We start from the raw sequence: 57,671 nt of genomic DNA, 5'->3' as shown, positions 1-57,671 counted from the left end.
TTCGTATTGGGACGTACCGTTTACATACAGCCGAATGTCATACAGGTCGGTATAACTGCCTCCGATCTCTACCATCCCTCCGTCCGACACATATCCACCTCCGGGTACGTCCAGCGAGATGGAACCGGCTGCTCCCGCCTTACCAGGGAAGGGTATTCCAACGAACACCATACCGATCAACAAAACCATGGCTAGCCTGAATCCGGAGTACACACGCAGGTGCTGCTTTTTCATAAGCGAAGCCTCCTTTTGCCATTCTGTACTAATGGTCTAGGATTCCTGGGCCGTATATTCGCTCATTTCGCGCTCAACTGAATATTCAGAACGCGGTCATACGCTTCCTTATAGGTGCTCAGCAGCTGATCTACACCAAGATTGTTAATCTCCTCTACATACTTCTCCCAATCCGCCAGACTGCGGGAGCCAGTCACGAATTTGGCAAAGCTCTCATCGCGGTGCTTTTTGATCGCCTGCCCGGTAATGGAGATGATTTCATTTTCACCCTCGGTAAACGCAGGTCTTGGCTGCATGGCAGAAGGATCATACTTCACTGCTTCTTCATAAGCGTGCTTCAGGGCATCCGAGAACAGGGACAGATGAGCATTAAAATCAATCCAGGTATAGGTTCCGCTGGTCTGCAGCCCTGTCTGCTTACGCATTTCAATGACATCGTTATACTCCGGCTTGAACTTGATCGCATCTCCTTCCTTTACATATGTCTCTCCCTCTACTCCCCAGCTGCTGAACGTACGCCCTTCCTCGGAATAGAAGAAGTCCATGTACTTCATGATATCGTCTATGTTTTTGGAGGTGGACGCTACCGTTAACCCGCCCTCCATATAATGAAAATACGGATTCAGCTGTTTGCCACCGGCAGCACCGGCAGGTGGTGCCATGAACTGCATGTTGAACTCGGGATTCTCCGGCTGCATGGCATTGTTAAAGAAATCAATCCGGCTGATATAATCGATGGTCACGAACGATTTGCCTGTAGAGACCATATCCTGCCACTGCTTGGTTTGCAGCGATAAGAAATCAGGGGGAACCAGTCCTTCGTCGTAGAAACTTTTCCACATGCCTACCATGGATTTATAATTGTCTTCGGTCGGCCCATAACGCCATTCTTTCTGGTCAAAATCGTAGTAGGCGCCTTCTCCGGTCCCATAATTCACCGTCATATTGGCATTCATCTCATCCGGAATCTGTCCGTAGCGGATGGAAAGAGGATAACTGTCCGGATATTTCTCCTTCAGCTTCTTCAGGGCCGCATGCAGCTCTTCGTAGGTCGTCGGAACCTGAATGCCTTCCTTGTCGAAAACGTCCTTGCGATACATCCAGATCATGCGGTTCGTCTCACCGAAGCCCTGATTGGGGAACATATACATCTTGCCGTCGGCAGAGAGAGCCGCCTTCGCTTCCTCGGGGTATTGTTTCATCCATGCCTGCAGATTCGGCATGTTGTCCATATGCTCCATCAGATCCACCAGCGCGCCCTGCTGTCCAAACTTGTTCGATTCTTTGCGATTGGGCATATACATCAGATCAGGTAGCGATTTGGAGGCAATCGCCAGATTCAGGCTTTCATCCAGCTTGCCGGAGGGTGTCTGCACTTCAAGCGTGACACCAGTCTTCTCCTTCAGCCAGCTCCAAACGGGCCAGCTCTTGGAATACGGAAATGTGGGATTGTTATCCAGCAGTGCGGTAAACGTCTTCCCGGTTCCTGAGGAGTTATTTTTTACGCCATTCTCCCCTTGAGCATCCGTCTGCGAGCCGGAACCGTTGCCGCCTCCACTGCACCCGGCTACCATCGTTACAGCAATCAACAGCGGAAGAATTACCGATTTCCATTTGCCCATACGCTTCTCTCCCTTAATCTGAATTTGCGGTGGTTTTCATGCCGATTAGCCTTTGACTGCCCCAACCATGGCTCCCTTCACAAAATACTTCTGTACAAACGGATAAATAATCAGAATTGGCAAAGTGGACACCATGATGGTCGCATACTTGAGTGATTCCTCAACGACCATATTATCTCCCCCAATGGACGTAACGTCGCCTGAGCTTGCACTGCCGGCCAGCACCAGATTACGCAGGAGCACTTGAAGCGGAAACAAATCGGGAGATCTTAGATAGAGCAGTGGGAAGATAAAGTTATTCCACATGCCCACGGCATAGAACAGGGCAATGGTGGCGAAGGACGCCTTGGACAGCGGCACGACAATACGAATGAAGATGCCGATATCGTTCAGGCCGTCCATACGGCCCGATTCCTCCAGCTCTTTGGGAATGCCTGAGAAGAACGTTCGCATCAGGATCAGATTCCATGTGCTGACTGCCCCTGGAAGAACCATGCCCCAGACGGTGTCCACCAGATTCAGGGAACGGACCACCAGAAAGGTCGGAATCATTCCGCCGCTGAAGAACATCGTGATGACAATCAGCACGGTGAAGCTATTGCGCAGCGCCATGTCTTTCCTGGACAATGCATACGCTCCGGTTGAAGTGACCACCAGCGAGATCAGCGTACCGAGCACAGTATAGATAATCGTATTTCGGTAAGCCGTCCAGATTTGCGGATCTCCCAGCACCAGCTTATACATGCTCAGGTTGAAGCCCTTGGGCCAGAAGGAAATATTGTTCTGGATGACGTTGGCGTTGCTGCTGAGGGAAACGGCCAGCATATGAAGGAACGGATAGAGTGTGATCACCACAACAAGCAGCAGGACTAATGATGCCACGAGATTAAACCAGGAGAACCGGAGGGATTTCACATTCACACCTCTTTTCTACCATAGACTGGTTTCACTTAATCGGCGGCTGAGCAAGTTGGCCGTATAGATGAAGATCAGGCTGATGACTCCCATGAACAGGTCAATGGAGGCGCCATAACTGAAGTTCCCCTGGACCATCCCTACCCTGTAGACATAGGTGCTGATAATATCTGCTGTATCGTAGATCGCCGGATTCTGCATCAGGAAGACTTTCTCGAAACCAATCTCAAGCACCTTGCCGATATTCAAAATCAGCGTGATGACGATCGCAGGAGATATTCCGGGCAGCGTGACATGCCAGATTTTGCGCAATCGGCTTGCTCCGTCCATATCAGCAGCCTCATACAGCTGCGGGTCAATGGCTGTCAGTGCGGCCAGATAAATAATGGTCTCCCAGCCGATATGCTGCCAGATCTCCGACAGGACATAGATCCCCCGAAATAGCCCGGGTTCATTCATGAAATTGATCGGTCCCACGCCAATCCATCCGAGCAGATTATTAATCAGCCCTCCGGTTGGGGAGAGGAACATAATGACCATACTTGCCACAATCACATTCGAGATAAAATGCGGCAGATAACTGACCGTCTGCACAAAACGCTTGAACGCCGCCTTACGCACCTCATTGAGCAAAATGGCCAGCATGATCGGGGCCGGAAAGCCAAGCACCAACTTATACATTCCCAGCAGGAACGTATTTTTCATGAGCGGCCAAAAATCGGGATTCTCCAGAAACATCCGGTAATATTTGAGCCCTACCCAATCACTGGCCCATATTCCCTTAAACAGATTGTAGTCTTTGAAGGTAATGACCAGTCCGAACATCGGCGCATAGCGGAAGATTAAATAATACAGGAGGCATGGCAGGAAGAGCAGCCATAGCGCCTTGTTTTTGTTCCAGATCCGGGTCATCCGGGTCATCCGCACCTTCCGCCGTGACGAATGGTTTATTTTTCTTCGCAGTTTGTCTTGCATTAAGCCAGCATCAGCCATCGGCATGCCCCCTCTTGCTACATGATCGCAGCTCATTTATATGTGAGCTAACTTCCCCTAAGCGACCGGGGTTTGTAACCGAATTATAGCCAGTTTTCAACTGTAAGCGCTATCTACATGTTATATAACATTTCGCCTATACTGCTATTTTCCAGATATCCGCGTATAAATCAGTAAAAGTGCATATTGTTTGTGTCAGCTTTATGCCGCTATGATTAGATTAGACCATTGATCTGCGGCTGTATCCGAAGGGGGAATGTCATAATGAAGGAACTGCTTACAAACCGATTTGCGCTGAACGGCCTGTTTGTTAAGCTAATGCTGAGCTTCCTCAGTGTCATCCTGATTTTGGCTTCATTTAATCTGTTCTCCCATCTGTACCTGAGCAACAAAGTTTATCAGGAGATGGTAAGACAAAATGAACTGGGCCTCGCACAGACCGTCGAAGGATATGAGAATCACTTCCGGCTGACCCAGAACATGATTCTGGCCCTCACTCAATCGGATACCTGGACAGCCAACCTGGGCATTTTGAGCCACCTTAAGGACAATCGTCGTTACGATATTCCCGCTGAAGTGAAGGCGGACCTCTCCACCCTGTATACCAATCCTTTTTTGCATATCGACAATTTCATTCTTTATTTCAAACAGGAGGACTATGTGCTCGAGAAGGAAGGTCTTAGCAACGCAGCCGACATGTTCGGTAAATATTATTACAGTGAAGCGTACTCGCCGGACTACTGGAGAACCCAAACGATGAACAACCAGTTCCTGAAAGTGATGCCCGCAGCAGCTTTTACGGAAAAAACCGTCCATTCTTCCCGCTCCCTGGGAGAGCTGATGCCTGTCATGATGAAGGCCATTCCTTATGAGGATGTGTACGGCATTGTGATGCTGAATCCGCAGCGTATGCAGGATACATATGGAGATGGCAGCCGTAATCCGTTCTACATCTTGGATAGTGAGGGGCGTTTATTGTTCACTACCACAGAAGAGGAACTCCATAATCCTCCGCTTCCTATAGACGAAAGCAGACATGAACGCATTGGGGATCAGTATTACTTCTATGAGAAAGGCAAGCAGACCGGGTTCACCTATGTAAGGGTCACTCAGGCTTCTGTGATTGCGGCGGAGATGCGGGGCATGCAGCTGCTGCTTATGGTACTGCTCGGCGCCGCCATTTTGATCAGCATACTCTCCTCCCTGCTGTTTAGCCTGAGGTTAAATCAGCCGCTGCAGCACCTTATTGCCGCTCTTGACCGAAATTCGGGAAGCGGGACAGACAAGTTGAGCAGAGTGAAGGAATTCGCCATGATCGGTGACCGTCTGAGTTCCATTTTGGAGAACAATCGTTTCATTCAAAGCGATCTTGCGCAGAAAAACTCTCTGGTGCGGCAGTTCGCTTATACGCATAAAGTCAAAAACATCCCGCTCAGCTCCCATCTGGCTGATCTTGAGGATGTTCGGCAGCCCGAACATCCCTATGTCGCCATTTTATTCAAGGTTGGCTTCAAAGACCGGCCCGATGAATTGGAACAGCATACCCTACTATTATGGAAATTAATTCAGAGCCTGTTCACCAGCAATCCAAATAACAGTGTTGCACTTCAGCCTGAACAGGATCAATTACTCCTGCTTCTATTCGATCCCGGCCCGCAGAGCGGTATCCTGCATGCGCTCGATACGCTGAAGGAGCTGCTTGCTGCTGAAGAATGCCTGTATCTTACCATCGCGGTAAGCCCGGTATACTCCGGGGATATTCCGTTTACCGACGCGTACGGGAATCTGTCCACTCTGCTCAAGGAGCGAAGACTAAACGGAGAAACCCAGGTAATTGTGGAGCCACGAGCCTCTTCATCCAGCTCGTTTCATGTCAAGGTGACTTACGGGGAGGATCTGCATGATCTGCTGCAATCAGGCAAGGAGGAGGCTGTGTTTGCCTGGCTGGATCGCCAGCTGGACCAGCTGAGACATAAGGACGCAGCCGCAGAGGATTTTCGGACATTTGCTCTTGGTGCAGTGGAGCAGGCGAGTAAGACGGTGATGAAGCTGAACTTGACACGTATTGAAGGCGGGCTTCCCTCCTCTCCATCTGGGGATCCGTTTGCTGGATTTTATTCCATAGAGCAGTACAGGACATGGCTTCAGTCACAGATTCAACCGATCCTCTCCGCGATCAGCAGCCAATTGGAAACGAAAGATCCCGTTATCAGCTTTGTGCTCGATTATCTGAACCATCATTATGGGGAGGATATTAATCTGAATCTTGTTGCCGACAAGCTGAATCTCACGCCGGGGTATCTCTCCAGTATCTTCAAGGAAAAGACCAACATCAATTTCAGCGAGTATCTCAATAATCTTCGGGTTGAGCGGGCCAAGGAACTGCTGGTCAATGTGGATCTGCGAATTCAGGATATCGCCATGCAGGTCGGTTATCAGAACGTAAACTCGTTCATCCGCATGTTCAAGCGTCGATACGGACTGACCCCGGGAGAGTATCGTAAGCGTCATGCGGGCGATGACCCGTTTATCTCCTCGAATCATGGATAGCCAGGTGTGACGGCGGAGAAATCTAAGATCCTATATAAAGCAAACACCCGCTCAGAAAGCGGGCGTTTGCTTAGATATCACATGAGAATTTTGGACAGGTGCACAAGAGCCGTGGAGGGAATACGTTGTTCTTCAGAAATGTTCTCATAGAGAAGATGTTCTTTCCCCGCATCAATCATGTGTTTGCGCATGGCTGCAATCCGGCCTTTGCCCTGATCAATGAAGCGAAAATCCACCTGCTGCAGACTTGGCATGTCGGTCAAACGCTCGAAAGCTTCTGCCTTTATTCCCTTATGTATTTCTTTCAGCATCAGCACCTCCAAGTGCTCCGTGGTCCATAGGTTGTCTATATGCTGTAGTGATTTCATAAAATCCAACTCCAGCTGCCGCAGGTTCTTCATGCCTGAAAATTCACACAGCCGCTCAACTTTGGGCAGTGACAGATGCAAAAACTCCAGATGATGCAATGCGCTCAGTTCATCAATATGGGTCAGATTCCGTACAGATGACAGTCTCAGCATACGAATGTTGGAGTCAGCAAGTACATCCAGAGGACCATTTAAGGCACCATTATCAATGGCCAGATATTCGATGAACGGCAGGTCCACGACACAGTCCAGTGTCTCGATGGTACAGTTTAACACCAATGTGCTCAACCGAATACAGTCCTCAATCGGAGCCAAATCATCAAATTTTCCGCTGAGAGAAAGATACTGCAGCTGCTTGTACTGTCGGATGAACTCCAGATTTTGCGTTTTGGCTGCCCGTATATTCAGAAACTCCAATCGCTGCAGCGCACCAAGTACATTCAAATCCTGTTTCTGTTTCAGGTCCAATTCCAAAGCCTTCACATATTTTAATTCCGCAATGATCTTCCAAAACTCTTCCGTGTACCGTCCCTTCTCCTCCACATTCGTAATCTTCAGGATCAGATCAGGCCGTTTGGAAAATACCCGTTTGTCCAATTCCGCAACATCTTCCATCACGTCTGCTCCGACCACAAAAGAAATGGTAGCGCGATTCCGCAGCTGCTTAACCGCAATGTCCATTTTCGCTGTGTTCCAGGGAACGCCGCTCATCGACGCAGTCCAAGGTTCACTCATTTTCAGATCCCCTCCATCTAATATTCCTGTAATTGTAAATGAAGAAGACCCCCTTGAGAAGTGCAATTTAGCCTGATAGATAGAGTTCGTCCCTATCTCTTCTCATTTGCCCCTTGCCCATCTATTATAGAAATAAGTGTTTGAACAGACTGGAGGAGCCACAGCATGCAATTTGCCAAACGAATGAACCACTTTAATGAAGGAATATTTACACGATTATCTGAAATTAAGCGACAACGTCTGGAACAGGGGCTCGGCGTCATTGATCTGAGTGTAGGCGCACCCAACACCCCGCCAGCGCAACATATTATCCAGGCTCTATGTGAGGCGGCAGCTGATGTGCAGAATTACACCTATGCCATCAATGACCAGAGTGAGCTGCTGAAGGCTGTCAGTGAGTGGTACAAGTGCAGGTATCAGGTCGATCTGGACCCCAAAACGGAAGTTTGCTCTCTGCTTGGCTCACAAGAGGGCCTGGCACATATCTCATTATCCATCGTGGATGAAGGTGATCTTGTGCTTGTTCCGGATCCCTGCTATCCGGTATTTGCGGACGGGCCGCTTCTGGCGGGAGCAGAGCTGTACTACATGCCGCAAAAGGAAGAACATCAATATGTCATTCAGCTGGAAGATATTCCGGAAGATATCGCGCAGAGAGCCAAATTCATGCTGGTATCTTATCCCAACAATCCAACAACAGCCATGGCACCGGAGCAGTTCTATCTGGACCTGATCGCATTTGCCAAAAAACATGATATCATTGTCCTCCATGACAATGCGTATAGTGAACTTGTATTTGACGGGAAATCATGTGGAAGTTTTCTTGCCTTCCCTGGAGCCATGGATGTCGGCGTTGAATTCAATTCCCTGTCCAAAACCTACGGGCTTGCTGGGGCTCGAATCGGATTTTGCTTAGGTAATGCAGCTGTCGTCTCCATGTTGAAAAAGCTGAAATCCAATATGGATTACGGCATGTTCCTTCCCATTCAGAAGGCAGCAATTGCCGCAATTACAGGTGATCAGAGTGACGTAGGCCGGGTACGGGCCATCTATGAGGAACGTCGGGACATTCTCTGCGAAGGCTTCAGCAGACTCGGATGGGAAATAGCGAAGCCCGATGCCACCATGTTTATCTGGACGCGGATTCCAGCTCATTATGACAACTCCGAGCAATTCGCCATGGATCTGGTCAGCCGGGCGGGCGTCATCGTGACACCTGGTAGTGCTTTTGGTCCTTCAGGGGAAGGATATGTCCGTCTTGCGCTTGTCCAGGATCGGGAACAACTGGAGCAGGCACTGCAAGCTGTGGAAAACAGCGGCCTGTTGATCTCCAACTAATCTGCAGCAAAGAGCACCAATTCCTTATTAGGGAACTGGTGCTTTTTTATGCTGTCATGCGGAGATGCACTACACCCTTTCCCCATCCTCTATCGAAACGGAATCGAAATACCGAAATAAAAAATAAGAGCGGTTCAGCTCAATATCAATCTTGGGGAGTTGGCAGCATGGCACAGTTATTTAGAAAAAGAGGGACCCGGACATCAAGCATCGCCAATACACTGTCTATCATGTTGTTGGCCATAATTGTTGTCGTCTTTTCCATCCTGGGAACATTTATATTTACCAGCACTCGAAGCATCCTTGTTAAACAGCAGGAACTGATGCTGCAAACGAAAACGCAGGCCATTGTGGCCCAGTTCGATGCTTTATTTAAGGAAAAAGGATCTCTGGTTAAGCAGATGTCCACCAATAACTTATTCAGGCAGTATATTCAAACCACTGAATCGGCATCTACCGCTACAACATCGCCCTATGCTGCCGAAACCCAGGCTACACTTGCAGCCATCGTGAAGGAAGAGCCTTCTTTTGTAGATGCATGGATCGCTGGCATTGATGGAAAAGGTTTCTGGCTCCAGCACGATGGTGCAGCGTCCGACTCTGAATTTGTGATTCAGGATCGTCCGTATTATAAACCGGCTGTTGAAGCCGATGGCTTATATTTCTCCGAACCCTATGCCGATATTGCTACAGGTAATATCCTAATGGGCATATTCTATCCGATTAAGGATAACAACAACGAGTTGATCGGTTTCGCGGCGGCAGATATTGCATTCAAGGATATTCCATCCCTTATGGAGAGCTACTCACTTGGAAGTACAGGCTATTCCATTCTGGCCTCCAAGACCGGTGACATTTTATATCACCCTGACGAGGCCAAGGTGCTCAAGGAAAAGATTAACGAAAGTCCGGGAGATTTGGGTGAGATCGGCAAGAAAATGATGGCCGGTGAATCCGGAATCCAACTTATAGATGACAACGGAGAAGGCCGTTATGTCGGTTATGCCACCAGCGCAGATACCGGATGGTCTGTAGGTTTGACCATTTCGGAGCATGAAGTGCTCGAAGAATTAAAAGCCTTTACGTCGATCACCATTATAGGTTTTGCTGTAGCCGCCATCGTGCTTGTGTTCATCAGTTATATCACCCTGCGGTATCTGCTGAGATCCATCCCGAAACTGCTGCAAAAAATCAAGCTTGTGGAACAGGGAGATCTGACCGTCCAGTTTGATACAGCATCCCGCAACGAGATTGGTCAAATCTCACAAGGTATGCTCAACATGGTGCAGAAAATTCAGAGCATGATTCAGATGGTAGGGGCAACTGCCCAAGTTTTAGGCCAATCCTCCAAGGATCTGCAATCCATTTCCGCTCGGACAGCCGTAACGATGAATGATACGGCAACAGCAATTAACGAAATTGCCAATGCAACCAATTATCAGTCCATTGAATCCGAGAACATTTTGCAAAAAACCGGATCATTATCAGGTCAAATCGACGACATATCAAGTGATGTCAAAACGATGGAGACCAAAGTTCAAGCTTCCGCAGAACAAAGCGAACGAGGATTGGAAGTGTTGAATCAGTTATCCAAATGGGCAGAGGAGAACCACCATTCAACCCAGGCCATGTCAACCATTATCCATGATATTGATCTAAGCCGTCATGAAATCTCCGGTATCGTGGACACCGTCCATCAGATCGCAACCCAGACCAACCTGCTAGCACTCAACGCTTCCATCGAAGCTGCACGAGCAGGAGAACAGGGACGAGGTTTTGCCGTGGTCGCAGGGGAAGTTCGCAAACTGGCTGAGCAGACGGCGATGGCAACCGAGGAGATTAGCAAAAAGGTTCGCCAAATCGAAGATAAAACGAAGACATCCGTAGAACACACGGCCCACGGCCTCCTGATTGCAGAGGAAAATGCCAAGTCCGTCGAGGGCACCAAGCAGGTGTTCTACAGCATCAATAAAGATCTGGAGGAATTGAGATTGCGCATGCTGCAGATCAGCAATAACACCTCCAGTGTCCATAAACACAAGGATGAGATTGTCCAGGCACTCGAAATCATCTCTTCCACCACCGAAGAAAATTCTGCCTCTACCGAAGAGGTCAGTGCAAGCACACAGGAACAACTGGACAGTATCGAACAGGTTGCGGAATTATCCGAGCAATTGAGTCAGTTGTCGAACAAGCTTGAGGAAGAATTAAACCAGTTCCAGGTTGATCAGAAATCATAGTGTGCACATGATCGCAATGAACAATAAATAAACAACAAAAGCCCGCTGCGTGAGCGGGCTTTCTAGCGTTCCAAATCCTATTTCGCGTTTGAATATGTGCTTTATTTCATGGGTCTGTGCCAGTTGGAACGGTACATCAGGTAAAGGAAGTACGGTGTTCCAATCAGGGCAATAAGGATTCCGGACGGAATCTCTGTCGGCGCCATGACTGTTCTGCCGATCGTATCAGCGAGCACCAGCATCACTGCACCCGCAAGTGCGGATAAAAACATGGACCGTCTTAACTTATGTCCTGTCAGCAGCCGCACCATATGCGGGGCAATCAGACCGATGAACCCGACGGTTCCTACACAAGCGACAGCACCTGCTGCCAGCAGCACCCCCGTCGTCATGGCGAGCAATCTTGTTCGGCGCACGCCCAGTCCAAGTCCTGATGCACTGTTGTCGTCGAATACCAACAGTTCGAATCGACGGGCGAGCCACCAGGCCAGTGGAACCAGAATAACCAAGAATAAACCGATAACCTTCACCTGCTCCCATGTACGGGCATAGGTACTACCTGTCAGCCAGATATATCCGCTGCTGCCGTATACGGCGCCGCGAACAATCAGGATCTGAATCCCTGCTCCAGCAATGGCCGACATGGCGATCCCCAGCAGTACAACCGCAGACGGATTCAGTCCTTTCTTCCAGGAGAGAGAGAATACAACCACTGCCGCAATAGCTGCACCGATGATGGCTGCGATGGGCAGCAAATATATTGGAAGACCCGGCCATAAAATAATGACCATCATGGCTCCGAGCCCTGCCCCGGAGGACACACCGACGATGGAAGCATCCGCCAGCGGATTACGCACGGCCATCTGAATGAGCACACCACTGATCGCCAGTGCAGCTCCAGCACCTGCAGCAACAAGCGTACGCGGAATTCGAAGCTGAATCACCGCCGAGAACAGTCCATCCGATTGGAATAAACTCGGCAGCAAATCGGCCAGCGGAATTCTCAGACCGCCAAACATGGTACTAAGCAATATAAGCGCTATAGTTACGACCGAGAACAATACTGCCATCGGTCCGAACGCAAAGCGACGCGAAGGTGCACCTGTGCTCATGGAAGAGGACATGCCCGAACCATTCGCTGCTTTCATGCGTGTAAGTACCAGCCAGATCAGCCACGGCGCACCAATAATCGCCATGACAGCCCCTGTCGGCAGCTCCATGCTGGAGTTATGTACCATCTTGGCGAGCACGTCTGCGCCAACCAGGAGAGCCGCTCCCCATATAAACACACCGGGCAGCAGTAATCGGTTAGAGCGCACTCCACTCAATCGGACCAGGTGAGGTGCAACCAGACCCACGAAACCAATTGGTCCGATGACACTGACAATCACCGCAGCCAGCAAAACCGCGATAATCAACCCACCGGCACGAGCCAGTCCAACCCTTTGACCCAAAGAGGATGCTGTGGATTCATCCAGCTCCAGCATATCCCACTGTCTGGACAATATTAGCGCCAGAATGGTTATGCCCGCAACCCAGGGCCAAGCATAAGCGACACCGCTCCAGTCATTCTGGACGAGTGTTCCTGAACCCCATAGGAATAGTCCCTGCGTTTCCATGGAGAAGAAAATATGCAGCGCACTAGTAAATGAACCAAGCACCATCGACACGATCATACCGGACAGCGCAAGTCGAACCGGACTTGATCTTCGTCCCCCGCCCATGAAATAGGCAGCAAATGCCGCAAGCAGACCGCCAAGAGCTGCGAACAGAAAAGGTGACTGATTCAGCACCCCCGGAAAGAGAATAGCTCCCAAGACGACGATAAAGTAGGCCCCTGCATTAATGCCCAGTGTGTCTGAAGCTGCCAGCGGATTACGAGTGATCGTCTGCAGCAGAGCTCCGGCCACAGCTAACGCACCCCCTGCGATAATACCGATAACCGTACGCGGCATACGCAAATCCCAGATCATGTTGTGCTCCAATGTGTTCTGTCTGCCTGTAAGAGCATCCCAGACCGTACTCAATGGAATGGAAGCCTCTCCATAACAAAGACTTACAAAAAAAAGCACGATGAGAGCGGTTAAACCGCCCCCATATATGCTTATTGTGCGCCAGTTCACTGGCCTAGTTCCCTGAACTGAACTCATTTGGTAATCGCCTCAACAACCCCGTCAACCAGCACTTTGGAGGAAATGGGTCCACCAAATGTCCATGTTGTGCTATCCAGTTGATACAGGCGGTTTTCCTTCACAAAATTCAATCCGTTCCAAACCGAGTTATCTTTCATGGCTGTGCCAAAAACGTCATCATCCGGCTGTGTAATATAAATGAAGTTACTGTCCTGTACATCAGACAAGGCTTCAATTCCCACTGTGGAGAAACCATAGCCTTCAAGCTTTTCAGGCTGCCAGTCGTTTACCAAACCGATTTTGTCCAAAGTGCCAATAACGACAGAGTTATCCGTGAACATACGCAGACTAGCTGCATTTTGATACGTGAAAGCCTGTGTTAGAGCAAAGTGGAAATCTTTTTTGCCTGCAGCAGCCAGTTTTTCTTTGGCTTCTACATAATGTTGATCAAGTTCATCCAGTACTTGTTTCGCTTTGTCCTCTTTGCCAAGAGCAATGGCAATGTTATTGAAGATATCTGTCATTTTGTCATAGTTATAGCCATCGCCATCATAAGGGTCAAATTCCATCGTTGGTGCGATTGCATTAAGCTGATCGTAGACCGCATTATTGTTATCTGCATTGGCAATGATGAGGTCTGGTTTCAATGCAGCAATAGCTTCCAGATTCGGCTCACTCCGTGTACCAATATCTGTTACGCTGTCATCCAGAGCTGCTTCGGAAGTGACATAGACTTTGTAGTTGGCGTTGTCGGCATTACCTACTGGCTGAACGCCCAGCGCAACCACATCTTCCGTATATGTCCATTCCAGTGTAACCACGCGCTCAGCCGGCTTGTCCAGCGTAAGTTCTCCGCGTTTATGTTTAACGGTAACAGGGCCGGAAGCCGCTTCCGTCTGCGTGTTGTCAGAAGCATTACCTTCACCTGCATCCGCAGCTGATCCGTTCGAGCTAGTGCTTGCAGAACCGCATCCTGCTAATGTAAGAGCAAAAACCAACAATAATAGTAGTCCGTTCAAGCTTTTTTTCATGTACTGTAATCTCCCCTGTTTATATGTATTATCTCTGATAATAATTATCATTATCACATATTGGATTATGCGACAGAAATCACATTTTGTCAATAAAAAAGCGATAACGGGCTGGCTACAGATTCTGCTATTGTGCCTATTTATGAGAATAAAAAGAAAAAGAGCCCCTGGTTACCCATGGACTCTTCTCAACCAGCATCATGACATGCCAGATTTGCAGTATAATTCATCTACCATGCACGCCTGTATAAGCGTGACCCAATTCTAACGGAAAGCGAATGTTAGTTCAGTTCCATTGTAGTAATGCAGGTATTGTCCTGCTCATATGTGGAAAGCTGGGATTCCGCGACCTTCCCGTCATGTACAATACGGATCAAATATGTTCTGTTCCTTGGTACCCACAGATCCATAAAGCCATTTTTTCCGGTTTTCATCGGTTCTTCTTTCATAAACGTATTACCTTCTGAGTCATGAATCGTGACCAGGAACTCTTTGTTCTTCATTTCCCCCTGACAACCCGTCAGGCTATGAATGGCACATGGGTGAGTCTGCTCGATGTACGGCGCAATCGAAAGGAAAAACTCCTCTTCAGGCAGATTATAGGTTTTCGTTTGATCATCCTTGCCGGTAACGACCAACTGGGTAGCATTAATGGAGGCCGATTTTGTTTCGACTTTGCCCGTACTGATATCGTATACCAATTCCTTAACATTGGTTGATTCAGGAGGGCCTGCTTCTTTTTTCAGCATATTATCAGCGATCAGATATATTCCTAAGCCAACGACCGTAATGAATAAGGCTGCAATAAGTATTCCTTTTCTCAACTGGAGCTCATCTCCCCGTTCGTTTTTGGTTCATTATAATGGAGAATTCCATGCCAGTGCTGAATACGACACCGAAGTCACCAGATATTCACATATTTGTCTTGTAAGTCATGGAATTCATTCTCTTGTAACCAATATCATAGATAACTGGATACGGGCATGTCATGTCTACTTCCGCATCCAAATATGACCGGGATCGAAGAATTGATAACCCTCTATCCCAAACTACGAATACTGCCAAAAACCTGCAATGGGATCGATCCATTTCCCGTCATCGAATTTGGCGAACAAGTACAATGCCCCATAACCAAAGACATACTCTTCCACCATCCCATCGGCATACCCCTCTTCGTCAATCTGGATGAAAAAGTCGTACCCGTCCTGATGCAAAGCCGTTAGGTAACTGTCCTCCTGCTGAATGAATTTCGGCTCTCCCCCAATCTTAATGAGGAATGGCTCCTCGGCTATGATTTCATCCTCCATCCATTTCCCCGCTGTTAATCCATGCTTAGCCAAAGCCGGATTGGTGTAGGTCTCCAGTGCACTTTCAGGGGAGACGGGATGCTGAAACACCTGGATATCACAGGTTGGATATATATTGTTCTCCAGGTATCTCTCATATTCTGCTGGAACAAATACAGAGATCATCTTCTGGCCCGGGACAGGTTCCATAGAGTCTGTTTCAGGAAGAGTCACACTGAGATAAAACAGATAATTCTGATCACGCAGAAAAGCGAATGCGGCGTTATCATCAAAAAAGGCAGGTGCATTCCCCCCAATCCAACTCGGCAATGAATAGTCTGTATGAAGTGGATACATAACGAGCGAGTGTGTTCTATTCTCAAAAAGATCAGTCCATGCGGACATACGGGCACGTTCCTTTCTTACGATTTTCGTTTGAACTTCCAATCCATTCCTATATAATAATTATAAATTCTGGAAACCGTGGTGGACAACAGATTTATTACTCATTAGCCCAGACAGAATTGTTCTCCAAGCAGACCATGTAGGAGGAATATACATTGAAATGGCTCCGTGTACATAAGGCAGATCATGATATCAGGAACAAGATAGACTGGAACGGTAACCTCCCTAAACATATTGCAATGATGATGGATGGAAATGGACGCTGGGCCACGAGAAGAGGGCTTCCGAGAAGTGCCGGCCATTATGCCGGCATGCAGACGATGCGTGAAACGATAGGCATGTGCCGTCGAAACGGGATCGACTCTCTCACCCTTTATGCATTTTCCACGGAAAATTGGAAAAGACCAAAAGAGGAAGTAGATTATATCATCAGCCTGGTCGTCGAATTTGTACAAGATACTACCGTTCAGGAACTGAATCAACATGACATTAAAATCAATTTCATTGGTGATATATCCAGGTTCCCCCTTGAAACACAGGAGGCCATGCGCAAGGTAGTTGAGCTGACCAAGGCCAATACCGGGATGAATGTATACTTCGCCATGAACTATGGTGGGAAAAGCGATATTGTTCAAGCTGTTAAATTATGTATTGAAGAAAACAAAAACGTACCAGACATCACTGAACAGGACCTCGAGAAGTTTCTGTATACCGGACAAAATCCGGCACCGGATCTATTGATTCGGACGAGCGGTGAGAAACGGCTGAGCAACTTTTTATTATGGCAGGTTGCCTATGCTGAGCTGTGGTTTACGGATGTCATGTGGCCGGATTTTAACGAGCAATTGTTATACGAAGCCATGCTTGATTATCAACAGCGCAAGTTACGGGCGTTAGAGGTTTAATATCCCAATTGTTCGACCATTACGGGCCATTATACACTCAATTACGCAACCGCTCTCCAGCCATATCTACCGTAACATTCCAAACTCTGCACCATATACTATGATATCTTACAACAAGATTTTGCTCGAGCCTGATCACTGTTATCCGAAGGGTGACCAATGGATGTCTTTTGTATCAGCTGCTCCAACCCATTGAGCTTGAGCTTGTCTCTCATACACCAATTACAGGATCTGAGGTTTATTAAGAATTCCCTTCGATAACAATTCTCCCAATGTAGAGTCCATTCCCTCACTTAGGTCTTGGCTACGAAAAGGAAAAGAGCAGCGGTCATGTCTATTTAACAACAACATCCCGCCGCTCCTGATCCTTAGTCATACCAGCTTCTCAATAAATAGACTTATGGACTGGATAAAAGGCATATACTTTAATTTTTATGCTGACATAGACTATATCGTGAATCGACATTAAGGAGTCAGTTTCAGAATAGTTACCGTGGTATTCAGATTGTTATGCAACTGTACAGGAGTTGCACTCGCATTTACCAGTTGAATCGTTGTTGGAACTGTTGTGACCGTAATGATAACTTCAGCAGATATGGGGCCTCCACCATTACCCGTGAAAGGCACGGGGGTTATAGGCGTTCCGTTCACTGTGAGGTTGAAATTGGCATCGCCCTGATTATGAATGGAGAAAGAGATAAAGTAACTTCCTGTTTCATTGATGGTTATCGTTGAAGATGGCGGCACAAAGGTAAAGGCACCGCCCGCGTTAGCCAAAACACCAGTCAACGTAATTGGCGAGTTTCCTGGAACGGTGTCCGTTCCTGTACCGGGATCAGCCCGGAAAACACTCAGGAAATCGGAAATCCCAGCCCCTGTTGGACCGGCAGGACCTGTTGCTCCAGTTGCACCTGCAGGGCCAACAGGACCAGCTGGACCCACGAGGCCAGAAGGACCTGCTGGGCCAACCGGGCCTGCCGGGCCCACTGCTCCGACCGCACCCGCCGGACCCACTGGTCCTTGTATACCAGGAATTCCTTGCAATCCGACTGGCCCCGGTATCCCTTGAGCACCAGTCGCCCCTTTTGGACCTATCGGTCCTATTGGACCAGGAATCCCTGGTACGCCTTGTGGTGCATTAACAATAACCTTAGGTTTAACCTTCAAAACCTTAACCTTCACACCGCAATGTACATGTTTTTTGAATTTACGTCTACAGATCCGTTTCCCATGACGATTGATCAACTAACTCACCTCCGTGATATTTCTCCACATACTATGTGCAGTAATAACAAGGGGCGTAGACAACTAACTATAATTTCGAAAATTACAGGGCCCATTATGAGGAAAGTTGTCTATCTCATGGAGCAATATTTAGACGTTAAGCTTTTATTACATATTGAAAAGCCTCTTACCACACAGCCAAGATTACAATGCAAAGCATATTAAATTTCTATACGTTACACATGTTTGGTATGTGATGTTCTACCCGCAAGCCAGTATGTGAGTGCACCTGAGACGGCGAAGGCTAGGAGAAGGCCAATGCAAGTATGCAGCAAGTTCAGCGTATCAGCTTCAATATAGAATGGGATGTCCAACAAACTTCCGGCACCACCTATAACCAGTGCCTTCACGGACGAAATGCCAAAATACAAACCTCCGACCGCGCCACCAGCCATTGCCGAGAAAAAGGACCATTTCCTTCTCATATTCACAGCATACATGGCAGGCTCCGGAGCACCCAACAATGCCGTTCCTGTTGCCCAGAAGGCGAGTTTCCTGAACTCAGCCTCTTTGGTGCGCAGTCCAGCAGCCAGTGAAGCTCCAGATTGTGCTACGAAGGCAACAAGTATCGCCGGTATAATGAGGGAGAATCCATTCGTCATTAATTCATTGATCATGATGGGTACGAGCAAATAATGCAATCCTGCGATCATCAGTATGGACATAATTGCTGCCATCAACATGATCGTGACTATAGGGGCATCATTCAGAAGCGAATCAATGATATCGGGAAACTGCTGGTTAACCCAAGTTCCAAATGGACCAAGTACCATGAGAACCAAGGGGATTAGAATGAGAAATGTCAACGCCGGAGCGAGGATACCTTTCATTACTTTGGGTTCTATATGTTCAACTACCCTTTCCAAAAAGGTTGACGCACATACGGCTAGGATGATCCAAATTGTTGCGGAAAGAAAGGACGTCTGTGACACAATGGAAACGCCCAGAAAATGAACATCTTCTTGCCCGGACAATAAATACGTCATTTGCGGGTAAAGCATCAATCCTCCAATAGCAGCGGCAACATACAGATTGCTCTTCATTCGATAGGCTGTACTGAAAGCCACTAAGATTGGCAACAGATAATTCACACTATCTCCAATCGACTTAAATATCATGAATGTCTGACTTTCCATTAGAGAAGAAGAATCAGTGGAACTGTACACATTAAACAAAGTAATAATAGCTAGCACAATTTTGAGCACTGCGGCTCCCAGGATGACAGGCATCAAAGGCCTGAACACATCCGAAACAAAGCCCAATAATGAGAATGCCTTTTTACCTGAACGCCTTGTTTCTTGCAGTGGACCGCCTATGTCTTTCGCAACCCCAATGTCTGTTAACCTTTTGTAGAGTAGAGCAAATTCATCCTTAATAGCTATGTAACTTTGATCACCTGTTATGCGAATATCTACATCAAGAATGGATTCAGCTAAACGTGGCATATCTATGTCTGTATGGCTGCTTAATGTCAACGTAGTGGTATTCATGTCATGCTGAACATAGCTGATATTCTCCTTTCCACCTGCAAGTTTCAAGATCTCTTCGAATTGCCTATCATTCATATGTACCTTCTCCTTATGCTGCGGTAAACCCGAGTTTTGTGATGTGCCCTTATCTATATACCCATTTCCATGATCAAACTTCAATAGGATAATCAAACTAATTTCCCTTTCATTTCATTACCAATTAAGCAGGGTACATGGACCTAACTCACCTGAAGACAGCAAAAAGCCTGCTTCCGCAGGCTCTTCCAATCTCTTCTATGATCGATTCAATTTCTGGCCCCTTATGACAACGCCAGCATGGTGTTCATATCTTCCTCTGCCGTTGTGATCAGCTTCAGGCCGAACATGTCAACAAGCACATCCAGTACCCCTGCCGAGATGAATTCTGGCGGTTTGGGTCCAATTCGAATGTCTTGAATACCAAGACTGAACAGCCCCAGCAGGATCGCCACCGCCTTTTGCTCAAACCAGGACAGGACAATGCTGACAGGCAGCTCATTGACAGAACAGCCAAAAGCGTCCGCAAGAGCCATTGCAATTTTCACGGTTGAACCGGAGTTGTTGCACTGCCCCAAATCGATATAACGGGGAATCCCTGTATCCCCGACTGTACCATAATCCACATCATTGAAGCGGAATTTACCGCATGATGTGGTGAGAATCACGGTATCGTTAGGCAGCGAAGTCGCTAGCTCACGATAATAGTTTCCGCCTTTTCCAGGTGCATCGCAGCCAGCGATAACGAAGAAACGACGGATATGCCCATCTTTGACTGCCTGAATAATCTCTGGAGCGAGTCCAATTACCGTCTCATGATGGTACCCCGTTGTTAGCACCTGCTCAGACTTAACGTCTGCTGCCGGCAGGGAGAGCGCACGTTCAATTAGAGGAGTGAAATCATCATTAATAATCTTGGCTACACCCTCAAGACCCGCGACTTCATACGAGAAGAAACGGTCGGCATATGTACCTTTGATAGGCATGACGCAGTTTGTGGTCGCAAGTATGGCACCCGGGAACTGTTCAAACAATCTTCGCTGATCATACCAGGCTTTGCCGATATTGCCTTTCAGATGGGCATATTTCTTAAGTGCCGGGTACCCGTGAGCAGGCAGCATCTCGGAATGTGTATAAATGTTGATGCCTTTCCCTTCGGTCTGACGAAGAAGCTCTTCCAGCGCATACAAGTTATGTCCGGTCACTACAATGCATTGTCCCTCAATCTGGTTCTGCGAAACGGTGATGGGCTGCGGTATGCCGAATCTCTCGGTGTGCGCACGATCCAGCACGTCCATGATTCGGATTGCAGCGTTCCCTACTTTCATGGCCATATCAAGATGTTCCTGCACATTAAAATTGGAATTGGTCAACGTCATATACAGGGCTTCATGTGTAATTCGATCCACTTCCGGATCATGATACCCCAGCTGCCGAGCATGTGTTGCATAAGCCGCTATGCCTTTCAACGCAAAAATCATGGTATCCTGCAGACTGGCTATCGTTTCATTTTTGCCACAGACCCCGACTACCGTACACCCACCACTCGGTGTCTGCTCACACTGATAACAAAACATGTCTGTTCCCTCCAACGTGATTCGATTTCATTCACTGGTAACAGCGTAACAAACCCTTAGGGGACCAAGTGTGATGGCGGACACAGTTTATCTTTCGACACCGTATAGTCAAAATTGGCAACTATATGAACCTATTGTTTCCCCTCCAAGACTATCATCCAATCTTTCAGTAGCTCCTTCGCATCCTTTATTTCGTAGTCCACGCTGCCCCAGCAGCAGGTCTATAGAAAAGGAGGAGTTCAAATGGCTAAACCCGTTTCCATTTCTCAAACGTATCCTCGCTTGACGGTGTTCAGTGAAGAAAATTTCAGAGGCCGCCGAAGAGTCTATCGTGGTAACCTCGGCATCTCCGATGTGGATGCCATTCTGACTGGAATTGAGAGCTTGCGATTTTTCTCCACCAATCCAAACGCCACGCTCGTGTTGTTTAATCGTTCACGTTTTCGTGACCATTTTGTGGTACTGCGGGGGAATCGCAGCATTCGCGAACTGGATGACTTTTTGCGCAGAGGAGATGTGGAATCCCTTATCGCATCCAATCAGCGCTTAACCCTGGCACAGATCCGCGAGATCAGAAGAACCGGAGAGTTACCTCCCGGTTACCGCTTAATCTGACCTGTCCTTTTCGCGGGTGCATTTATATCAATGCAGTGGTGCACGTATCCGTGCATCGCTGTAAATAAATATATTGGACGAGGCATATCTTGGCTCCTTATGAAAAATACTGTGTACATAAAAAAGTTGGAAATGAAACGATTCTATATTTTGCCCGTAAGGGTAATACACAGAAGAAATCCATTTAATCAAGGAGCTGGTCAATTGCAACATTATAGACACAGTGCTGAGGAGACACTTCAAGACTTGAATAGTTCCCCCAAAGGGCTCACTGCCTCCGAAGCTGCAAAAAGACTTGAGACAGAAGGATATAACGAGTTAAAAGGCAAAAATGCAACCCCTGTCTGGAAACTGTTTCTTGAAAATTTCAAAGATCCCATGGTCATTGTTCTGCTCATTGCGGCAGGTGTACAGGTTGTGCTCGGACATCTTATTGAATCCCTGATTATCTTTTTGGTTATCCTGCTGAATGCCGTAATTAGTGTCGTACAGACCAAAAAAGCGGAAAGCTCCCTTGATGCCCTAAGGCAAATGTCTGCTCCTGAAGCCAAGGTTATCCGTGATGGTGAGAAAAAGACTATTCCGGCCAGGGAACTCGTTCCCGGCGATATCGTTTTATTAGATGCGGGTGATTATGTGCCGGCCGACGGTCGCATTTTGGAGTCCGGTAGTCTGAGAATCAATGAGGGCATGCTGACCGGAGAATCAGAAGCAGCAGAGAAACATGCAGATGCCATTCCGGAAGAAGCTCCGATCGGTGATCGGCGCAACATGGCCTTCAGCGGCTCGCTGGTCGTATACGGCCGCGGCACTCTCGTGATTACCGGAACCGCGTCAAAAACAGAGATCGGCAAGATTGCCGAATTGATTGAAAATGCTGAAGCCAAAGAAACTCCGCTGCAGCGCAAATTGGAAGCCTTCAGCAAAAAACTGGGCTTTTTCATTCTAGGATTGTCCATTCTTATTTTTGCCATCGAGGCAGGGCGTGTCTGGTTAACCGAAGGCACGGACAATCTGGGTCCTTCAATTATCAACGCACTGATGTTTGCCGTTGCTGTCGCGGTCGCCGCCATTCCTGAAGCTCTCTCTTCCATTGTGACGATTGTATTGTCGCTGGGAACGAATAAAATGGCCAAGCAGCATGCGATCATTCGCCGTCTCCCTGCCGTGGAAGCGCTCGGTTCAGCCAGCATTATCTGTACAGATAAGACAGGCACGCTTACCCAAAACAAGATGACGGTTGTGGATTATTACATCCCTCATGGCACCAAAGAGGAATTCCCGGACGATCCCGATCAGTGGTCTGAAGAGGAACGACGCTTGTTACACATTGCAGTGCTCTGCAATGATTCGAATATTAACCAGGAGGGCAAGGAGCTGGGTGATCCGACCGAGGTGGCCCTCATTGCCTTCAGTAACCGCGTGAACAAGGACTACAACGAAATCCGGGACCAGTTCCCGCGGGAAGCAGAGCTTCCTTTTGACTCAGATCGAAAACTGATGAGCACAGTACATACCTTCGAAGGACAGACGGCCTTATTAACCAAAGGTGGTCCGGATGTGCTATTCAGCAGGTGTACTCATGTGTTCATGAACGGAGAGGTTCAGCCGCTTACCGCTGAGATTCGCACACAATTCGAGGAGAAAAACGAAGCTTTTTCCAAACGTGCCTTCCGTGTACTGGCTTATGCTTACAAAAAATTCGATGACAAAAAGCAGGTCACACCTGAAGACGAATATGATCTGACGCTTGTTGGACTGACAGCCATGATTGATCCACCGCGTGAAGCCGTGTATGGCTCCATTGAAGAGTCCATGAAAGCTGGTATCCGCACAATCATGATCACAGGCGATCACAAAACGACAGCCCAGGCAATTGGACGGGATATTGGACTTGCAGGCCCCGATGATCTCGCCATCACAGGTGCTGAGCTGGACAAAATGTCGGATGAAGAGCTGGATCGCCAGCTTGAACACATTTCGGTCTATGCACGGGTATCCCCTGAAAACAAAATCCGCATTGTGCGCGCATGGCAGCGCAAAGGCAAAATTGCAGCCATGACCGGAGACGGCGTCAATGATGCACCAGCTCTGAAACAAGCCGACATCGGTGTAGCCATGGGCAGCGGTACGGATGTTGCCAAGGATGCGGCTGCCATGATTTTGACGGATGATAACTTTGTATCCATCGTGAACGCAGTGAGTGTCGGGCGTATGGTATTTGATAATATCAAAAAAGCCATTGCTTACCTGTTTGCGGGTAACCTTGGGGCCATTATCGCCATATTGTTCGCACTTATCGTTGGATGGGTGAACCCGTTTACGGCCCTGCAGCTTCTCTTCATCAACCTGGTGAACGATTCCCTGCCTGCCATTGCACTGGGGACGGAAAAGGCCGAACCGGATGTGATGCGGCGCAAACCGCGTGATATTAATGAAGGCATCTTTGCCGGCGGTACGCTTCAAGCCGTGATTACACGTGGTGTATTGATCGGTGCGGCTGTTATTGTGTCCCAGTATATCGGGCTTGGCATCTCTGAAGAAATGAGCGTGGCAATGGCCTTTACGACCCTGATCCTGGCACGGAGTCTTCAAACATTTGCAGCCCGTTCCAACACACAGACCATCTTCCAGGTGGGCTTCACGACGAATAAGCTTGTCCTTGGCTCCATTCTGGTATGTCTCTGTCTTTACGGAATCACCTTGATTCCGGGTGTACGCGGCATCTTCGCCATTCCGGATGCATTTGGTTGGAACGAGTTCCTGATTGCAGGCGGCCTTGCCCTGCTTGCCGTCATTCTGATGGATGTCATCAAGTGGATTCGTAACCGTGGCAAAGCGGTTAGTGCGGCATAAAAATACTTCTACCCTTCAAGGCGCCCTCAGACGGGCGTCTTTTTGCTGCGGGAATCAACCTCTACAATGCAAGGCATTGCCTATCGTTTTTTGTTTGTTTCGATCTGTTTCATCTCATTTGTCACCGATGCCGAAACTCTTCGAATTTTATGACATTATTGCCATATATGAAGATTGGGCGTAAAATGATTTATTGATTTTCAATATAGGTTGACTCAATCATAGACAGGAATGGTAACGTGAAAGATAAAATTGTAATGCCTCTCTGGACATGCTGTCTGTTCATTGTCGTGATGAACACCACCATGTTTAATGTATCCTTACCCGTTATTATTAACGATCTCCAAATTACATCTGATCTGGGCTCATGGGTCATCTCCAGCTACTCTATCGGTTACGCATTATCGACCGTCATTTTCAGCCGGCTATCCGATCGGGTTCCGGTGCGCAAACTGCTAACCATCGGACTGCTGATTCTGGGCTTGTCTTCGTTACTTGGATTATTTGCACATAGCTTCGCCGTCCTGCTCCTGACGCGTATTCTGCAATCCGCAGGTGCAGGGGTTATGGCCGGGCTGGGTCTTGTGATTGCGAGCCGCTACATCCCGCTGGAACGCCGCGGAGCCGCCATTGCCCTCATCTCTTCAGGCAGTGCCATGGCTTTTGGGCTGGGTCCCATTGTGGGCGGACTCATTAGCGAATACTGGGGATGGAATGGTCTTTTTGCAATAACCGTGCTGGTCCTGCTTGCACTACCTGTATTGCTCTATTTCCTGCCGCGTGAAACACCAAGCCCAGACAACCCTTTCGATATGATCGGGGCAGTGTTAACGGTCATTAACGCCATTACGCTTCTGGTCGCGATTACCCAGCAGTCCTGGATCTGGTTTGCCATCGGTGTCCTGTCTCTTGTGGCTCATATGTGGTACATCCGCAAAGCACACCTTCCATTTGTCAATCCAGATGTATTTCGAACACCAGGATATACACGTTTGATTCTCATTGGCTTCTGCATTCTGGTGGTTAATCTGGGTAATCTATTTCTAATGCCGCTTGTCCTTGCCGACCTGTTCGGACGTTCATCGCTCACGATTGGTTTGCTCATTGCTCCGGGAGCCATTGTCGCAGCCTTTTGCACCCGTTTCGTGGGACGATGGATCGACCGTTACGGCAACATGCGCTTTCTGATGATTGGACATGTGCTGCTTGCAGCTGTACTTGCCCTGTTTATGCTCGGACTGAATCAGTCCGCCCTGATCATTACCGCAGGCTATCTCTTTTTCTCGCCCGCACTCTCCGCCTCCATGGCATCACTGAATAATGAAACGTCCCGCATTTTGCCCAAAGCGCAGATTGGAGCAGGTATGGGCATGCTTCAGCTGATTCAATTCTTCGGTGGTTCGATGTCTGTGGCGGTCTGCGGACTTCTGTTACACAGCATCCCGGGCGTTTCGGTAGAGAAAGCCTATCACGTTGTTTATGGATGTCTGCTCTTCGTCTGTCTTGCCTCGCTTGTTATCGTTGTGTGGCATCACAGAGCCTCTCATTCCGGGATTAGACAGAGTAAGGGTAGTACGACTAAATAATGGAATGCTTTAGAATGATAGTTATAAAATGAATACACAAACAGCCCGCACAGTATGCGGGCTGTTTGTCTGTTTCGATACGCTTTCGGTACGCAGTCATTCGCATCGATTCAAACTCTGGTTTCAAGTTCCGTATTAACTTCCGTCACGCGCTGCCTTCCAGGCTTCCTCCACCGAGACAGGGGCTTTGCTGCTGCTCTCTCCGCTGCCTTCTTGTGTCCATAGAGGCGGGTAATAGGCAAATACTTGTCCCGTCTGAAGCTGACCAAGATCATTTTGCCATCCTTCCCAGCGGAAGGTCTGGTAGAACTGCTGCAAATCGCCATCTGCCAGCCAGGTCAGAAATTCCGAATAAGCAAGCTCCGTCGATTCCCATTCCAGGGCATCCGGCGCATAGTAGTATATCTCTCCAGTGCGACCGAATTTGCCGGTATCCAGCGCAAAAAATCCACCTGCCACATCATAGGCAACCACCATCATGCCATCCAGTGCCTGTACGCAGGGCTTGTCGCTCACACCATTCCAGCTGGTTAGACTTCCAAATACACTCTTACCTCCTGCACCCAGCAGCGTGATCCACCCGTGATCAATCACCATTCCTTCCGTCTCGTAAGCAACAGCTCCCAGATAGGATTTGGTGCTCACTTGAAGACGATAGAGTGTATCTGCTCCATTCTCTGGTTGTGCAGAAACATACTCATATGTATTTTGCCCGTTATCCAGTAGTTCCTTGAGTTCCTCCCAGGCGTGATTGTCCCGATCCAATAGTTCATTTGCAGATAATGTTTGCATATCTTTACTCCTTCCAAGTGTCGATTCATTATTCATACAAGCTTTCTTTCATCCATTTTCCGTGACCAAATCCCTCTAACACTTTACATTCTCGCTGTCCAGTCCTACCCTACTCGCGTAAAGTCAGACTCATCATTCAATCTCATCGGTTCCCCTGCACAATTCAGGCAATGAATCGGCCACATGTACGCAATCCTCGTACCCCAAATTTCCAGAATGAGCAAAAAGGATCGGATATTCCCCGTTTCGTGATGCCTCTCTCATATCAAAAATATAATGATTGCCGCTTCCATCCATCGCGAAGGAAACCGAGCCGGGCATGTATTCTGCAAATTCATAGGCCAGATTCATCTCTCTAAAATCAGGAGTACCATGAAACTGAAAGATCCTCTCGCCATTCTGGAATTCTCCACCGTTGGAATAGGTGAGTAAATGCGCATGACTGTCGGGCAATGGTCGCTTTGGAAACGACCAGGACGAGGGATCAAGTGGAGTATATTGTTCATAAAAAGGAGATGATTTCGGAAACGGATTCTTCTGCCTCGCTCTGATCTCTTGCAGCTCCTGCACGGATAAAGCATCATTCCACGTTTGCAGAAATACATGCAGTTCCTCCCGCTTCGCTCCAGGCCGCTTCTCCCATTCCTTTTCAAAAACATCGTTCCACATGCTTAACCCTCCATTACACACTCACATTTTGCCTTTCTATCAGCATATCATGGCATATTTCACCATTCAAATCTGCTATAATCAAAACTTCACAGCTAACTCATAAGGAGGAAATACCTTGCTTCGTGCAGTCAACATTTGTTTTCTGGCTCTGGCGCTGCTGGCAGCGGGTTGTCAGGATCAGGCTTCGTCTATTCCAACCTCTGCTCCAACTGACGGATCCGACCATCAGGAAGTCTATTACATATCACCTTCAGGTGACGATGCAAACAGCGGTACTATCCAATCCCCATGGAAAACAATGCAGCATGCTTCTGAACATGCCGCGCCAGGGAGTACGGTCTATTTGCGAGAGGGCGTGTACCCGCAGAAAGTCAAAATCACCCGGAGCGGCCATTCCTCCACTGAACCTACTATCTTTTCCAGCTATCCCAATGAGAAAGCCATTATTGACGGAAAAGGTCTATCTGTAAATGGAATTGAAGGCTTGATTGAAGTGGAGAATGCCAGCTTCATCACGATACAGAATGTTGAGATTCGTAACTTCACCACAGCACGTGCAGACCAGGTACCCACCGGGATTTATGTACACGGAGCAGGTGAATACATCCAAATTCGAGGCAACACCGTACACGCGATCGCCAACATTGTTCAGCCGAAAGGACCCGATTTAACGGGAAGAGATGCTCACGGGATTGCTGTCTATGGCACGGAACACCCCGCAGCATTGCGGAATATTCTTATCCAGGATAATGAATTATATGATCTGGTCTTAGGTTCAAGCGAGTCACTCGCTGTTAACGGAAATGTAGACACTTTTTCCATACTGGACAACACCATCCATGATACGGATAACATCGGCATCGATCTGATTGGGTATGAAGGGATGTCTCCAGATGACAAGTATGATCGGGCCCGAAATGGAATTGTAAGAGGTAACGAAGTATACGATATTACGTCCAATTTCAATCCTTCCTATGGCACCAACCTTCCCAATGGCAGCCATTCGGCTGGGGGCATCTATGTCGATGGGGGTACAGATCATATCATTGAACAGAACCGGTTGTATCGCAACGATATCGGAATCGAAATTGCATCCGAACATGCCGGGCGTTCCACAAGCCATATTACCGTGCAGGATAATCTGGTTTATCACAACAGGCTAACGGGCATTGCCATGGGAGGATATGACGAGGAACGCGGGTCTACCGAAAACAGCACGGTGATGTATAATACCCTGTTTCAGAATGACACCTTGGGCGCAGGCAATGGGCAGTTGTTCGTGCAAGCCATGACGAAGAACAACACGTTTAAACGCAACATTGTCGTGTCAGGCAGCTCCGGTGTACTCATCTACAATGAATACAGCAGCAATTCAGGGAATCTGTTTGATGAAAATGTGTACTACACCCCGATTGCAGAGGAAGATGCCCTATGGGTTTGGAAAAATGAAGGGTATTCCGGTTTTCCAGCCTACATGAAGGACTCCGGCAATGACGCACACTCACGCTATGTAAATCCGGCATTCATGAACGAAACCAGCGAAGACTTCAATCTCCAGCCCGGATCACCGGCAGAAGGTTATGGTTACCTTGCACCCAGGTAACAGCGGAGACTGAGAAAAGAATAGAAAATCAAAAACCGGATCGGGTATAGGGGTGTCCCTGTCCTGTCCGGTTATTTTCTGCTTTTACTGCATCATTAGTTATAAGAAGTTAGCTTTGGATTAAACCAGCTGCATGGGTCACCCGATTGCGCCCTCCGGTTTTGGAGGCATACAGCGCCATATCCGCTTTTTGGAACAAGGACTGATCCGTATCCTCCTCTGCAACCGTTGCTGCACCAATACTCACCGTGATATTGTAGGCTCCCCAATCGGCTGAAGCCACCTGCGAACGGTACCGTTCGGCTGTAATCAGTGCTTGTTCGGCTGAACAATCCGCCAGGATAATCACGAATTCTTCCCCGCCATAACGTGCCACAACGTCCGAACTTCTGGAAACCGACTGCAGCAGACCTGCCAGATTGCCAAGTACGAGATCCCCTACCGGATGTCCGTACGTGTCGTTAATGCTTTTGAAATGATCAATATCAACGACCAGCAGCGAGAACTCGCGCCGGGTTGTACGGAAGCTCTCCAGGCTTTCAAGCATTCTCAGCTGAAAGAATCTGCGGTTTTTGAGTCCGGTGAGCAGATCGGTGGAAGCCATCGTCTCCAGCTGGTCATTCACTTTAATTAATGCCTGCTGCTTCACTTCATATTCCTCGTGCAGCCGTTCAAGCTCCTTGTTTGCTTCATGCGTGGCTTGATAGAGCTCCTGCAGCTTCGTCTTCGTGTTCAAAATATCCTTCTCATGTTCAATCCGTTTACGCATGACCACAACCACACAGTCCACGACGCTTTCCCCGTCACGAGTCTGGCGAATCCCATTAAGCAGAACCGGAACATCCTGCTGATCACTGGTGCGAAACGTAAAGTACATCTCGTCCACGCGGCCATACAGCTGAATGTATGGATAGAAATACGTGTGAAAGAAAAGCTTGTTGGTGACCGACATGGTGGACTCAATATGTCGTCCCATTAGCTCGCTGCGTTCATAACCCAGCATCGTCAGCAGGGTTTGATTGACTGATTGTATGATACCCGAGTCAGAGATCGAGAAGTACCCGCAGGGAGCAAAATCTAATTGTGCATCCATCAATAACAGCCTTTCTTCTGAGTTTTATGCGCTCGTCAGATAATTCTTAATCAACCGAATGGTCTCTTCCGGTTGACTTAAGTGAGGGTAATGTCCTTTGGCGGTCATCTGCTGCAGCATGCTGTTCTTCAGATGAGCATGCAGATAATCGCCCACTTCAACCGGGGCAATGCTATCATCGGAGCATTGAAGAATCAAAGTAGGTACAGATACCTGTTCCAGCTCCTGACGGCAGTCGGACAAAAATGTCACCTCGGCAAATTGCCTAGCAATATGCGGATCTCTGGAGCAAAAGCTCTTCTCCAGCTCTTCCGTAAGCTCTTTCCGTTCTGCATTCTGCATCACGATCGGTGCCAAATAACTTGCCCAGCCTATGAAATTCAACTGCATCATCTCGAGCAGTTCATCAATGTCACGGCGATCGAAGCCCCCATAGTAATTCGGCAGGTCATTCACATATCGCGGAGAAGGCCCCAGCATCACGATGCTTTTAAAATATTGGGGAGCTTGAATCGATGCCAGCATGCCAATCATGCTGCTGACAGAATGCCCAACGAATATGGCATCTCTCAATTGGAGCGCTTCCATGATCTCCAGAACGTCCGTAGCATACCCTCGCAAATCACTGTATTTATGCGCATCGTAATAATTGATCTGAGATTGCCCTGAGCCTACATAATCGAACAAAACAATTTGATAATTCTCACTAAAACCCGGAACGATGTAGCGCCACATGTCCTGATCACATCCAAACCCATGAGCAAAGACCATCGTTCTGCTGCCTGAACCAAGCACTTTTACATTGTTACGTACAAGGACGTCAACCGTCATTACACTCACCTCTCTGAGGTATTTTCCATTCACTTCACATGTGGTTATTATATCGGAAATTGTTGGAATATGAATTAAAAATATGAATTCCCTTGATGGAAACATGAAATAGATTCACATTTTCGCAAAAGATAAAACTCTTTACAACCTGACTGTCGTCAGGTAATATCATTTCAACATGTCGCGCGACAAAGATAACAAAGTGGAGGAAGATGTATGACTACCCTTGGAATTGGAAATGCACCCCAGAAGTTGTGGGGAAGATCGTTTATTTTTATCATGCTGGCTAACGCTTTATTGTTCATGGCCTTTGAAATGCTGTTACCAACCTTGCCTCTATTCGTTTCAACGCTTGGCGGCGACGCTTCTCAGATTGGCCTTGTGACAGGCGTATTCATGTTTTCAGCCATCCTGGTTCGCCCTTTCACGTCGGTACTTGCCTCGCGGATGGACAAAAAGTTTCTCTTGCTCATCGGCATAACCATATGTGCAGTAACCACAGGATCATACTACCTATCGTCAGGTATTTGGATGATTTTAATATTGCGGGTTATCCACGGATTTGGCTTTGGTCTGGCAACGACATATTTTGCAACGATTGCTACAGAAAACATACCCAAGGATCGCCGAGGTGAAGGTATGGGGTATTTCGGTGTAGGAGAGACCGTGGCCATTTCCATTGGCCCATTGATCGGAACCAGCCTTCTGTACAAATACAATTATCAAAGTCTGTTCATGGGTGGGATGTGCATCCTGCTTCTCGCTCTGATCATGGCGATATTTGTATCGAGAAAACCAAAAACAGCATCAGGTGCAGACCCATCGGGTTCCCATACACCTAAAATCAAGCTAATTGAAAAAAAGGTACTCTTTCCTTCCCTGCTGATTATGTTAGTTGGCGTCGCTGCCGGGTCGATCATGTCTTTTGTAGCCTTGTTTGCGGCAGAGAGAGGCTTTGGTAGTGTAGCCTGGTTTTTCTTCATCGTAGCTATTGCGAGTTTTGTGGTCCGATTGTTCTCGGGGAGAATGTTCGATCGATTGGGCCCGGGGTCCGTATTGCTGCCATCTGCCGTATTTGCGATCGCGGGACTGTTCGTACTGACCATCGCTCAAAATGACATGCACTTCCTCATGGCCGGTGCCTTGTATGGATTCGGATTCGGTGCCATTTTCCCAGCGATTCAGACCTGGTGCGTCAATCTGGTGGACGAGCATGAACATGAGAATGCCATGGCTTCCTTCTTCAATTTCTTCGATCTGGGCATTGGCGGTGGTTCACTGCTGCTTGGTATGATTGCTTCAGCATTTTCCTATACAGTGGTGTATGATATTGCCATAGGCATTTTTGTGGTATATATCCTGTTATATCTGGTATACTCCCGGAAACAACGGAGAGCTGAAGATTATTCATTGGAGGTAGACATTGAGTAAACAACGTATCAAGGAGATTGCCATCCAACATTTCAATCGTCTGGGTTACGAGGGAACCAAGATGGCACAGATCGCCGAAGAGGCGGGCATTCGCAAGCAATCGCTAGCGTATCATTACCCGACCAAAAAGGCACTGCTGCTTGAACTTTATGAGGAAGTGGTTCAGGAGGAACAACAATTCGTCAAAGATTTCTTCCTGGAAGCGAATGAACTGCCTTTAGAGCAGCAATTGTACAACTTTTTGCATGAGCATAAAAACAGATTCCTGACACATCCGAATGTGGCTTTTATGTACATTCTGTCCTTTATTACTCCGCTTGAGGTGCATGATTTTGTCCTCGCGCAGTATCGAACATATCTTGGCACGCTCAAAGCCGAGCTCGCCGCCGTGTTTGCCAAACATGAGGACATCCGTCTGAACCCCGAGGAAGCTACGGTGGCTTATGTCACGCTATTGGATGGACTGGATGTACAGCTCGTATATGAGACCAGACAATCTTATGAACACGCACTCGCCATTGCCTGGAATGTATTCTGGACAGGCATACGCCGCTAGCGAATTTGACTTGTCCTGCAAGCAAAGAGGAACGCATCTCCATGCTTATACTGTGGAGACCGCTCCTCTTTGTGATGTTCTTTTGACGCAGGTTGCGTCTTCGTTATTTTACAGTCACCCTTTGCCGTGTCCGGTCTTAAGCAGGCCGGTTTAATTTCCCTTCTGCTCCGTTGCACCCAAGCTGTCTTCCCCATTAAAATGTTTAGCCACTGGTTCGGTCCTAGTCATGGGACATTCAGTCGACTTCCACCATAACAGGTTGTAAGCTTTTCCCATTTGGATATAGTATAATTTCTATGGTGACTGGATCCTATACATCGTATGAGCATGACATTCATAACTTCAGGAGGAATTAAAACCATGCAAAAATTGGACGCTGCCCTACAACAGTTTGTTGAACAGCAGGATTTATACAATGAAGCTTACGGACTTTTCAAGCAGCATGATCTGCGCCCTCGTGAACAACCTAGCCAGCCCGAAGTGGACAAGCGTATCCCCCTCTCACCTGAGCTTGTATATTTGTACACCCATTATGAGATGAGAGATGCACAAGCTGAAGGGACACTCAAAATGAAAAATGCGGCCGTGGAAATCGGCGATGCAGCCCTGTTATCGTTTGTTGCCCCCGAGCACCTGCACCGCCAGCAGCAGGGTTACCGATGGATTGGCATGAATGAGCCGTATGAGGAGTCGCCCTCCTGGAAAGCAAATCATGTCGTTATTGCCAACTTCAATGATGATCCATTGATCGTGGATACAAGCCCAGCCAACTCACCTGTGTATGCGGCCTTCGAAGGCGGAGAGCCCCGGCGTATTGCCGATTCATTGTCCAATCTGTTCACTGCACTCGCCATCCTGATTGAAGCTGCACGCGCTTACGGTGGAGAAGTGAAGGATGAAGAGACCTATGAAACCAAACCTGAATATTTGGAGCACATAGAACCTCTATTGATTGATCTGCTCGGCGCCGAGTACACCGCACATCTGGTTGAATATTTATCACTTCGTTAAATCATCGGAGTGAGAATAAGCAAATTGAAGATGATGGTTGCAGCTGTTCCCAAGTACGATGGCTTCGCTAACGAATTAGGACCTGTATTGAAATTTGTGTACAGAAGAATTTATCTCTGATGAACAAGGGGGAAGACCATGATTTATGTTGCTTTGCTTCGGGGGATTAATGTAGGCGGTAACAATAAGATCAATATGAAGCAGCTGAAAGAAACATTTGAACAAGCAGGCATGCAGGATGTTGTAACTTACATTAACACGGGCAACATTATCTTCGCCGATCATCAGGAACGCATTCAAGCTAACGCTGAGATATCCAAGATACTGGAGCAGGCCATTACGGCCGAGTTCGGCTTAGAGATCCGTGTTGTGGTACGCAATATGAATGAAATGCAGACCGTGCTTCAGGCGCTGCCGGAGGAATGGACGAATGACGAGCAGGCGAAGAGTGACGTGATGTTTCTGTGGGATGAAGTCAATGACGTCTCGGTGTTGGACAAGCTGCCCCTCAAACCGGAAGTCGGCACATTGATATACGTTACCGGAGCCATCTTGTATTCAGTAAGCAGAGAAGATGCCGCGCGCAGCGGGATGAACAAGCTTGTCGGCTCCTCTGTCTATAAATATATGACGGTCAGAAACGTCAACACGACCCGCCAAATTTATAAGCTCATGCTGGCTACGGCAGAGTGATTATAAGAACTTCGGCATGAAAAAAATCCCCCAAGGGATGGCATGGAGGAATATGTTGACGGATGTCTCTCCATGCTGTTTGCCTTGAGGGATACCCTTTATGAATACAAGCAGCTGCATGTAAAATCATTAATCGATCTGAATACGTCTGAGGGTATGATCGTCTCCTGCACGTTTCGGAATTTCAAGCTTCAACACACCATCTTCCAATCGGGCCTTAATGTTCTCCTCATCGATATGTTCCACATAGAAACGCCGGAGGAATTCACCGGACCTGCGCTCCTGCCGAATAATTCGATTGGAATCATCCTTCTGTTCATGAAACTCATTACGTTTCGCACGGATCACCAGTTCATTGCCCTGTACCTGAATATCGATATCCTGCTTGGCGATACCAGGCAGATCTGCTTCAATCAAATATTTCCCATCTTCCTCACGGATATCCGTCCGGAATGGCTGGCTGCCGGTTCCAAAGGGAGAAAGCCACGGGCTGTCAACCATATCATTGAAGGATTTCAGCATGTGTCCGAACAGGTCTTCATTTCGTTTACGAAACGGGATCAGATCAAACATGAACATCATCTCCTTATATGTGATTGGTTTGTTGTTGCTTACATGGATTATTATAATTCTCTTGTGGATGATGCTCAAAATACGTAAGAGTCGAAAAGAAATGATTTTGCTTCAATATGACCCGCTGCCTGAAAATAGATCCTTGTTTCTTTTAATTTGACCTTTTTTGACCTTCCTGCTTTTTCGGGCTCATTCCAGAGAATGATTAGATGCTATCCTTCATACTGAAAACGATCCAGAAAGCGCTTGACGATGAGACTGGACGTTTTGCTCTCACGCATAACCCATCCAATGGAAATCGCACGCTGTACACCTTCAATTTCCAGAATGGAGAAGTCATGATGCAGGACACTTCTGTCATGTGTGAATGAATATTCATGACCGATCGTCACCGCATCCAGTTGGGCAAGGGCCGCATTAACCACTTCGGAATTGTTCGTTCGGAACAGTACATTCACCTCTCCCACAGCCTGTGAAAGCTCCTCTACAAACAAATCCACCAATTCGTCATTAAATAACACCAGTGTCTCATTTTTCAGTTCATGCATGGTGATCGACTTCTTGCCTGCCAAGCGATTGGTATGATTCACACAGGCTCGCATCACCCCTTCATCAATGGGAACAAAGCGCAATCCTTCCAGGTGCTGCTCCATATCATCTGTATACAGAGCAATTAAACCGAGATCGACCTGCTTGTTCCGCACATCTCTTATAATGTTGCGGGCAGCACCTTCGGACAGCTCAAATTTCAGATCCGGATATCGTTTCTTCATACTCGCAATGGTAGGTATGATGCCCGGAATCCCTCCAGGTATGGCTGACAATCGGAGTTCTCCATGGATCGACTTCCCCATATACTGGGCATCCTCCTTGATGTTTTGGACTGTATCGACAACCGATTTCATTTGGTCCAAAATAGGCTTGGCCTGTTCCAATACATACGCACCGTTACGGGATCGGCTGAACAATTGCATGCCCAGCTCGTGCTCCAGACGTGTGATCGCCTGACTGATCGTGGACTGCGTAACCGATAATGTTGCAGCAGCAACGGTAATGGATTTGGTCTTTTCAACTTCAAGCACATACACCATTTGTTCCAGATTCATCGTTTAACTCCCAATCCTTACATTAATTTATTTTAAGTTAAGTGTATTTTTGTTAAATATACATGAATCATATAATTAAGTATACTTGGATTGAAGATGAATGTAAGCGAAATCATTTTATTTTAATCGACAGAGGAGTGCTACATATGAATCCATTTGAGAATCGATTTGCAGGTAAAGTTGCGGTTGTTACAGGTGCGGCATCCGGTATCGGATATGCCATTGCGAGACGCCTTGTCCAAGAGGGAGCTTCCGTCCTTGCCGCCGATCTGAATACAGAACGTCTGGACGCCATCCAGGGTGAACTTGGGGAACGGTTCTTCGGTGTTAAAGCCAATGTGACCGTTGAAAACGATATTGAAGAAATGGTGAGTGCCGCTGTCAAACAATTTGGCAAACTCGATCTGGCCTTTAATGTGGCAGGTGCCTCCCGTGCAGGCGTTATTACGGAACTCTCAGAGAAAGATTGGGACTTCACCGTGGATCTGTGCATGAAAGGCGTCTTCCTGAGCATGAAGCATGAAGCCCTTGAGATGGCTAAACATGGTGGCGGAGCCATCGTAAACGTGGCCTCCCTCAACTCTCACGTGCCTATGTATGCCGGATCGGCCTATGCCTCTGCCAAAGCTGGCGTCGAAATGCTTACCAAGAATGGAGCACTCGAAATGGCGCGTAACGGCATTCGTGTCAATGCCATTCTACCGGGTCTCATTGATACACCATTAACTGCGGAGCTGCTCTCCAATGCAGACATCAAAGAAGCCTACATGGAACGTATTCCGATGAAACGTGCTGCACAGCCTGAAGAAATGACGGGACCTGCCCTGTTCCTTGCGAGCGACGACGCAGGATATGTGTCTGGTTCCAGCCTCATCGTGGATGGAGCTTGGGCAACGACCGGATATCCAGACCTGAGCCGCTGGTTCTAAGTCTGTACATTTCCACATGGTTTTCATATACCAGGTAAAGCCTATTGGACAGAGCTCTGCTCTGCCAGTAGGCTTTTTTTCACTTGGATGGAAAAGCACTGCATGTTTTACACAAATGCTTTATTCCGCTAACTTCGGCTTAACAATTCACCCCTATACTAAAGCAATTATACATACGTTCAACCATGCAATGTAAAGGGGATCTGGAACTGTGAAAAAGAGAAATCAATGGCTCGCTGTTTTGTCCATGACAGCCATACTCGGCGCAGGGGCAACTAATTACACATCAATAGCACACGCGGATAGCGCATCCGAATCGGCAAATCATCATGTTGCATTACGAACAGCCATCCAAAATATGCAGGGAACCATCACATGGGATAGCAGCAGTCGCAGTGCCGATATTCAGTTGGGTGAAGTCCGAGTGCAGCTCCCGGTCGGAACAGCTACAGCTACCATTAACGGGGTTCAAACGCAACTGGACAGCAAAAGTTATATTTCCAAAGGAACGACTTACGTTTCTCCACAAACGCTCAAATTAATTACGGATCAAGTAATCCTGAGCCAAAATAAAACCGGATTCGAACAGACAGCTGCCTTCCAGATGCCAAGTGGCAAAGCCGAAATCGCTGCCTCTACCCCGGACGGTCAGCGCCTCCTCGTAACTGAAGCAGACAATGGCAGCATTTCCGTTCTGGATATTGCTGATCTGAACAACGTGAACGTTCTAAAAACGGTCAGCTTCCATGATCTCTCTGCCAAAGCAGAAGTAACCAGTGTAACTGTATCCAAGGACGGCAAATATGGTCTGGCCGTTATTCGTACCGGCGATACAGATACCGAGGCGAACAAGGGACTACTGGCCATTGTTGATCTTGCAACCTACAAAACCGTGAAGACATATGGGCTCGGCATCGGGCCAGACTCCATTGCATTGTCCCCGGATGGATTGCACGCCGTGATTGCAATTGAAGATGAGGAACTGAACAAAGCTGCGGACGAGATCGATTACCCTAATGCCAAACGCCCAGGCAGCATCATGATTGTATCGTTTGCCGGTGGAAACGTCCTTGAAGGAGAGGTAACCAACCTGCCTGCGTCTCTGGAAGATGTGAGCGGAGCAAGCTACCCGCATGATCCGCAGCCAGAGTATGTTGCCATCAGCCCGGACAGCACAACCGCTGCTGTTACATTGCAGGAGAACAATGTCATCGCCATCATCGACCTGCAAACGAAACAGATCAGCTCGATCTTCTCGCTCGGTACTACCTCACATCAAGCTGATCTGAACGATGACGGTGTCGTTCAGTTCTCCGAGAGCCTGACAGCTCGCTATGAGCCAGACGGTATTGCATTCTCTGCAGATGGCAAATACCTGCTGACTGCCAATGAAGGCGACCTGGGCAAAGATGAGTTTGACGATGGTGTCAAAGCAGGCGGACGCAATATCGCCGTCTGGGATTTACAGGGCAAGCGGGTATATGACAGCCAAAACCTGATCGATGAAGCAACCGCGAGGGTTGGTTTATATCCGGATGATCGCAGTCCGAGCAAAGGCAGTGAGGTCGAGAATCTGACGGTATCCACTGTAGACGGCACAACTTATGCTGCTGTAGCCTCTGAACGGGCCGATGCCATTTTGTTCTTCGATCTGGCCGACCCGGTGAACCCGGCCTACCTTGGCCTGATTCCGACAGCTGGTGAGTCACCGGAAGGAATCCATCGGGTTAATGGCCGCAGTGTATTTGTCAGTGCGGATGAGAGCACGGGGACACTTAGCTTTTTCGAGAAAAAATAAGTCAGGTACGCAGTAGGCAGCTGTGACAGCAGCTGGGGTACCGAGTCCATGAAATTCAAAAGGACATGAGAGCATCACGCTCTCATGTCCTTTTTTTGTTGCCTGCTAATGTGCCATCTCTGCTGCTTTAAACGTTCCGAGCCAACCGTTCCAGCCATTCCACCGCCGGAGCGAGAACGGCTTCATCGATATCGAATTCAGGATGGTGATGGGGTGCAGGCAGGTCGCTGCCCACAATCATATACGTGGCCAGTCCACCCTGCTCCTGCACGCGTTGGATCATATAGCTGGCATCCTCGCTTCCCAGGGCAGCGCCATCCGAGATCGCTTCAGCATGTCTTATTCCAGATATTCCTTCTGCCTTCTTCACGGCGAGCTCCGCAAGTTCCATATCACACCTTATCGGAATAGCTCCGCCTACAATCTCAACGGTAACCCTTAACTCATGCATGGCTGCACTATGCTCCAGAATCTGACGCACACGCCGCTCCAGTTCAAGATTCGTTTCTTCCTTCGTGGAACGCGTCTCAATTACCATGCGAGCGTGCTCGGCAATGATGTTCGCGCCAGTTCCTCCTTCCAAAATGCCCACATTAATGCGTGTATCGGCTGTACTAAACCGCGGCAGGGCATGAATATTAAGCATGGCAGTTGCCGCACCAAGCAGCGCATTCCGCCCTTCTTCAGGTGAAGCTCCCGCATGAGAGGATACCCCGGTAAAGTGCGCTTCCAGCTTCGTCGTTGCCAGGAAACCAGCGGAGGCCCCTTTGACATGACCGGATGGTACGTCAGTGCCGAGATGCAGGCAGAACAGTCGATCCACCTGATCCAGCATGCCTTTTTCCACCATGGCGTAAGCACCGCGTACGCCCTCTTCTGCAGGCTGGAATAACAGCCGGACTCTCCCGGCAAACTGTCTGTCGCTTAACCGTTCTGCCAGCGCAAGACCGATACTGGTGTGACCATCGTGTGCACATGCATGCATAATGCCTTCATGGGTTGAGCGGAACTGCCCAGACTGCGGCACGTGCTTGTCCTGTCCGCTTTCACGAATGGGCAGTGCATCCATGTCGAAGCGAAATGCCGTTGTCGGCCCTTCCTGAATTCCATCCAGCTCGGCGACAACAGCGGTAAATCCGCCGCGCATCTGTTCCACTATAGCGGGCTCTGCTCCTTCCTGGAGAGCACGCTGATAGGCGTCTTCCAGCACTTCCGGTTTGGGCAGCCCCCGCCGGGACGCGTCATCAATGGCATCTTTTCCATACGTTACACGATAGCCTAACGCTGTTAACATCTGTACAACTTTGGTAGCGGTACGAAATTCAGTGAATCCCAATTCGGGATATTGATGCAGCTCTCTGCGAAGCGCGATAATGTCGATCATATCGGTTCCCCTCTCTCAACTCTCTTATTTCCGAATCAGTCGATCTTCTATAATCTGGCGTGAACTCCCGGGCCAAGTGGCAGATTGAAGACGTACCAGAGAATGACCATGACGACCCAGACGGAGAAGAATGCAATGGAATATGGCAAAATCAAGGAATAATACGTTCCGAGCTTGGCATCCTTGCGGTACTCCTGCAAAAATCCGACGAACAAGGGTACAAAAGGCGATACCGGGGCAAGTGGAATAACAACCGAGTCGGATACCCTGAAAATGACTTGGGTGAACGCCGGATGGAATCCAAGCAGCATCATCATCGGGATAAACACCGGAGCCAGAATGGACCAGATCGCGGATCCACTTGCAATAAACATCGTTAGTAACGCAGACAGGAAGATCAATCCGATGACAACCGGGATGCCGTTAATGCCTGTTTTTTCAAGCAAATCCGTGATGGTGAGTGCCAGAAACTTACCCATGTTGCTCCAGTTGAACATCGCCACGAATTGGGATAGCGGGAAGACCATCACGATGAAGCCTGCCATCGTTTTGATCGGTTCAATCAGCAATTTCGGTAGATCATTCTGGTTCCGAATCACTTTCAGTTTAATGCCGTAAGTCAGTGCTACGGTGAAGAAGAACAGCAAAATGACAGGCACAATCCCTGCAAGAAAAGGCGAACCCATCACACTGCCTGTTTCCGGGTTGCGAAGAATGCCATTCGAAGGTATCACCATAAACGCGATGACAGCGATAAAAATAAGGGCGGCAATACCGGCCGCACGCAGTGCCCGGTTTTCTTCAGGTGTTGGAGCTTCCAGCTTGTACACACGTTCCCCTTCATATTTGCCCAGTCGCGGTTCCAGGAATTTGTCGGTCATAAAACCTGCGACCAGTGTCAACACAATGACAGAAGCGGACATGAAGTACCAGTTATCCAAGACCGTAACACCCACACTTGGATCTACCGAGGCGGCAATTTCGGTGCTGATGCCTGACAGCAATACATCCGTAGTCACAATCAGCATATTTGCGGTGAAACCAGCGCCAACTCCGGCAATGGCTGCGATCAATCCGGCAATCGGATGTCTGCCTACAGCAAGAAAAATTAACGCTCCCAGCGGAGGCATGATGACAAGCGCTGCATCTGATGATACATGACTGAAGAATGCGATGAAAATGACAAGATAGCTGGCATAGCGGGCGGGTACCCGAACAGCCATTTTGCGCATGACCGCTTCCAGAAGGCCTACTTTCTCAGCCAAACCAATTCCGAGTACCAATGCCAGAATTGAAGCAAGCGGTTTAAAATCAGCAAAGTTCTTTACCACATTCGGCAGCAGCCACTGTATTCCCTCTCGGCTCAGCAGGTTTTTGACCTGAACCTTCTCTCCGTCAATCGGGTTATGTGCTGTCGCGTTAAAGAACGACAGTATAAGGGTAGCAATCATCAGCGCAACAATGAGATAGATAAACAATAAAAACGGATTGGGAAGCTTGTTCCCCACTTTCTCTACCCAACCAAAAAGTCCTGTACTCTCCTGCCTTTCCGCTTTCACCATGCAAATACCCCCTGACTGATATTAACGTACATTTAACGAAAATGTCGTAATTTTAGGACATTATATAATTAACTCCATACAAAACTCAATACTTATGTTATGTATTTTGACACTAAATATAAAAAATACCGATCTGCAACCAGGTTCACCATGTCCGCCAGGAGTGGACATGAGAACTAAGGTTGCATCATCGGTATCCTTATTCTGACTCTATGTTCGTAAATCTAACGCAGCAGCCGATATCGGTTACTTGGCCTTCCCCTGCGGGTATTGAGCTCATTTCCCGTGATTTCAGCCAGGGAAAATGCCGTAAGACTGCCGAGAATCCGCTGTACGTGCCTGATGGTCATTGATAATCCCGATGCCAGTTCGCTGGCCGTAAATTCTTCTCGGCCCATCCGGCGTATGTATGCCTTTAATTTCTGAAATGTACGGATGCTTACCCCTGCCTTGTTCAACTGTTCGAGCAATTCGGTGTCACTTGAATACATCTCATAGGATAATTCCTGATCCTCACCCGCTGCCTCCACAATCGTACCATCCGTCTCATAGACAATCACACGTCCAGCTTCATCGTCTTTGGCATATTGGATCGCCTTCCGGGCGTGACGCTCTGCATCAAATGCCGTCTCACCAAACCCTATCCCGGCAAATGAAAGCAGATCCGTATCCAGCTCAAGCTGTTGCATCGCTGTATGCAGCGATTCCATGTTGCGGGCCATTCCACCCCTGGAACCATACATCAGGTATCGCCCTGTACCATCCTGGTGGAGGGAACCATCGATTTGCTCACAATGATGCAGCAGGATGGCTTTGATCTTGAGCTCCATATGCTGCAGCTGATACCGTTCCGTCGATTGTTCACCGGCTGCATGCCATCCTTCAATCTCAACCATTAACACGCCAATCTGGCTGTCTTTGAATGCGGAACTGCGAATCTGCTCAATCAGCATTCGTACCGCTTGCACTGTCTCCAGCTTGGTAGAATCGATTTTGAAGACAGGGACCCCTCTCTGAAGTAATCCTTCATATACAGCGTACAGACAGGTAATAGCTGCTTTGGTCCGCCCTTCCTCCCAGTGACGAACGTGGAATTGGATCATGTCTTCGACATCGTAATCGGTAGAAAAAACGTATTTTCGCAGCTGCTCATCCGAGAAATTCAATTCCTCAAGACTGTCCATCAACCCCCAGCTTTCATTCCCCGTCATATCAATGGAGATTTCCTTGACCGGATTGTCCAGTGTATAAATGGCTTGCAGCATGGCTTTGTACAAGCTTGCCCCGGTAGGCGGGCAGTAGATGGCATGTTCTTTTTCATGCAATACGTCCTGGGCTGTCAGATAAGGAATGGGACCCGTAAACACCCACCCGTGTACTTTCTCGCGGTTCCTCGTAATAATCTCGCCCGTCTCGCGTGCGTGTTCATAGGGATACAACTCAAAATGAGCCTCCAGATCCTGCCCCTCCACAGCACGCATGGTCCGCTCAATGGACGGCTTCGGTCCTACAACTCCGATTCGGTACATGCACTCACATCCCCTTGTCCCACTCAACATCGTTTAATACAAAAATCATACCGAACTGAGGTTCCGCTGTAAACCTCTTCATCTTAGCCATTGTTTACAACCTCTCATTCCTGATTATGCATCATAATCGTAAATTTTACATTTAGTTAACCCATTCCTTACGTTCGTTTAGCAATTGTTGTATACACTGGTTTTGGGATACCAAACTATACATATCTATTTTAGGAGGATGTATTCATGTTAAACCGGTTCAATGTCCGTGCGGCCAAAATGATGCTCGCGGTTACAACAGTTGTTACAGCTACGCTGGGAGGAAGCAGCGCAGCATGGGCTGCTGAGGACACTGCTGCACCCGCATCATCATCACCGATCAAAAATGTCATTATCCTGATTCCGGATGGCATGGCTAACGATGCCACTGCACTGGCCCGCTGGTACAAAGGGTCTTCCCTGACTCTGGATTCCATGGCAAGCGGTATGGTTCGCACACACTCCGCGGATGCTCCGATTGCGGACTCGGCTCCTGCGGGAACGGCTTTTGCTACAGGTTATAAATCACATACAGGATATGTTGGCGTACTGCCAGACAAGGCAACCATGCCTGGACAGAAGGCGATCGCACCTGGAGATGCCAAGAAACCCGTTGCATCCGTGTTGGAGGCATCCAAATTGGCAGGCAAGGCAACCGGTATTGTAGCCACCTCCGAGATTATGCACGCTACACCTGCAGACTTCTCTGCCCACTATCCGGATCGCAAAAATTACGATGCTCTCAGTAAACAGCAAGTATATAACGGTCTCGATGTTGTTTTGGGGGGCGGAAGTCGCTACCTGGAGCCAGCGGGCCGCAAAGACGGTGAGAATCTGGTCTCTTCCATCAAAGCACTCGGTTACGATTACGTGACCACACCGGCTGCCATGAAAGCCTCAAACTCCGGCAAGCTGTGGGGAATGTTCGCACCTGCAAGTATGGCGTATGATATGGACCGTGACCCTGCCAAGCAGCCAAGCCTTGCTGAAATGACATCCAAAGCCATTGATGTTCTGTCCAAAGACGAAGACGGTTTCTTCCTCATGGTTGAAGGCAGCAAAGTGGACTGGGCAGCTCATGCCAACGATCCGATCGGAATTATCAGTGACGTACTGGCATTTGACGATGCCGTAAAAGTAGCCATGGATTTTGCCAAAGCAGATGGAGAGACAGCTGTTGTGGCAGTAACAGACCACGGTAATGGCGGTCTCACTATCGGTAACAATGCAACAACGGGCACCTATGACAAAGAACCATTGTCCACATTTATCGGACCTTTGAAAAAGGCCAAGCTGACAGGTGAAGGTGTGGAAGCGAAGCTAAATGCCAAACGCACCAATATCAAAGCGGTCATGAAACAATACTACGGCATTTCCGACCTGACATCCGAGGAGATCGCTACCATTAAGGCAGCCGAGCCAGGCAGCCTGAACTACGCCATCGGACCAATGATCAGCAAACGCGCAGGCATTGGCTGGACGACTGGTGGTCATACAGGTGGAGACGTTGTGCTGTACACGTATGCTCCGAACAATGACCGTCCATTCGGCGTAATCGACAATACGGATGTGGCTAAATACATGGCACGCGTACTGGATCTGGATCTGGACAGCGTGAGCAAACAATTGTTTGTTCCTGCCAAACAAGCATTCACAGCCAAAGGCGCAACGTACAAGCTGGATCTGACAGATGCCAAAAACCCTAAAATTCTGGTTACTAAAGGCAGCACTAAAGTAGAACTGCAAATCTACAAAAACGTTGCGCTGGTTAACGGCAAAAAGACTGCGCTGGAAGGCGTAATCGTGTACAACGGAGTAGATGCCTTTGTACCACAAAGTGCAGTCGATCTGATTCAGTAAGTTTGAAAGATGGTCTACGCTTATAAACCAAACACACATAATGGGAAAGCGTAGCGGTTTACAAAGGTTCACCCGGAATTATATCATTGGGCTGCCGAATATTTCGGCAGCTATTTTCGTTGTTCATAGACAAGGATGGGTTCCCCTCCTTGCTTGTCGTATAATGGACGTAACATATTGATAAATAGGAGACAAAAAGGAGAGATTCACCCATGTTGATCAAATTAAACTGGATTACGCTTCGGGTGCGCAATCTGGAAGCCTCGCTTGGGTTCTACCACGGCATGCTCGGGCTTCCAATCCAGCGTCAATTCGAAAGTCGTGGGCGGCATATTGCCATGTTGGGTACAGAGAATGAAACCATGCTGGAGATGATTGAGGGAAGTGAATCCGTCCTCAAAAAAGAATCTGGCGTGTCCATCGGCTACGAGGTGAGTTCACTGGAAGAAGCCATGGAACGACTGGCAGCACTGAATATTCCCATTGTTCGCGGGCCCGTTCAGCCGAATCCCCATCTTCGCTTCCTTTACATTGCCGACCCGGACGGCTTCGAGGTACAGCTTGCCGAACATGCATGATCTGGTGTGACACTCATAGAGCAGCATTACCTCGTTATGGTGTTGTGCTTGCCTGGAATCAACCATTATTTCTTATACAAAATAAGAGCATCTCTGTGGCGCCCAGAACATGCTCTTATTTTGTATTCACAATTTATTTGAGAAATTCTGTTGGACACTTCACTCTTAGCAGCTCGGCAAGCCGGCGATAACCCGGTCCATCTTCGCTTTGGTTCACTTCATCTTCGTCCATCTCCAGCCAATAATCAGCATCCAGTAGATCTACCATGTCTAGCAGCGTGATCTCCGCACAGGCAGGATGTTCACAAGCAGCCAGCATAGGCTCGGGACTGTCATCCCAGTTGTACCCGTCCACGACAGCATGCAGGAGTTCAGCTGAATCCAGCTCACGGATCTTCGCGGCTGCCCTCTCTGAAGATTCTTCGTACAAAATCTCATCCACAATGGCTTGTTCCGCCTGGGTCAGCCGAAGTCTTACCGAGCCTGTGGTACCGAGCAGCATATCTGCAATAGCCAGGTCCCGTCTAGCTGCATTCCAGGCCGTCGCCTGAATTCCATGTGTAGAGTCAAGCTTCACCCCATATTCAAGCAAAAGCTGGATGGCTTCGATCTGCTTGAACTTCACAGCTTTTTTTAGAGCGGTATCGCCGAGTTTGTCCTCAGCATCCAAGTCTGCTTGCTGTTCCAACAGACATTTAATGGCCTCAGCTGGCATGCGATACGTCAGAAAAAGCATAAGCGGTGTACGTCCCCGTTCATCCCGCTCATTGATATCCAGCCTATGTACTGCTTCGCAAGCTTGTTTCACATCTTTGGACTTACTGATTTCAAGCCAATTCATTAACCATTCTCCTCCTTGCACTTCACATTCTACATTACACTGTAAAGGAGATATACACAGGGTTCAAGTCACCACTTGACAGCAAAAAAGGCCGCCCCATGACGAACGTTCGGGCGGACTCTACATTTTCTATTAAAAGGCTAACCTGCCTCTAAGCTGACAGCGTATCGATCGGTACCACACTCGGTGAAGGACGATCACCAGCCTTCTCTTCAGTGACAGAAGAAGACATCTGATGATCTGAAACCAGCTCATTCAGGTTCAGAATCAGTTGCTCCAGCTCACCGAAGCTGTCCACCATCTTCTGTGTCAGGCTGCGCTGCTCCTCCATACGGCAAGAATCTCTTCCGTAGCCGCACTGGATTGCTGAGTCACACTTGAAATCTCGGAGACCTCATTCACGACTTTGGTGGAGGATTCCTTCATCGTGGCGGAACTGCTCTCAATATCCATGGCCTGGTTCAGCACTTCCTGGGAATTGCTATTAATGGTACGGAAAACAACTTCTGCAGTCTGCACGCTGTCTCTTCCTTCTTGAAGAGCAAGGCGAATGCGTTCGAAGCGATCCGTCAGTGCCTGCGTCTGCCCTTTTAACCGGGTCAAAATGGTGGCAATGTCATTTGCCGATTGACCAGAGTGCTCCGCCAGCTTGCGAACTTCCTCTGAAACCACGGCAAATCCACGTCCATGTTCACCTGCACGAGCGGCTTCGATCGCAGCATTCAGTGCAAGCAGATTGGTCTGGTTCGCAATATCCGAGATACTGTTCAACATCAGGGACATGGCTTCACTTTCCTCATTGAACTTTCTCATATCGGAAGCCGTGGTATCAATCGTCTCATAGAGTTCCTGCATCTGCACATTCAGATGGTCCATCTGTGCACTTCCCGTTTCCGTGCTGGATGCCATACTGGCAGACAGTTCTTTCATTTGAAACGAATAGGAAGCAACATCACGGATATGATGATCCGACAAGGAGAGGGATTCCGAAATTTCCGCTACGCTGGTCGCCTGGAACTCCACACCTTTGGCCACTTCACTGAATCCAAGCGTCACTTCATGCGTGATAGACCCGGTCGCGTCCACCTTTTGTTTCAGTTGATCCGTATACAGAGACAGGCCTTCCACCGAAGCTTTGACACGTTCCATCATGGTCTCTACTCTTTGTTTGGATTGCTCTACTTCCTGCCAGCGGACTTCGCTGTCCAGGAAAAGTCTTTGATTTAAATGGGAAACTAACATCAGGATTGCTCCAGTAAGAGCGAACAGTCCAACGTTAACAATGTTCTCTATAAGTTCATCAGCATGAGCTGTGTTGATAACAAATAGCTGGAGCACACTGTGGGCTAGCAAAACAAAAAAACCAATCATAAAAAACTTCTTGTTCGGAATGAGCAGCAAAACAGCGGTTATTACCAGACTCATCGTAAGGTTAACCGTACCCCAACCGACATAGACCCCACATAAGGTAATCAAAATGGTAAACAGCCAAGGAATTAAATGAATATGTTTTCTTTTCACATTAGCGTAAGTAACCCAAGCTGCAAACAAAATGGCAATCCCATTGGAAACAAGCAGCTTAGGGAGCATGAAGCTCAGACTCACACCAATTGCAAGAATAACCCACAAAATGATACTGATCAGCTTGTTCCTTTTCCAAATAATCTCATCATACCGATTCATCCGTTCCCCGTCCTTTATCTAGGTAAATGTGGTGTTGTAGGGCAACTCTGTACTACATTCCATTGGTCTATGGTCCTGCATATCCACCATTCGCAAATACCTCACGCCGTAGCATAGTACAAATTAACTTCATAAACATGAAATGAGCGCTACATTATGTATATCGGTATTCTAAATTTCAAATTTTATATGACTTCCAAAATAATATACTTCCATATTATATTGACAAACGAAAATAAGCCTGCTTATACGCTGAGACGCACAAGACAGGCTAATTGGTTAATTCAAGTGGATCACGTTATCTACTACCAATTCTATTTTATTTTCAACTCGATCATATCGCGCTCTGCTTCCTGAAGATCATCGTATACTTTGCCTGGCACACCATGCAGCTTTAATACTAACGTTTGTGGATCATCCAGCAGGTTGCTGCCGAATGAAAAGTTCATGCCGTCTTCTGTTCCACTACCCGATACCATATTTAGCTTTGTCTCTTTCCCCTCTTTAGTTGTGGATATCAACTGAGTAGGTCGAACAACATCGTTAATGGACATTCTGGATTCAAAATCAATATCTTTTTCAGGTTCGTAGATGAATCTCGCACTAATCACTAGAGGTGATAATTCTACTTCAGATAACATCACTTCATGTCCGTCAATGGTAAGCAGCTGTTTGAATTCTAAGACTTCCGTCTGTGGAACCGAGAATTTAGGGTCCAGATTGAAGGTGATGTCCATTTTTTTCGAAAATTGATATTTCCGTTCCTTGTTGACTGCATCTGAATTCGTGCCTTTATTCGGAACAACCGATGAAATCTGTACATTCATCATAACTTGTTCAGGTAAAGGCTGATTTTTTCTAAGCTCTATCGCGCTTTGACCATAAATGGTGTGCTCATCATCTGGAGTATGCATCCCCCTCGAATTTCCGTCACCCAATACATTATTCGTTATCGCGTTTGTCATCTTGGCATTCACAACCGAATAGATTTCTTGAGTATCGTCTGTCTTGGCGGTATATAACACAATTAACTTGTTCTCATCTGCCATTACTGCATTAACCGTAAATTGATATATTCCCGATTTCACCGTACGGTCGACAAGTTGATAATAGCCATTATTGATTGCGGATTCGATCGTGCTCCCGTTAACGTCCTGATCAGCCAATTTACGAAAAGGTTCCAGCACTCCCCAATTCTGAATGGGCTCAACAGCTGTTGTCTGGGGGATCATGATCCCTCGGTATGGCCCGAGTAGGAGGCACGCTGCAGTAATTGCTGTTATGAGCACAGCAGCGACCCATTTTATTGGGAGACCGCTTGTCATTCGCCTCGCTCTTGCTTTTGCAAGTCCTCGCTGGATGGCAAACGCCGTATCTGCTGGATTCAGCTGCTGTTTCTCCAGTTCGACCTGGTAGGCGTCTGCGAGCAGTGCCTTTTCCTCCGGACTAGTTCTCATGCCAATCCCCCCTGTTCTTCATCAGCTTGCGTAAGTGCTCCAGCCCCTTGTGCTGCCATGTTTTGATGGTGCCTTCGGGTTTCCCGAGGATCGAGGCGATCTCGCTCAGTGTCATGTCGTTATAATATTTCAGCAGTAGGACATGGCGGTATTTTGGTTTTATCTTCTGCAACAATGACCACATGGCGATTCGGTTATCCTCCAGGCTTGCACTAGTGAAATCTGCTACCACTTCCTCCAAACCGTCATTCGACAGCGGTGTGGTCCGCTTGCGGCGTCTCTGTTCATCAATACAGACATAGATCAGAATTCGAATGATCCAGGACTTGAACGCTTTTTCATTTTTCAAACTCCGACGCTTCGTCCAAGCCCGGCATGTCATCTCCTGTACAGCTTCCAGTGCATCATGACGATTGCGGAGATAGCTGTAGGCAATGGAAATCAGTGTATCCTGATGCTCCATGATGGACTGGACAAACACCGTCTCATCTTCGGTTTGCACGAATATCATCTTCTTCATCTCGGCTTTGGTCTCCACCCCGGTTCCCTCCTTCTCTCTCTTTCTGTGATATAAGACGGGCAACTGCACCAAACGGTTTTTATTATTTGCCCACATGCCAAATGAGCCGGATTGTAAAATAAAAACTGGCCCGTTAAGGCTCAGGGCTGCTGTCTGGAGCTCTTTTGAGTTAAACGATAAAAAGAATGACCCCTGTTTAACACAGAGATCATTCATTAATCCGTACTGTTTTTTATTAAAATGTGCTTGATCGATCCTCGTACGTTTTCTATAAACTCTATTTATTTATGTAATGTGGAATGGGTGATTTTCACTCACGTTAAAGGGTTATTACTGATCAGCATGAGTTACAACGGGATCTCTAGAAAGCTTGGTTTCTATTGTGGAATCCAGGTTTTCTCTAGCAATAAATTCACTTGGTGCTCATTAATGACAACGGTGTGGTTATTGCTCCATTCCAACTGGACTTGATCTGCTTTTCGCTCCGAATACACTACTTTTCGAAACCAAAGCGGTCCCTGTAATTCCCCTACAATACCGAATGTCCCCATTGCACCCGCATCTGTTTTATAGAATTTCAGTGTATAGTGCTGATCTGGCGAATGTGTCGTCGTAAGTAATACTTTTGCTCCGGAGAACATCGCCGTAAATGATGCAACGACAAGTAGTAGGACAATGAGGACTGAAGAGAGAATCACCGAGATCCAGCTTCTCCGCTTCGCAAAGTTGTTCGATCGATTTTGAATACCAAATAAGGCTAGAGCAAGAACAAATATAGAAGTAACGAGCAGCACATAGACAGGCGGAGCAATCAACCATAGATTATGCATATTGGCATATAATGAGTAAAATGAAATGAAATATAAAATGAGCACGAGCAGCAATGCAATCCTGTTCATTTTTTTCACCATCAAGATTCCCCTACTCTTCATTCAATTCATGGATGGAACGATCCAGCCATAACTCATACCAATCCAGGAATCGCAGACGTTCCGTATTGCCGAAATAATGATCCGGATAGATGCCGCTGCGATTCGCCCGATCATCGGTCCAGATCTCCCCGCTGCATGGTCCATTCAAGACCAGATTCATGGAAATGCCGCAGCCAAAATCACTGATGCGCAGCAGGCCTGCCGACCGTACAGGATCCAGATAATCATGGTCGAGTGCATCCCACTCCTCTTCTTCCTTGCTGTCATCATACCAGTCAACTTCCCAGTTCCAAGCTTCTACATAGGGAAATGGATCCGAGATAGCATTCAGCTCATCGTCATATCCAATGACGGCATACACCCCATCTTCCGGCTTCTCCAGTCCGTAATATGGACCTGCTCCTCCCGATCCGATATGCAGCAAAAAAGCCCGATACTCCTCTGGCAAAGTAATCTTCCATTTCTGTTCGAAGCCTGTGATCTCTTCTGTTGTCCATACCCGCTCCAGCTCATACTCATGGTTCTCTGCCCCAAACAAGCTCATATCCGCATCCAAACGTTGAAGTTTCTTCAACTTCTCGCTTATGCGTTCCAGCTGCTGCTTATACACGACTGCTGTCCCCTCCCCCTCTATCCCATTCGTTCTATGACATATCCACGTTGTTGCAGTTCATCCAATGCTGCTTCTACATCACGTTCAGGACATAGCATTCTGATTAAATCGGGTGTTACTGGTTTTCCTTCATATACTTCAGCAATCGCAGACAGCGGCAGTTCATGTGAGTCATAATAACCTTCCGCCCAATCCACATATGCTTCGGGTGTTTCCTCAACATAACCCAGCAAAAAATCCGCACCACCTGTGGCATCGTCTTCGCTTTCCTCGATTAACGCTTGCTGAATCCAGCTTCCTGCCTTCCACTCCGGGTCGTTTGCTTCTCGCCAAATACAAAAGGTAACATCCTCCGGCTCCATTCTCTCTTCCTGATCCTCCATGATTGCTCTCAATGCCTTCGGCACTTCATCATACATGCCCGGATAGACTTGCCCATCGTCACGAGCATGGGGGCTCAAGGGAGATTCGTGATCAACCCCCTTGATCAAGGTACCCGATGGGGTAAACAACACATGCAGGTGATCTCCTGCCCCGTTGTCGATACTCCCCCAAGCCACACCAGGCTGCAGCTCTGCTTCATAGCGATGTACACGAAGCCATTCTTCCTCGGACATGATGATATCCAGTGCAGCAAGTATCCGCATCTGTTGGTGCAGCTTATCTGAATCTGTGATCGATGTGAAATTCCAATTCGGCATGTGGATTCCTCCCGCTTCAGCTTTCTTCATTACTTAATTTCTTTGAGACCTGTCTATCCTTATAAAAAACACATCAAATCCGGATCAGACTATCCTGCTCGTTGTGTCCTTGAGTACCTGGTTGAATCTTCAGTGAGATCTGATTGCCTTCTCTTGAGACGATGCAAGCTACATTTCCCGGCTGCAGCGATAGTATCATTCCATCGCATGACTCATCCGGCTCCAGTTCTCCCCCGCTGACATCTTCAGCTGCACCCAGAAATACGCTGCCGGTTGGAACTTGCAGATAGAATACCTGCGCACCTTCCGGCACTGCGCTGGTTGAATGCGAGATGTCCACACTCCATGACACCTCGTACATTCCATCGGCTCCCAGATTGAAAAAGAGGCAATTGCCCGCATTCACCTCAGCCAGTTCATCTTCCGGAATGGACCACCAGTCGGGCGGTTCTTCTACACGGTGTTTTAACGAAGCCAGATCGAACAGGCACATGGTTGCCGTTCCCGTCACGAATTGAAATGTCCCACGCATTTTTATCTTCCTCTCATCGTCATGATTTATTGCATTAACCACTCCAAGCGATGCAGCAGATCACCGTCCAGTTCCTGCCCGCATAACCACAGAAGCTTATGAAGACGTTCCCGTTCTGCCGTGGATAATCTTCCGCCGAAGCTGCGGTTTGGGTATCTGGCCCAGTTATACAACTGGCGATGAATGGCTTGTTTTACCCATTCGTGCCTTGCCTCTGGAAGCTGCTGCAGCAGCAGTCCAACCTGATTCCACTTGCTCATGGAAGTAATAATGCGCAGCACATTGCGAACGACATGAGGCAGGGCATCAGGGTCCGACAACAGACCAGCCACTTCATCAGGCTGTATAAGATAGGGATGAAGCATAAGTGCACGGCAGGCCTCCCGGGAAATGCCAGGTTGCTCGCTTGTTAGCGAATGTACAAAATGCGTTCCGTATGAAGAAGCGTCCAGCCTCATTAATCCGCGGATCACTGCTTTTCGTACGGCAATCGATGGATGCTTCGCATATTCACACAGTACTTCTGCGTCAGCCTTGTCCCCCGTCTCTCCCAGACCTGAAATTGCTGCAGCGAGATGTTGCTGATCATCGCCCCAGATGACATCAAGATACCACTCCGCATAGCTCACATTCATCCACCGTTTGGCATACCTACGTGCTGTATCCCGTACAGGCAGGTTTGAGTCCAGAAGCCGATTCATTATAATGGCCTTTGCATCATCGGGATACATCGTGGCAAGTACAGCCAGACCTTCCCGGCGGATTGAAGGCACACTGTCCAGCTGCATGCCAAGAAGGGCCTCTCTCAGCTTCCCACCAGACAACATACGATCTACCCGCTGCGCTGCCCATCGCCGGATGGCAGGGTTCTCATCCCGTAATGCCTGCTCCATAATCACGCTAGTATCCGTTCCCTCTGCTTCGAGTGAAATCCGAAAAGCGAACTGACGGATGCTGGATTCAGGGGATACCCGTGCGTTATGAAGGACAAACCGGCATTCCTTCTGACGCAGCAGGTGATATACGGATTCGATAAAAGACTCGAATTGATCCCGTCCACAGATCCGAAGTCGCTCCACAAGCATGATATTTTCCATCCACAGCTTGGCATGCTCGGGCTTCAGTTTAAGTTCCAGTGCCGCTCTCGCCAAATGGCGAATTTCAGGCACCCAGTCATTCAACCGAAGCAGCAAATAAGGAAAGCTGTAGGACTCATCCTCCCGAATCATTCTTCGAACCGCAGCCTCTCTGATGTAGCCACTCCAGTGCATCGTCAACATGGACAAACGGATTGTACTGGCCTGATCTATCTGATGTACCTCACGTTCCACGATCCGCTTCCAAATGACGGGGGAAGGACGCCACTCCCTTACATGTTCGTTCAACCACACCAGTTCCGATACTGGACATGCTTCTACCAAACGAGCGACCGCCTGCTCCGCAGCCTGACGAATGACAGGACTGTCATCATCCATCATTCGCAGCAGACTCGGGATTAAGATATACTCTCCGGATTGACCAAGATGACGGAGCTCCTCAGCGGTTTCCTGAACCGTTCCCGTCCCGAGCTGATCCAGCTTATGCCGGAGTTCCGAAGTTAATTGCCGCATTTCATCCGCTCCTTCCCATCTGATTCAGGTGAGGAATCAGAACCATATCCAACCATTATATCAAGCCAGGCACCGGGGTTAAAGGAACTCAGGGGCTATATCTGTGTATGCTATACTTGTGAAAAAAATGCAATGAGGGAGGGACTGTAATATGGACGGATGGGAAAGCGGCGTCATTCGGGTTCACGATAGCCTGAAATTGTACTCTGGACTTACGGAGGAGGAATTGAAGGCAAGTTGGTTTTATCGGGAGAATAGCACGGAGGTTCAGAAACTTACTACGGGATATACGTGGTACAAATTCAAATCAGATGCCTCTGCAGGTGTTAAAGCATTTTACCTCGCCTTGTGTTTCCATCAGTCCCGACTGATTCAGGCCAGTTTGGCACTGGACGGCGAAGAATTCCCCTCTTCATGGGATGACTGGACCGAGGCAGGTGAGATGAAGCGCAAGCTGGCCCATGATGAGTGGCTTCGTGAGCAGATTTCCGCTGCACCGCAAATTAACCGCTCCAAACCCTATCCCTATATGGAATACAGCTTCCCATGGGGATCAATATATTCCAGCTATGATCCACGGTCTGCGAGTGCGAGCATAGGGCTCACTTTTACCTGATATGGTGTTGGATTCCCTTCAATGCAAACAAGTCCGTATCTCTTCATTTTTGGGTACAAATTGACGATATATCCATAACATGAATCTTTTGAACTTTGTGGAGGAAACTATGTCAATCAACCTTAGAAGAGAGCCTTTTCGTTATACATTGAAGGAACCCATCACGTTTGAAATTTACATTATCAGCGTTAACGGAGTCTCTGCTCCGCACAAACCCATTCAGGCCGAATTGATCGATATCAGCCGATCGGGGTGCCAGCTTTCCTTTCCGCTAAGCCTGCATGTCGAGTCCAATGAAATCCGGATCGGCATGAATCTGCTTCTTTTTGAAGATCCTTTAGATCTGGAAGGAACACTTCGCTGGGGCAACGAGGAGAACGAAACCTGGCACTATGGCGTGCAGCTTGAAATACAAGACGGGAACCACGATCGCCTATCCAGAGAACTGCGCATGCTTGCAGGGCAGGGAAGAATCATGGTGAAGTAACAGTTTTACTCGCGGTAGAAGCACTCTCCATTTTGGACCAGTTCACACTTTTCTCCAGAATAAGCGAGACCATAACTCCGATCACGAGACCGTTGCTAATAATCGGAATGAGGTAAATCGGTAATGCCTGAAAGGCTTCAGCAGGGATGTTCATCACGGCAACTCCGGTTAGCACGGGCAGAGCCACGCGGTAGATCGTCTTGGAATTAAACGCAGTACCTTCAATGGTGCGGAGAGCCGTTCCAAACATTTGCAGATAGGCTACAAACAGCACGGCACTGCCCACACTCGGTGGTATTTGCGCAAAAAAGGCAGTCACCGAAGGGGTGAGTCCCAAAATACATAACATGGCAGCCCCGATAATAAAAGCAGCACGCCGCAAAATCCGGGTACTTTCCAGAAAACCGATGGACGAAGCAAATAAACCAAATGGCAGCACACCCACACATGCGGATAGCATGCTGAACAATCCGGTTAGTACATAGGAACGTTTATATTGCTGGTCTGTCGTCTGTGTTTCATAGATTTTCTCGACCGTGCTCAATGTCGTAATTGAATTCGTCATGTTGACCAATCCCACGAAGAACGCAGTTACAACAATGCCCGGCTCCCACGTCGGTACTCCCCATGGAAACAGTGTAAACAAACTCCCCCCAGAATTGCCCGATAACCCTGCATGCTGGCCTGGAAACACAAAACTGTAGGCAATCCACCCTGTCACAATGCCGATGAGGATGGAGTAGTTGCCCAGTTTGCCTCTTCCCTTCAGTTGGATCAGGGCGACCAGAAAGGCAATAGCTACAGATAGAGCTGCAACGGGCAGGTTAAATGTACCGAATTCGGTATACCCAATCATGCCTTTGAAGAAATTCATGGTCAGCTGGATCGTCATGAGAAACAACATGGCGCTTTTGACCATGGGTGTAAACAGCTTCTGCAGCAGATGGGCTGCGCCCAATCGGCCAAGAACGGCCATCGTTAATCCTGCGAGCAGGAAGCCGGCAGCAAGTCCGCCCCCGATCCGCTCCAGACTCATGCCGGCGGAAGATGCCGAGACGGTCAGGCTGAGGGTCAATCCCCACCAGAGACCGGACGGTCCATCCATGACTGCATAGCGATGCCCAAACAAGGCCTGCAGAATACACACGGCTCCGGTCAGCAGAAAAGCGTGCTGCATGGATGCAGCGATGGCATCCGGTGACATTTGAAAATTATGACCAATGGATAATGGCACCACGACCGTGTTGGTAAACAAGAAGAAGAACCATTGAATCCCTGCCAAAACCAGAGATGATGTCTGACTTATATATTTTGTAATGAAATGCTCTTGGTGTCTGTTCATCATTTAATTCGTGTCCTTTCGCGCCTCAATATAGAATTAGGCACCTTGATTCAGCTATTCGATAACATTCGTTCCATTTCGGTATAACGGTTCCGTCTGGCATGAGCTAGCGGGGTAACACCATCCCGA

The 57,671-nt window shown here is 48.1% G+C and carries 51 protein-coding genes (2 of these 51 running past the window's edge); 18 read left to right on the top strand and 33 right to left on the bottom strand.

Annotated elements, in window-relative coordinates; all coding sequences use genetic code 11:
- From CHI14_RS17235 to CHI14_RS17220, 4 genes are all read right to left on the bottom strand, one after another.
- Window positions 1-234 carry the start of an Ig-like domain-containing protein gene (locus CHI14_RS17235; protein WP_170948173.1) on the bottom strand. Its footprint begins 2,076 nt before the window's first position, so only the first 234 of its 2,310 coding nucleotides appear in the window; the start codon lies at window positions 232-234; its stop codon lies off the left edge, out of view.
- A 62-nt stretch (window positions 235-296) separates the two neighbouring features.
- Window positions 297-1,856 carry an extracellular solute-binding protein gene (locus CHI14_RS17230; protein ID WP_095289724.1) on the bottom strand — a complete coding sequence of 520 codons (1,560 nt, stop codon included), beginning with the start codon at window positions 1,854-1,856 and terminating at the stop codon, window positions 297-299.
- Window positions 1,857-1,901: 45 nt separating this feature from the next.
- Window positions 1,902-2,771, bottom strand: coding sequence for a carbohydrate ABC transporter permease (locus CHI14_RS17225; RefSeq protein ID WP_249281154.1), 870 nt, complete (start codon window positions 2,769-2,771; stop codon window positions 1,902-1,904).
- A gap of 15 nt (window positions 2,772-2,786) precedes the next feature.
- Window positions 2,787-3,692, bottom strand: coding sequence for an ABC transporter permease (locus tag CHI14_RS17220; RefSeq protein WP_249281163.1), 906 nt, complete (start codon window positions 3,690-3,692; stop codon window positions 2,787-2,789).
- Between the two features lie 336 nt (window positions 3,693-4,028).
- Here CHI14_RS17220 and CHI14_RS17215 point away from each other — a divergent pair, with 336 nt between their 5' ends.
- The gene (locus tag CHI14_RS17215) at window positions 4,029-6,314 is read left to right on the top strand and encodes a helix-turn-helix transcriptional regulator (protein ID WP_095289723.1); all 2,286 of its coding nucleotides are present in this window, start codon (window positions 4,029-4,031) and stop codon (window positions 6,312-6,314) included.
- 77 nt (window positions 6,315-6,391) lie between these two features.
- On the opposite strand, the gene CHI14_RS17210 is transcribed toward CHI14_RS17215, so the two are convergent.
- Window positions 6,392-7,417, bottom strand: coding sequence for a leucine-rich repeat domain-containing protein (locus CHI14_RS17210; protein WP_095289722.1), 1,026 nt, complete (start codon window positions 7,415-7,417; stop codon window positions 6,392-6,394).
- Between the two features lie 165 nt (window positions 7,418-7,582).
- Here CHI14_RS17210 and CHI14_RS17205 point away from each other — a divergent pair, with 165 nt between their 5' ends.
- Together CHI14_RS17205 and CHI14_RS17200 are read left to right on the top strand one after the other, a co-directional pair.
- Window positions 7,583-8,755 carry an aminotransferase class I/II-fold pyridoxal phosphate-dependent enzyme gene (locus CHI14_RS17205; RefSeq protein ID WP_095289721.1) on the top strand — a complete coding sequence of 391 codons (1,173 nt, stop codon included), beginning with the start codon at window positions 7,583-7,585 and terminating at the stop codon, window positions 8,753-8,755.
- A 167-nt stretch (window positions 8,756-8,922) separates the two neighbouring features.
- A complete protein-coding gene (locus tag CHI14_RS17200; RefSeq protein ID WP_095289720.1) occupies window positions 8,923-10,995 on the top strand; it encodes a methyl-accepting chemotaxis protein in 2,073 nt (690 codons plus the stop codon).
- 101 nt (window positions 10,996-11,096) lie between these two features.
- Here the strand turns inward: CHI14_RS17200 and CHI14_RS17195 are convergent, their stop codons facing one another.
- From CHI14_RS17195 to CHI14_RS17180, 4 genes are all read right to left on the bottom strand, one after another.
- Entirely contained in the window at window positions 11,097-13,145 is a 2,049-nt protein-coding gene (locus CHI14_RS17195) for an iron ABC transporter permease (RefSeq protein ID WP_095289719.1), read from the bottom strand.
- Complete coding sequence (locus CHI14_RS17190) at window positions 13,142-14,158, bottom strand: ABC transporter substrate-binding protein (RefSeq protein WP_095289718.1); 1,017 nt, start codon at window positions 14,156-14,158, stop codon at window positions 13,142-13,144. Before CHI14_RS17190 ends, CHI14_RS17195 begins: the two co-directional genes overlap by 4 nt.
- Before the next feature lie 281 nt (window positions 14,159-14,439).
- The gene (locus CHI14_RS17185) at window positions 14,440-14,982 is read right to left on the bottom strand and encodes a CueP family metal-binding protein (RefSeq protein ID WP_095289717.1); all 543 of its coding nucleotides are present in this window, start codon (window positions 14,980-14,982) and stop codon (window positions 14,440-14,442) included.
- Between the two features lie 225 nt (window positions 14,983-15,207).
- The gene (locus CHI14_RS17180) at window positions 15,208-15,849 is read right to left on the bottom strand and encodes a hypothetical protein (RefSeq protein WP_095289716.1); all 642 of its coding nucleotides are present in this window, start codon (window positions 15,847-15,849) and stop codon (window positions 15,208-15,210) included.
- Window positions 15,850-16,004: 155 nt separating this feature from the next.
- Here CHI14_RS17180 and CHI14_RS17175 point away from each other — a divergent pair, with 155 nt between their 5' ends.
- Entirely contained in the window at window positions 16,005-16,754 is a 750-nt protein-coding gene (locus CHI14_RS17175) for an isoprenyl transferase (RefSeq protein ID WP_095289715.1), read from the top strand.
- A gap of 465 nt (window positions 16,755-17,219) precedes the next feature.
- Here CHI14_RS17175 and CHI14_RS17170 read toward each other — a convergent pair whose 3' ends face one another.
- From CHI14_RS17170 to hcp, 3 genes are all read right to left on the bottom strand, one after another.
- Window positions 17,220-17,999 (bottom strand): collagen-like domain-containing protein, encoded by a 780-nt coding sequence (locus CHI14_RS17170; RefSeq protein ID WP_095289714.1) that lies wholly within the window; start codon window positions 17,997-17,999, stop codon window positions 17,220-17,222.
- Window positions 18,000-18,214: 215 nt separating this feature from the next.
- Window positions 18,215-19,603, bottom strand: a complete 1,389-nt coding sequence (locus tag CHI14_RS17165; RefSeq protein WP_095289713.1) for a PTS sugar transporter subunit IIC — start codon at window positions 19,601-19,603, stop codon at window positions 18,215-18,217.
- A gap of 224 nt (window positions 19,604-19,827) precedes the next feature.
- Window positions 19,828-21,120 (bottom strand): hydroxylamine reductase, encoded by a 1,293-nt coding sequence (gene hcp / locus CHI14_RS17160; protein ID WP_095289712.1) that lies wholly within the window; start codon window positions 21,118-21,120, stop codon window positions 19,828-19,830.
- 243 nt (window positions 21,121-21,363) lie between these two features.
- On the opposite strand from hcp, the gene CHI14_RS17155 reads away from it, so the two are divergent.
- From CHI14_RS17155 to CHI14_RS17145, 3 genes are all read left to right on the top strand, one after another.
- A complete protein-coding gene (locus CHI14_RS17155) occupies window positions 21,364-21,735 on the top strand; it encodes a hypothetical protein (protein WP_095289711.1) in 372 nt (123 codons plus the stop codon).
- A 204-nt stretch (window positions 21,736-21,939) separates the two neighbouring features.
- Window positions 21,940-24,591, top strand: a complete 2,652-nt coding sequence (locus tag CHI14_RS17150) for a cation-translocating P-type ATPase (protein ID WP_095289710.1) — start codon at window positions 21,940-21,942, stop codon at window positions 24,589-24,591.
- A 239-nt stretch (window positions 24,592-24,830) separates the two neighbouring features.
- Entirely contained in the window at window positions 24,831-26,177 is a 1,347-nt protein-coding gene (locus CHI14_RS17145; protein ID WP_095289709.1) for an MFS transporter, read from the top strand.
- 135 nt (window positions 26,178-26,312) lie between these two features.
- Here the strand turns inward: CHI14_RS17145 and CHI14_RS17140 are convergent, their stop codons facing one another.
- Window positions 26,313-26,969, bottom strand: a complete 657-nt coding sequence (locus tag CHI14_RS17140; protein ID WP_095289708.1) for a DUF2625 family protein — start codon at window positions 26,967-26,969, stop codon at window positions 26,313-26,315.
- Window positions 26,970-27,101: 132 nt separating this feature from the next.
- On the bottom strand, window positions 27,102-27,638 hold the full coding sequence (locus CHI14_RS17135; protein WP_095289707.1) for an SMI1/KNR4 family protein: 537 nt from the start codon (window positions 27,636-27,638) through the stop codon (window positions 27,102-27,104).
- 118 nt (window positions 27,639-27,756) lie between these two features.
- Here CHI14_RS17135 and CHI14_RS17130 point away from each other — a divergent pair, with 118 nt between their 5' ends.
- Window positions 27,757-29,244, top strand: coding sequence for a right-handed parallel beta-helix repeat-containing protein (locus tag CHI14_RS17130; RefSeq protein WP_095289706.1), 1,488 nt, complete (start codon window positions 27,757-27,759; stop codon window positions 29,242-29,244).
- Window positions 29,245-29,353: 109 nt separating this feature from the next.
- Here CHI14_RS17130 and CHI14_RS17125 read toward each other — a convergent pair whose 3' ends face one another.
- Both CHI14_RS17125 and CHI14_RS17120 read right to left on the bottom strand, forming a co-directional pair.
- On the bottom strand, window positions 29,354-30,337 hold the full coding sequence (locus tag CHI14_RS17125; protein WP_095290149.1) for a sensor domain-containing diguanylate cyclase: 984 nt from the start codon (window positions 30,335-30,337) through the stop codon (window positions 29,354-29,356).
- 24 nt (window positions 30,338-30,361) lie between these two features.
- Window positions 30,362-31,168 carry an alpha/beta fold hydrolase gene (locus tag CHI14_RS17120; protein ID WP_095289705.1) on the bottom strand — a complete coding sequence of 269 codons (807 nt, stop codon included), beginning with the start codon at window positions 31,166-31,168 and terminating at the stop codon, window positions 30,362-30,364.
- Window positions 31,169-31,384: 216 nt separating this feature from the next.
- Between CHI14_RS17120 and CHI14_RS17115 the strand changes: the two genes are divergently transcribed.
- The 4 genes from CHI14_RS17115 to CHI14_RS17100 all read left to right on the top strand — a co-directional run bounded on the left by CHI14_RS17115 (window position 31,385) and on the right by CHI14_RS17100 (window position 34,859).
- Window positions 31,385-32,599, top strand: a complete 1,215-nt coding sequence (locus CHI14_RS17115; RefSeq protein ID WP_095289704.1) for an MFS transporter — start codon at window positions 31,385-31,387, stop codon at window positions 32,597-32,599.
- Window positions 32,592-33,155, top strand: a complete 564-nt coding sequence (locus CHI14_RS17110; protein ID WP_095289703.1) for a TetR/AcrR family transcriptional regulator — start codon at window positions 32,592-32,594, stop codon at window positions 33,153-33,155. Before CHI14_RS17115 ends, CHI14_RS17110 begins: the two co-directional genes overlap by 8 nt.
- A 360-nt stretch (window positions 33,156-33,515) precedes the next feature.
- A complete protein-coding gene (locus tag CHI14_RS17105) occupies window positions 33,516-34,166 on the top strand; it encodes a hypothetical protein (RefSeq protein WP_095289702.1) in 651 nt (216 codons plus the stop codon).
- Between the two features lie 138 nt (window positions 34,167-34,304).
- Entirely contained in the window at window positions 34,305-34,859 is a 555-nt protein-coding gene (locus CHI14_RS17100) for a DUF1697 domain-containing protein (RefSeq protein ID WP_095289701.1), read from the top strand.
- Between the two features lie 129 nt (window positions 34,860-34,988).
- On the opposite strand, the gene CHI14_RS17095 is transcribed toward CHI14_RS17100, so the two are convergent.
- The gene (locus CHI14_RS17095; RefSeq protein ID WP_095289700.1) at window positions 34,989-35,432 is read right to left on the bottom strand and encodes an Hsp20/alpha crystallin family protein; all 444 of its coding nucleotides are present in this window, start codon (window positions 35,430-35,432) and stop codon (window positions 34,989-34,991) included.
- A gap of 212 nt (window positions 35,433-35,644) precedes the next feature.
- Window positions 35,645-36,538, bottom strand: a complete 894-nt coding sequence (locus CHI14_RS17090) for a LysR family transcriptional regulator (RefSeq protein WP_095289699.1) — start codon at window positions 36,536-36,538, stop codon at window positions 35,645-35,647.
- 146 nt (window positions 36,539-36,684) lie between these two features.
- Here CHI14_RS17090 and CHI14_RS17085 point away from each other — a divergent pair, with 146 nt between their 5' ends.
- Window positions 36,685-37,467 carry an SDR family NAD(P)-dependent oxidoreductase gene (locus CHI14_RS17085; RefSeq protein ID WP_095289698.1) on the top strand — a complete coding sequence of 261 codons (783 nt, stop codon included), beginning with the start codon at window positions 36,685-36,687 and terminating at the stop codon, window positions 37,465-37,467.
- Between the two features lie 211 nt (window positions 37,468-37,678).
- Window positions 37,679-39,265 (top strand): choice-of-anchor I domain-containing protein, encoded by a 1,587-nt coding sequence (locus CHI14_RS17080; protein WP_095289697.1) that lies wholly within the window; start codon window positions 37,679-37,681, stop codon window positions 39,263-39,265.
- A gap of 127 nt (window positions 39,266-39,392) precedes the next feature.
- Here the strand turns inward: CHI14_RS17080 and CHI14_RS17075 are convergent, their stop codons facing one another.
- The 3 genes from CHI14_RS17075 to CHI14_RS17065 form a co-directional block, all read right to left on the bottom strand.
- A complete protein-coding gene (locus CHI14_RS17075) occupies window positions 39,393-40,649 on the bottom strand; it encodes an amidohydrolase (RefSeq protein WP_095289696.1) in 1,257 nt (418 codons plus the stop codon).
- A 47-nt stretch (window positions 40,650-40,696) separates the two neighbouring features.
- The gene (locus tag CHI14_RS17070; protein WP_095289695.1) at window positions 40,697-42,211 is read right to left on the bottom strand and encodes an AbgT family transporter; all 1,515 of its coding nucleotides are present in this window, start codon (window positions 42,209-42,211) and stop codon (window positions 40,697-40,699) included.
- 224 nt (window positions 42,212-42,435) lie between these two features.
- A complete protein-coding gene (locus tag CHI14_RS17065) occupies window positions 42,436-43,740 on the bottom strand; it encodes a hypothetical protein (RefSeq protein ID WP_095289694.1) in 1,305 nt (434 codons plus the stop codon).
- Window positions 43,741-43,977: 237 nt separating this feature from the next.
- On the opposite strand from CHI14_RS17065, the gene CHI14_RS17060 reads away from it, so the two are divergent.
- Window positions 43,978-45,630 (top strand): alkaline phosphatase, encoded by a 1,653-nt coding sequence (locus tag CHI14_RS17060; protein WP_249281153.1) that lies wholly within the window; start codon window positions 43,978-43,980, stop codon window positions 45,628-45,630.
- A 212-nt stretch (window positions 45,631-45,842) separates the two neighbouring features.
- Window positions 45,843-46,208, top strand: coding sequence for a VOC family protein (locus CHI14_RS17055; protein ID WP_095289693.1), 366 nt, complete (start codon window positions 45,843-45,845; stop codon window positions 46,206-46,208).
- 133 nt (window positions 46,209-46,341) lie between these two features.
- Here CHI14_RS17055 and CHI14_RS17050 read toward each other — a convergent pair whose 3' ends face one another.
- From CHI14_RS17050 to CHI14_RS17005, 10 genes are all read right to left on the bottom strand, one after another.
- Window positions 46,342-47,049, bottom strand: a complete 708-nt coding sequence (locus CHI14_RS17050; RefSeq protein WP_095289692.1) for a DUF4274 domain-containing protein — start codon at window positions 47,047-47,049, stop codon at window positions 46,342-46,344.
- Window positions 47,050-47,200: 151 nt separating this feature from the next.
- The gene (locus CHI14_RS17045; protein WP_095289691.1) at window positions 47,201-47,380 is read right to left on the bottom strand and encodes a hypothetical protein; all 180 of its coding nucleotides are present in this window, start codon (window positions 47,378-47,380) and stop codon (window positions 47,201-47,203) included.
- Entirely contained in the window at window positions 47,359-48,732 is a 1,374-nt protein-coding gene (locus CHI14_RS17040) for a methyl-accepting chemotaxis protein (RefSeq protein ID WP_095289690.1), read from the bottom strand. Before CHI14_RS17040 ends, CHI14_RS17045 begins: the two co-directional genes overlap by 22 nt.
- A gap of 314 nt (window positions 48,733-49,046) precedes the next feature.
- Window positions 49,047-50,189, bottom strand: coding sequence for a DUF4179 domain-containing protein (locus CHI14_RS17035; RefSeq protein WP_095289689.1), 1,143 nt, complete (start codon window positions 50,187-50,189; stop codon window positions 49,047-49,049).
- Complete coding sequence (locus CHI14_RS17030; protein ID WP_249281152.1) at window positions 50,179-50,727, bottom strand: RNA polymerase sigma factor; 549 nt, start codon at window positions 50,725-50,727, stop codon at window positions 50,179-50,181. Before CHI14_RS17030 ends, CHI14_RS17035 begins: the two co-directional genes overlap by 11 nt.
- 359 nt (window positions 50,728-51,086) lie before the next feature.
- The gene (locus CHI14_RS17025; protein WP_141236699.1) at window positions 51,087-51,608 is read right to left on the bottom strand and encodes a DUF5412 family protein; all 522 of its coding nucleotides are present in this window, start codon (window positions 51,606-51,608) and stop codon (window positions 51,087-51,089) included.
- A 22-nt stretch (window positions 51,609-51,630) separates the two neighbouring features.
- Window positions 51,631-52,251: an SMI1/KNR4 family protein gene (locus CHI14_RS17020; protein ID WP_095289687.1), complete on the bottom strand. Its 621-nt coding sequence runs from the start codon at window positions 52,249-52,251 to the stop codon at window positions 51,631-51,633.
- A gap of 20 nt (window positions 52,252-52,271) precedes the next feature.
- Window positions 52,272-52,955, bottom strand: coding sequence for a hypothetical protein (locus CHI14_RS17015; RefSeq protein ID WP_095289686.1), 684 nt, complete (start codon window positions 52,953-52,955; stop codon window positions 52,272-52,274).
- 73 nt (window positions 52,956-53,028) lie between these two features.
- Complete coding sequence (locus CHI14_RS17010) at window positions 53,029-53,487, bottom strand: DUF6386 family protein (RefSeq protein ID WP_170948172.1); 459 nt, start codon at window positions 53,485-53,487, stop codon at window positions 53,029-53,031.
- Window positions 53,488-53,513: 26 nt separating this feature from the next.
- Window positions 53,514-55,097, bottom strand: coding sequence for a HEAT repeat domain-containing protein (locus tag CHI14_RS17005; RefSeq protein WP_095289685.1), 1,584 nt, complete (start codon window positions 55,095-55,097; stop codon window positions 53,514-53,516).
- A gap of 151 nt (window positions 55,098-55,248) precedes the next feature.
- Here CHI14_RS17005 and CHI14_RS17000 point away from each other — a divergent pair, with 151 nt between their 5' ends.
- Together CHI14_RS17000 and CHI14_RS16995 are read left to right on the top strand one after the other, a co-directional pair.
- Window positions 55,249-55,713, top strand: a complete 465-nt coding sequence (locus CHI14_RS17000) for a hypothetical protein (protein ID WP_095289684.1) — start codon at window positions 55,249-55,251, stop codon at window positions 55,711-55,713.
- 109 nt (window positions 55,714-55,822) lie between these two features.
- Complete coding sequence (locus CHI14_RS16995) at window positions 55,823-56,200, top strand: PilZ domain-containing protein (RefSeq protein WP_095289683.1); 378 nt, start codon at window positions 55,823-55,825, stop codon at window positions 56,198-56,200.
- Here CHI14_RS16995 and CHI14_RS16990 read toward each other — a convergent pair.
- Window positions 56,187-57,542 (bottom strand): uracil/xanthine transporter, encoded by a 1,356-nt coding sequence (locus tag CHI14_RS16990; RefSeq protein WP_095290141.1) that lies wholly within the window; start codon window positions 57,540-57,542, stop codon window positions 56,187-56,189. The genes CHI14_RS16995 and CHI14_RS16990 overlap by 14 nt on opposite strands.
- 50 nt (window positions 57,543-57,592) lie before the next feature.
- Window positions 57,593-57,671: the 3' end of an ankyrin repeat domain-containing protein gene (locus tag CHI14_RS16985; RefSeq protein ID WP_349290384.1), read on the bottom strand. 515 nt of this gene lie beyond the right edge of the window; only the last 79 of its 594 coding nucleotides appear in the window; its start codon lies beyond the right edge, outside the window — the gene reads right to left on this strand; the stop codon is at window positions 57,593-57,595.

The sequence above is a fragment of the Paenibacillus sp. 7516 genome, assembly GCF_002272715.1.
Classification (GTDB): domain Bacteria; phylum Bacillota; class Bacilli; order Paenibacillales; family Paenibacillaceae; genus Paenibacillus; species Paenibacillus illinoisensis_A.
Note: the sequence above shows the minus strand (reverse complement) of the source record. Positions and strands in the feature narration are given on the sequence as shown.

Bases quoted from the DNA above. Each gene is read 5' to 3' on its own strand.
- CHI14_RS17230 (WP_095289724.1), bottom strand. From the start codon at position 1,856: ATGGGCAAATGGAAATCGGTAATTCTTCCGCTGTTGATTGCTGTAACG.
- CHI14_RS17220 (WP_249281163.1), bottom strand. From the start codon at position 3,692: ATGACCCGGATGACCCGGATCTGGAACAAAAACAAGGCGCTATGGCTG.
- CHI14_RS17215 (WP_095289723.1), top strand. From the start codon at position 4,029: ATGAAGGAACTGCTTACAAACCGATTTGCGCTGAACGGCCTGTTTGTT.
- CHI14_RS17210 (WP_095289722.1), bottom strand. From the start codon at position 7,417: ATGAGTGAACCTTGGACTGCGTCGATGAGCGGCGTTCCCTGGAACACA.
- CHI14_RS17205 (WP_095289721.1), top strand. From the start codon at position 7,583: ATGCAATTTGCCAAACGAATGAACCACTTTAATGAAGGAATATTTACA.
- CHI14_RS17200 (WP_095289720.1), top strand. From the start codon at position 8,923: ATGGCACAGTTATTTAGAAAAAGAGGGACCCGGACATCAAGCATCGCC.
- CHI14_RS17195 (WP_095289719.1), bottom strand. From the start codon at position 13,145: ATGAGTTCAGTTCAGGGAACTAGGCCAGTGAACTGGCGCACAATAAGC.
- CHI14_RS17190 (WP_095289718.1), bottom strand. From the start codon at position 14,158: ATGAAAAAAAGCTTGAACGGACTACTATTATTGTTGGTTTTTGCTCTT.
- CHI14_RS17180 (WP_095289716.1), bottom strand. From the start codon at position 15,849: ATGTCCGCATGGACTGATCTTTTTGAGAATAGAACACACTCGCTCGTT.
- CHI14_RS17165 (WP_095289713.1), bottom strand. From the start codon at position 19,603: ATGAATGATAGGCAATTCGAAGAGATCTTGAAACTTGCAGGTGGAAAG.
- hcp (WP_095289712.1), bottom strand. From the start codon at position 21,120: ATGTTTTGTTATCAGTGTGAGCAGACACCGAGTGGTGGGTGTACGGTA.
- CHI14_RS17155 (WP_095289711.1), top strand. From the start codon at position 21,364: ATGGCTAAACCCGTTTCCATTTCTCAAACGTATCCTCGCTTGACGGTG.
- CHI14_RS17140 (WP_095289708.1), bottom strand. From the start codon at position 26,969: ATGCAAACATTATCTGCAAATGAACTATTGGATCGGGACAATCACGCC.
- CHI14_RS17135 (WP_095289707.1), bottom strand. From the start codon at position 27,638: ATGTGGAACGATGTTTTTGAAAAGGAATGGGAGAAGCGGCCTGGAGCG.
- CHI14_RS17125 (WP_095290149.1), bottom strand. From the start codon at position 30,337: ATGGATGCACAATTAGATTTTGCTCCCTGCGGGTACTTCTCGATCTCT.
- CHI14_RS17120 (WP_095289705.1), bottom strand. From the start codon at position 31,168: ATGACGGTTGACGTCCTTGTACGTAACAATGTAAAAGTGCTTGGTTCA.
- CHI14_RS17115 (WP_095289704.1), top strand. From the start codon at position 31,385: ATGACTACCCTTGGAATTGGAAATGCACCCCAGAAGTTGTGGGGAAGA.
- CHI14_RS17105 (WP_095289702.1), top strand. From the start codon at position 33,516: ATGCAAAAATTGGACGCTGCCCTACAACAGTTTGTTGAACAGCAGGAT.
- CHI14_RS17100 (WP_095289701.1), top strand. From the start codon at position 34,305: ATGATTTATGTTGCTTTGCTTCGGGGGATTAATGTAGGCGGTAACAAT.
- CHI14_RS17095 (WP_095289700.1), bottom strand. From the start codon at position 35,432: ATGTTTGATCTGATCCCGTTTCGTAAACGAAATGAAGACCTGTTCGGA.
- CHI14_RS17090 (WP_095289699.1), bottom strand. From the start codon at position 36,538: ATGAATCTGGAACAAATGGTGTATGTGCTTGAAGTTGAAAAGACCAAA.
- CHI14_RS17085 (WP_095289698.1), top strand. From the start codon at position 36,685: ATGAATCCATTTGAGAATCGATTTGCAGGTAAAGTTGCGGTTGTTACA.
- CHI14_RS17075 (WP_095289696.1), bottom strand. From the start codon at position 40,649: ATGATCGACATTATCGCGCTTCGCAGAGAGCTGCATCAATATCCCGAA.
- CHI14_RS17070 (WP_095289695.1), bottom strand. From the start codon at position 42,211: ATGGTGAAAGCGGAAAGGCAGGAGAGTACAGGACTTTTTGGTTGGGTA.
- CHI14_RS17065 (WP_095289694.1), bottom strand. From the start codon at position 43,740: ATGTACCGAATCGGAGTTGTAGGACCGAAGCCGTCCATTGAGCGGACC.
- CHI14_RS17060 (WP_249281153.1), top strand. From the start codon at position 43,978: ATGTTAAACCGGTTCAATGTCCGTGCGGCCAAAATGATGCTCGCGGTT.
- CHI14_RS17055 (WP_095289693.1), top strand. From the start codon at position 45,843: ATGTTGATCAAATTAAACTGGATTACGCTTCGGGTGCGCAATCTGGAA.
- CHI14_RS17050 (WP_095289692.1), bottom strand. From the start codon at position 47,049: ATGAATTGGCTTGAAATCAGTAAGTCCAAAGATGTGAAACAAGCTTGC.
- CHI14_RS17045 (WP_095289691.1), bottom strand. From the start codon at position 47,380: ATGGAGGAGCAGCGCAGCCTGACACAGAAGATGGTGGACAGCTTCGGT.
- CHI14_RS17040 (WP_095289690.1), bottom strand. From the start codon at position 48,732: ATGAATCGGTATGATGAGATTATTTGGAAAAGGAACAAGCTGATCAGT.
- CHI14_RS17035 (WP_095289689.1), bottom strand. From the start codon at position 50,189: ATGAGAACTAGTCCGGAGGAAAAGGCACTGCTCGCAGACGCCTACCAG.
- CHI14_RS17025 (WP_141236699.1), bottom strand. From the start codon at position 51,608: ATGAACAGGATTGCATTGCTGCTCGTGCTCATTTTATATTTCATTTCA.
- CHI14_RS17015 (WP_095289686.1), bottom strand. From the start codon at position 52,955: ATGCCGAATTGGAATTTCACATCGATCACAGATTCAGATAAGCTGCAC.
- CHI14_RS17010 (WP_170948172.1), bottom strand. From the start codon at position 53,487: ATGCGTGGGACATTTCAATTCGTGACGGGAACGGCAACCATGTGCCTG.
- CHI14_RS17005 (WP_095289685.1), bottom strand. From the start codon at position 55,097: ATGCGGCAATTAACTTCGGAACTCCGGCATAAGCTGGATCAGCTCGGG.
- CHI14_RS17000 (WP_095289684.1), top strand. From the start codon at position 55,249: ATGGACGGATGGGAAAGCGGCGTCATTCGGGTTCACGATAGCCTGAAA.
- CHI14_RS16995 (WP_095289683.1), top strand. From the start codon at position 55,823: ATGTCAATCAACCTTAGAAGAGAGCCTTTTCGTTATACATTGAAGGAA.
- CHI14_RS16990 (WP_095290141.1), bottom strand. From the start codon at position 57,542: ATGAACAGACACCAAGAGCATTTCATTACAAAATATATAAGTCAGACA.